Here is a 55930-nt window from a genome sequence, read left to right as displayed (position 1 = left end):
TACATCGATATGCTTTGCCAGCGCTGTATCAATGAGTTCCGCTATCACGCTGGCAGCCAGTTCGCGCAGATTGATTGTTTCCGCTTCGGGGGCGCTGCTGCCATCCAGGCGTGCCAGGGTGAGTAGCTGTTCGATGACGTGGGTGGCCAGATCGCAGGCTTGCAGAACCTGCCGCAAGGCATGTTGCTGCTCATCGGCTTGAGTGCTTTGCCGTGCCACCTGTGCCTGGGCGCGGATCGCCGCCAGTGGGGTACGCAGCTCATGTGCCGCGTCGGCGGTAAAACGCCGGGTGTTGTCGAGCGACTCTCCCACGCGCGCCAGCAGATGGTTGAGCTGGACGATCAAGGGGCGGATTTCGGTAGGGGCGCCATCGGTGGCTACAGCGTCCAGCCGCTGCGGATGGCGGTTGGCGATTTCACCGGCTACGCGATCCAGCGGACGCAAACCCATGCGTACAGCAAACCATAGCAGCAGCGCCAGGATGGGCAGCGCGTAGAGAACCGGCTGGAGGAATTTCTCGACAAGCTCGCGCAGCAGATGTTGGCGCGAAGCCAGTTTTTCGCCCACCTGGATCAGATTGTCATGATCATGATCCCAGATGCTGAAAACGCGCCAAGTGCTGCCATCGACTGTGCGTTCTGAAAATCCTTCCACCTGGGTGCCCAGCGCGGTTTTCGGCGCATTGGTCGAATGCAGGCCCAGGGTTTTACCGCCTGCCCAGATCTGGAAGCCGATGCTCTGCGTATAGTGATGGGTGTCCGGGAGATGCTCGGTTTCAACTTCGTCAAGCTCCGCGCCAGGGTGGGCGGCAATCAGCGAGGCGGTTTGTACCAGATGGGCGTCAAGCAGTTCCTGGATTTCCTTGCGGGCATCCAGATAGCTCAAGCCCAAGGCGAGTATCCAGATGACGCCCAATACCAGCAGGCAAAGCAATACAACACGGCGCTTGAGGGAATCAGACAGCATCTTTGCCACGCGGCATCAGGTAACCTACGCCCCGGATGGTGCGGATGGCCTCCGCGCCGAGCTTACGGCGCAGGTGATGGACGAAGACCTCAATCGTATTGCTCTCTGTTTCCTCCCCCCAGGCGTAGAGCTGCTGCTCGATTTGTGCTTTGGTCATGGCATGCCCGGCATTCAGTGCCAGAGCGTGGAGCAAGGCAAATTCGCGGGCGGAGAGCACCACAGGTTCGCCCGCCAGCGTGGCAGTGTGTTTGGCCGGGTCGATGCACAGATCCCCTACCTGGATCACTGCGCTCGCCGTGCCCGCGCTGCGGCGGATCAGCGCCCGCAGGCGGGCAGCCAGTTCGCCCATATCGAAGGGTTTGACCAGGTAGTCGTCTGCGCCCGTATCCAGCCCACGGATGCGGTCTTCCACGGTGTCGCGGGCGGTGAGGATGATCACTGGCACCAGTTTGCCCTGGCTGCGCAGGGCGTGGAGCACTTCTAGGCCGGAGCGGCGCGGCAAGCCCAGGTCCAGCACCACAGCGGCGAAATCCTCGCTCGCCAGGGCCGCGTCCGCCGCCACGCCATCCTTGACCCAATCCACGCTGTAGCCTGCCTGACGCAGGCTGACATGGATGGCATCGCCCAGAATCAGATGGTCTTCAACGACAAGGACACGCATGGGAGCGGGACCGCTAGGTGTGATGGCATGCATGGATTCTAATGCGCTTGGTGAGGAAGGGGGGATGCCCTTTCTCACCTGGGCATTTTTTCATCGTTCGGGCCGTGCTCAGTCGTCATCCCCGTCTGTTTGGCCGGTGGCTTGCTGAGTGGCCGCCTGGAGAACGCCAGGATTGGTCCAGCCGTAGCCTACCCAGAAGCCAATGACTGCCAGCAGGAGCAGGATGCCGATGATACGTCGGGTCCCCCCGATGCCTTCACTGGTGGCGCCCAGCTTATACCCGGTGAGCATAGCGCGGGCCAGGTTTTCACGGTGCAGAAAACTGCTGACCACGACACCGGCCAGATGTACGGCCACCATGGCCATCATGCCATTGGCAACAATCTGGTGAACGTCCCCGATCCATTCAGGGCCGATGTCGTTATACGCCAGCAAGCCCAGTGCCGGGGTGGAGATACCCAATAGCAATAGCACCACAATAGCCAACGCTCCGGCTGGGTTATGGCCCACATGATGTTCGGGAGCGCGTCGCAGAAGAGACTGGAGGTAAGACTTGATTTTTGCCGGGCCTGTGATGAAAGAGGCAAAACGTGCATGGTGGGTGCCAATCAACCCCCACATGATGCGGAAGGCGACCAGCCCGAGTACGGTATAGCCAAACATCACGTGGATGGCGCGCATACGCTCGCCTTCAGACGTGATGTAGGCACCCAGGAAAGATAGGGCCAGTGACCAGTGGAATATGCGGGTGGGAAGATCCCACACCTTGATACGGGTGCTCTCTGTTGTCATGATGATTTTATCAGTGGGGAAGGGAGTTATTTGGGGATGCGGATCTGGTGCTCGCCAAAGCTGCCTTGTTCCGCCTGGGTATGGCAGGCCGCGCAGTTGGATGGCATTTTGATGCTGGCACGTTGCCATACGGCACTGCCCACTTCGCTATGTTCGCGTTTGAACCACGCGGTTTCGGTGATGCGCTGCGTGGGCTGACCCTGTGGGGTAGGACGTTCGCGTCGCGCCGAATTGGCCACAAGGTATTTGGTGATGGCTTCCCGGGTTGCTGCATCAAGGCTTGCATCGGTGCCGAAATGCTTATCCAGGCTGCCCATCGTCTTGCGCCAGGCGCCCTCATCCAAAAGGCGGGCAGGGAAGGCCACATGGCAGCTGCCACACTCCTGCTGATATTGTGGATTGGGTGGTGTGCGTCGCCCTTCGTCAGCCTGTGCTGGCACGGCGCAGAGCATGAATAGGCCCAGGGCAAGGGGCGAAGTCAGGAAAGAAGTGGGATGGCGCATGCTTGGGCTCCTCATTTGCCTGCGATCAAAAAGGCCAGCACGTCGGCCTTTTCCGCCGCCGTACACTCACGCCCAACAACATCCTTGCAATTGCGCGTCAGCCACTTCTCAACCTTCTCCGGCCGGGTCAGGCGTTCCGGGTTGGCGGCTACCGCCATGGGCTGGATAGTCTTTCCGGTTACGATGTGTTTGCCTGTGGCAGTGGGGTCATTCGTATGACAGCTACTGCACGACCAGTCCTTGCCATGTTTGGCACGGAAGAACTCGCCGCCACGGCCTGACGAGGCGCTAAAGCCTGCCGCCTGGGTGCGTGCGGCGTCTTGATAACTGTTCAGAATCTGTTGTGGGGTTTCTGCCTGACCTGGAAGGCTCAGACCAAGCAGAAACACCGCACAGGCGAAACTGAAAAAACTGTGTTGCAATCGGCGAATGGGGAACATGGAACCTCCTGTCAGACCAAGGTGAAGCGGAGTCTGACGACGGAGTCTTAATCCATCCTTAACGCAGGGTTTTGGATTCTGCCGCCGCTTGACCCAGGTAGCAGACATGGTCCGCCTCATCCGGCTGCACAACTTCCCAGCGATGCAGCATGTGCAGGATGGCCTCGTTTTTCAGCGTGGTATCCCGTTTGGTATTGCGGGCAAGGATGATGTTTTCGGGTGCTTCCAGATACACCACCTCAACCTCTGCGCCATAGGCATAGAGCAGATCAAGGGTCTTGCCCCGCATCTGGCGCGAAAGGTGGGTGGCGTTCCAGATGAAAGGTGCCTTTGCCCGCAGCAGGGATTTGGCCTGTTCCACCGCGTAATGAGCGGCACGACCATCGTTTTCACCATGCTTGAGGCCCAAAGCCTCCCGTGCATCATCAAAGCCCACGACCGGACGCCCTGCGCTGTTATGTGCGATCCAGGTGTTCTTGCCCGTGGCAGGCAGGCCGCTCAGCACGGTGACCCGTGAGCCCGGTTCATGATGATATTCATAATCCGGATGCAGATCGGCCCCGTTGAAGTAGCGCATGCGTACACGTGGATCGGCAAAACGGCGCGGAGTGTCGAAACAGCCTTCCTCACGTGCCAGTTCGCGGAACAATTCGATCTCCAGCAACACCTCTTCGACTTCTGCATACACACGCCCACGCATATCGGCTTCAGCCAGTGCGGCAAGATCACGAATGCATAGGGCATGGGAGAGCCTGCTCACGATGAACTCTGTCGAATGCCCGGCGCGATTGCCGTGCAAGGCAAAGAATGGCATCTGATGTGCAAAGATCAGCCGACAGATGGCCTCCCGCAGGGCAAACGGCACCCCGCTGCGCCAGAGTATGATCCGAGCATCAATGGCGCCATGTGCCGAGTGGGCTGGCTGCCCGATGTGGCCAGTGGCCGGATCAATCCGCGTGCATGCCGGTTTGGCAATGTCATGCAGCAGCGCCGCATAGAACAGCGTGAAGCGCCGTTCTGCGCATGCTGCGGCATAATCGGGCAGCGAACACATGGCTTCTGTCACCATCTGTGTATGCGTCCACACATCACCTTCGCCGTGGTAGCGTGGTGCCTGAGGTGTGCGCGCCAGTGGCAGCAAGGCCGGAAGCAGGTCTTGCAGTGCTTTCCAGTCGGGCGTGTGCCCCGGTGCTGCAACGCAGTCTAGCAAATTGGCATAATGTGCCCCACGCAGGCTTGAACCGCTCCGCAAGCTGGCAAGATTGGCGGCTTCGATCATTTCCTCATGTATCATGATCCAGTCTCCGGGTTGGGCCAACCGTGGGTCAGTACGGGCGCATAGATGTCGCAGCCCTCTGCCAGTTGGTTGGGTATAAAAGCCTGTTCGCTATGGTGCTGGCCGGAGGCCATGATGGCCTGTACAAAATCGCAGCGAACCCATTTGTAACGGGCGGTGGTCAGTCCATCCTCTTCAACCTTGATGTACAGGCCTTCTGCATTGTCCGAGTGGTCGGTCTGCTGCCATGCTTTTGCATAGTCCAGTGCCTCGCTGCGCACAATCTGCTCGAAACAGGCCTTCCACTGTGTGGAACGGGCCAGCGATGGCCCGAGCAGGGCGAGCAGATCTTGCAGACGACGCGGGGCCAGTCCGGCATACAGAACCGGCACTGACAGCACAGGCAAATCCTTGAGCAGGATATGCCGTTCGGCTGTGCCGAGAAAAGCTTCACGGCTGCGGTCCCAGATGTCGAACTCGCAGAAGTAGTGGGGCAGCCTGTCGTAGAACAGCGCGTGCTTCTTGTGTAGCCATTCGCCATACATCAGGTAGCGGTCTTCCAGATATTCCAGCAGCCGATGTTCGTGCGCTGCTGCCCAACGCTTGAAGAGGTTGAACTGGCGCTCCCGCCCCCCGCCAACAAGGTAATGTCCACGGCTTTGCAGCAGCAAATCGCCGCCTGCCGAAAAACTCAGGCCGGCGTTGCCGCCGTCGAGTTTCTCCTCTACAACAATGTACTTGCCGGCCAGTGCGGCATATGGCACCTGTGCGTGATCTTCATCACCCGGCTGCAGGCGCGAACCTTGCAGATGTGGGGTGCGCGGGTACTTCAGAATATCCGGTAAGGATGAGTTCGGATTGAATTCGTTTGACATGATCGTCTCCAGAAAAAAGTCATGGAGCCGACGAAGTCGGGCGCACCAAAGCCGCTCAAGCGCAAGGCTATAGGGCTGAACTGACTGGTGGGGCAATACGGAAACTGGATTCAAGGCAATCCGCATGCACAGCAGAAACAGGCGTTGGCACGCCATGGCACTCTGCGTGTGCAGGTGTCGTCGGCATCAGAGGGTGATGGCGAAGGTGCGGGGCACTTTGATTCTCCAGAATGTGAAGGGACTACGTGGAAAGGCGATAAAACTCACTGCCCGGATGATAAACATGTAGAACCGTAAAGTAAACGGCTTGCCTAAAAACAATCCCGTCTGGGCCAGAGGCACAGACGGGATCGCTTTTTTGAGTTTGGCTGATTTTGGCTTTACATGGATGCGCCAGGGTCAAGCATAAATGTGATGCCAACGCCTAATGCGAGGAAAAGGACTGCAAAACCAATAGCGGCGCCGAGTTGAGTGCCGCCCCGCTGCGCGATCTCGGATAAAGCACTCTGTGTCAGCCCTTTTGACTGTATAACTTCCTGAATTTCCTTTGTTGCTCTTTGTTTATAAAGATAATTGCCATATCTTCCTATCATGACAGCCATGACAAGATTGGCAATATTGCCAACTGACGCTGGAATGTCAAGAATGTTTTCAAAAACGTGAAAAGCGACAAGTATGCCGATGCTTATAAAAGCATTGGCATACATTTTTCTGTACACCAGCCAGAAAGCACCTAGAAAAAAAGCGGCTAAATTCCAAGATGTATTCTTGCCTTGCATGGCATCCCACTTGGCCAAATAGTAGGCTGATCGTGGGCCAATAAAGGCGTTCAGTGCGGCTGCGCCATCAACGGTGTTGCCGTGTTGAAACGCATCGCTCTCCAGTGTTGCCTGTGGGGGTGCGTAAGGGTTGATGTCAGACATGGCTCTGGGCCTTGAGCGTGAGTCATGATCTTGCCGCGAGGCTGAGATCAGGGGGGCGTTGTATGGATTTACCATGATGCACTATTTTATGCAGTGCATTGGGTTACGCCGCTGATATTATCCTTGCGACATCGATCATGAGCCGAATTTTAGACAAACGATTCTTCTGGCCTGGCTACAGGAATGCCGCCAGCCAACTCATCTGGGCTTGATCGGTACTACCAGAGGGCTCAATGGTGAAACGGTAGCTCCCCCACCACGGGCCTGCTGCCCACCATGTCCAGCCGATCCAGACACTGGAATTGTCGGTTACGTACTGTAATTGATTGGCGACGGCTGCTTGGCAGGTGGCGTTGTTACCACCGGCAAATTCGCCGAGGAAGCCACGCTTGCTGTTGGTTTTCAGCCAGTTGGTGAAAGCCACCAAGCGTTCTGAGCCGATGGTGGTGCTGACGCAGGTATCCGAATTGCCGGAACTGTCACCATCCATATACTGGTGGACTTCATAGGCGTAATTGTTGCCCGAGTCGGTAATGCCCAGCATGGAGGTGGAGTTCCCACTGGAAACCCAGCTATGGGCGCCTGTCCATGCGATGCCCGGCACCAGGATCAGGTTGTTTGCGCCGGTTTTGCGGATGGCGGCAATGGCAGCGTTGGCGGCATTGAGCCAGACGGTGGCATCGATATCGTGGGGTTCGTTCATCAAGGCAAAAATCACCTTGCTGTTGCCCTTATAACGATTGGACAATGTACTCCAGAAGCTGGCGAATTGCGCCTGCGATATGCTGGATGAACCAATCAGGTTGCCGTAGTAGCGGGCATAATTGTGCGGGTCTAGCACCACGTAGGCGCCTTTGCCCGTGGCATAAGTGACAAAGCTGTCAATACGGGCCAATTCATCTGCACTGAAGGACGCATCAATCGATTGTTGCAAGCGTTCCCAGCGGAAGGGTAGGCGGAAGACATTCATCTTTTTGCCCACGAAGTAATCGACTTCGGCCGTTGTGGGATAAGTGTAATTGCTGCCGTAAGTGCCAGGTAGAGAGGATTCCCCGAATTCTGCCGAAGCGAGGCTGACACCCTTATAGGCAATGCCACCTGACGAAGAGCTGCTTGAGGACGTGCCACCTGAAGAGGAACTGCTTGAAGAGGTGCCACCGGAAGAGGAACTGCTCGACGAGGTTCCGCCGGAAGAGGAGCTACTGGAGGAAGTACCACCTGAAGAAGAGCCGCTTGAGGAAGTACCGCCAGATGACGAGCCGCTCGAAGAGCTTCCACTGGAAGATGATCCGCTCGAAGAGGTCCCGCCCGAAGATGAACTGCTTGAACCGGATGAACTGGAGGACGAGCCTGAAGAACTTGATGATGAACTTCCGGTGGATGACCCCGTGGCGGCGCTGCCACCTGATGAGGAAGACGAGCTACCCGAGTCACTCCCGCCGCTACCGCCTCCACCGCAGGCTACCAGCGTAGCCAGACCCAGCGCAATCACCCAATATTGTAATTTGTTCATTCCATACCCCGTTTGCAAAGCGAACTGCTTCCAAAACGGCGATTGTATTGCGGAGGAGATGAACGTAAGAATTTTTCTGACAAACGTAAGCGGGACACTCATCGGGTAGGCAGAAATGCCCGCATAACGATTTCGCATCACCCATGAGGCATGCGGCCATAATGAGGGCCGCATGGCGGGGAAGGCCAAACTGGAGGCTCGGGATGACTCGTTGCCTGACGTTCCCCGGGGGCTTGTGTATTCAGGCTGCCTGCATTTTCGCCAGTAGACGCCCCAATTTTTCAAGCATCAAACCGATTTCCTCGCGGGTGACATCCAGTGGCGGGCGGAAGCGGATGCTGTCGGTGCCTGCTCCGAGCAGGAGCAGGCTTTCCTGCTCCAGTGCGTCATTGATCAGCGCCACCTTATCACCCTGGCGCAGCAAGGTGAAGCCTTGGTAGAGCCCAAGCCCACGCACGTTGCCGATGATTTCCGGGTATTGCTCTACCAGCCTGTTGAGGCCAGCAACGAGTTGTTCGGCCTTGGCGGGGACGGCTTCAATGAGTTTCTCATTTTCTACCACGCTCCATTCCTGTACAAAACGTACCATGTCGGCAAGGTTGCCGCCCCAGGTGGAATCCAATACGCCAATGTCTTTCATGGGGTTGAGCATGTAGATGACACCATTGCCGAATTTTTTGGCAACCGCGATGGCTTGTGGCGGATAGGGTACGTCGTAGAGGTCAACACAAAAGACCTTGCCGAGTTGGCCGCCGGAGGTCTGCACTTCGTCCAGCCCCCAGCAGATGTCATAACGGTGGCATAGCCTGGAAAGTTCCTGATAGAAGCGTGGCAGGGCAATACGGTGGCCGCCTGCGCCTTGCAGGGGTTCGAGAATCACGCCAACGATCTCGTTGCCATAGGTGCGCATCAGGTATTCCAGATTAGCGAGGCAGATATCGACTTCGCGCTCGTTTTCTGCGGTGGTCTTGCGCGAGTCATATTCCGGGAAAGGCACTTGCAGGTTGCCTTGGATGATGCCTTGGTAATCTCGCGTGGCAATCGGGTCGTTGGCAAGCTTGGTAATGTTCAAAGCATAAACAGTGCGGCCGTGAAAGGCTTGCTCAAAGTAGATGAAGCGGCGGTTTGCCGGGGTTTTGCCCTGGGCAAGCTGCTTGTTATGGTGCAGGTTGATGAAATACTTCATCATGTTTTCGACCGCTTCAGCGCCAGAGTTGACCGCGTATACCTCCACACGCTGGTTGCGCATGCATTCCGGCGCGAGCCGGTGCAGCAGACGGTAGTATGCCAGGCATTCTTCGGTGAGGAAATCCGGGTTGGCCATCTTGTTGTTGGCGGCAAAACCCAAGCGCTCCAGGTAGTCTGCTTCGTACAGGTGTGGGTGGTTGTAGCCCAGGAGGCGCGAACCGTATAGCCCGCACCAGTCCATCAGGCGGTCGCCATCCACGGCGGCGAGCCATATGCCACGCGATTTGCGGATGTCTACGGCAAAGGGTTTGGGTTCGGCGATGACGTACTGGGCGAGTTCGTCGAGCATCGCACGGCTTTGGGGTTTGGGATAGGTCATGGCGGTTGCGCTGGGCAGGTGGCGTGATGAACCTGCCAAGCATAGCGCCACATCACTTTGAGCCTAAGTACCATTAGGGTAGGTGATGGGCGATCAGCCTGCCTAATGTTGGGCTGGTGCCTGATTGCCCATAGGTGCTATCCCTGCAGAATCAACAACCGGTTTTCAAAATTGCTTGACTTCGATTCCCAGCGTGAGGATGCGGTAGGCAATCTGGCGCGGCGTCATGTTCAGCAACCGGGCCGCCTTGGCCTGCACCCATCCCGCTTGCTCAAGGGCGGCGATGACCTTGGTGCGCTCATCGATGTTCGGGTCGTCCAGCTCAATGCGCGGAGCATTGCTTGCCATGGGTAGGTCGCGCTGGCGGTCGATGCGGATCAGGTCGATATCAATATTGCCGGATTCGGACATGACAGCGGCACGTTCCAGACAGTTCTCAAGCTCCCGCACGTTACCCGGCCAAGGATACTGGGTCAGGCGGGTGAGGGCGGATTCGGATAAGTTCAACGCACGTCCCTGCATCTGCCCGATACGCACGAGCAGGTGGCGGGCAATCTCCGGGATGTCTTCCAGGCGTTCCCGTAGCGGGGGCAGGGAGATCGGCATGACGTTGAGGCGAAAGTACAGATCCTCGCGGAATTTGCCTTCGTCCACGGCGTCTTCCAGATCACGGTGGGTGGCCGCAATGACGCGGACATCCACTTTCATGGTGCGTCCCCCGCCGACGCGTTCCAGTTCGCCTTCCTGTAGCACACGCAGCAGTTTGGCCTGAAACGCAGGGGAGATTTCACCGATTTCATCCAGGAAGATGGTGCCGCCGTCGGCCATTTCAAAGCGCCCGCGTCGCTGCGTGACGGCGCCGGTGAAAGCGCCTTTCTCGTGGCCGAAGAGTTCGGATTCGAGCAGGTTTTCCGGTAGCGAGGCGCAGTTCAGGCGCACATACGGGCCCCGAGCACGCGGAGAGTTGTAATGGATGGCATTGGCAATAAGTTCCTTGCCGGTACCGGTCTCGCCCCGAACCAGGACAGTGGTATTCCACTTGGATACCATCCGGATCTGTTCAAAGATGCGCCGCATGGCGCTTGAGTGGCCGACGATATTGTCAAAACCATGTTGCGATCGCACGGTGCGGCGCAACGTGTCGCGTTCTTCCGCGATGCTCTTTTTTTCCTCTGCCACCTCCAGCGAGAGCTTGAGGCTTTGCCCGATCAGGTTGGCAATCATTTCCACGAAACGGGCACGGATGGCGAGCATGCCATCGTCAAGCCGGTTCGGTTGTACGGCGAGCACCCCTTGGAGTGCGCCGCCGACATGGATGGGGGCCGCGATGAAGGGCAGCCTGCGTTCATAGATGCCCAGCCGGTTGAGAAAACGTGGATTGCTGGCAATGGAGGGGAGGGCGACTGTTTTGCCTTCTTCCAGGATCAGCCCCAGCACGCCTTCCCCTGCCTGATAGCGCACCGGGCCAAAGTCCTGTGCCTCGACACCGTGTACGGCATTGACGACCAGATCGCCACTATCCGGATCGAGTACGCTGATCATGCCACGGGTGAGTCCGGCACTGTCATCCAGTACGCGCAGCACTTCTGGCGGGGCCTGTTTGACGTCTAGCGTCCGCGATAGAACCACGCTGACGCGATAAAGCGTTTCGAGTTGGGTGCTGTGCAGTGCGCCTTCGGCATCCATAGCCATGATTGATCTACCTTTTGAGCTACCATTTACAGCAGCGCCACGGCTGCTGGTATTTCCGTGTGCAGGCGTATGGCATATTACCTGCGCTCACCAATCTCCTGAATTAATGCTGCCTGAGTGGTAGTTGTACTTTGGCGAGGCAGCCACCTTGCTCGGAATTGCGCAACTCGATGTTGCCCCCGTGATCCAGCGCCACCTGCTGGGCCGAGGGAAGCCCCGTACCCATGTGGTGGCCGCTGGCCTTTTTGGTGGAGTAGAACGGTTCAAACACTTTCAGGCGCAGCTCTGGCGATACGCCAGGGCCGCTGTCCTCCACCTGGATTTCAATTTCGTTTGCGTCGCCGTGGGTGCGGATGGTCAGTTCGCGCTTGTTCCAGCCCTTGATATTCATGGCTTCAATGGCATTGTCGACCAATCCCTTGAGCATGGTGCGTAGCCGCGTGGGGTAGGCGGCAATGCTCGGCAGTGCCAACTGCGGCTGCCAGCTCACGGATATGCCTGCAGCAAGAAAGGCGTGGGACGACAGATCCAGCACATCGCGCACCACTTCGTTGATATTGACCAGCCCTGGCGCTTCTGCCGTGGTGCCGGGAATGGCTGCGCGCAGTGTCTCCAAGGCCGATTGCCCTGCCGCCAGTGCTTCGGCTAGGGCCGCCTGGGCCGGGTCGCAGCCGCGTCGCCCCATCATGGTGACGACCGAATTGAGCACATTCAACGGCCCTTCCATTTGATAGACCGCCGCCGAGAGACTTTCGCGCAGCGACTGGCGACGGCTTTCCTCGGCCATCAGCGCCTGGAGGGCAGCCACGCGGGCGCGCTCCTGCTCCATGACCTGCCGGGTAACGTCCTTGGCGACCAGGAGCAGATAGGCTTCGGCCTTGTCGTCAAAGAAGGCATCCGCTGCGTCCTTGTGGGCGCCCACCCATACGCCAGAGCAGGTGTACCAGCGCGGCGTGGCCCAGTGCGCACGGTCAAGCCGCACCTGCCGGTCCAGAAAAGCATGGCTGCCGGGGCTGAAGGGGCCAAAGCCGTTGCCCAGCTCGCCACGCACGGCTTCGAGCATGACGGCGGCTGGCTCGGTCATCCCCAAATCCCCCATCAATACCTTGTAGGCATGGTTGTCCAGCACCACGCGGTCTTCCATATCCAGCAGGGCAAGCACCAGCGGCGCACCATCCACCACCGATTCAATCAGGGATTTCTGATTTCGCACTGCGCATTCCAGGCGATGCAGATCGGTGATATCCCGGTGCAGGCCCAGGTAATGGGAGATGGTGCCGTCCTCATCCACCACCGGGGTGATGGTCAGGTCAGCCAGGTAACGTGTGCCGTCCTTGCGACTGTTGACCAAGCGCCCGCTCCACGGCTGGCGTTGGGTGATCTGCCCCCAGAGCGCTTTATAGACCTCCGGTGGGGTGGTGCGGTTGGAGAGGATCGACTGGTTGCGCCCCACCGCATCCTGCGAAGAGTAACCCGTGCTGCGCGTGAAGGCCGGGTTCACGTACTCGATGAGCGCATTGGCGTTGGTGATCGAGATGGCAATGTCGGCCTGCTCCACCACTGCACGGAACAGGCTGGCAGGGATCTGGCGCAGAGCGTTTTGGGGCGTTTTGGGTGTGCTGGGCATGGCGCGAACCGTAGATCAGAATTCCAATGCAGGTATTGGGGTTATGCAGGTTCCGTGCCGAAAGCTTGCCATGCTTTTGTACAGGTGCAATTTGCAGTGAGCTTGGCGGCTTTGTTGCAGGGTTTTGTTGGCTTGTTGCATCCATGACACTGCATGTCGGGGGTATGCCAGGGGTCGCCAGAAGCAAAAAATCCTGTCCTGGCGCGGATTTACGCACTGAGATGGAGGCTGGCATGAACTGTTCTGGTGCGTTGGCATGCTCTATGCACTGATGCAATCAAAAATGGAGAGATTGCGATGAGCGAATTCCTGATCCTTTTGATTAGCACGGCCCTGGTCAACAACGTGGTGCTGGTCAAATTCCTTGGCCTGTGCCCATTCATGGGTGTATCCAAAAAGCTGGATAGTTCCTTTGGCATGGGCCTGGCTACGACTTTCGTGATTACGCTGGCATCGGGCGCGTGCTGGGCGCTGGAGCACTATCTGCTTGCGCCATTGGGGCTGAATTACCTGCGCATTCTTACGTTCATTCTGGTCATTGCCGCTGCCGTCCAGTTCATCGAGATGGTAGTGCGCAAGATGACACCGGAACTCTACCGCACCCTTGGCATTTATCTGCCGCTGATCACCACCAACTGTGCTGTGCTGGGCCTGCCTCTGCTCAACGTGCAGCAGAGTCACGGCTTTGTCATGAGCGTGACTTACGGTTTTGGCTCCTCGGTCGGTTTTACCCTGGTGCTGACCATGTTTGCCGGGTTGCGCGAACGTCTTGCTCTGGCCAAGGTGCCGGAAACCTTTGAGGGCGCGCCGGTGAGTTTTGTACTCGCCTCGCTGCTGGCCCTGTCTTTCATGGGGTTTGCAGGCTTGAAACTGGGTTGAGCGCGTATTGCACTCAATGTGTGGTGGGTGGATTTCATTTGCAGGGAGCTAGGCCATGCTGATGCCAATTGTCAGTGTCATGTTTCTGGGGTTGTTCCTGGGGGTGATTCTGGGGTATGCCGCCAAGGTGTTTGCGGTAGAAGGCGATGCGCTGGTGGGGGAGATCCAGGGCATGATGCCCGGCACCAACTGCGGCCAGTGCAGCTTCCCCGGTTGCGCCGGGGCGGCTGTCGCCATCGTGAAGGGGGAAGCCGCGCCCGATTGTTGCCCCGGTGGTGGCAAGGCATTGGCTGAGGCGATTGCCGCCAAGCTCGGGGTCAGCCTGGATCTGTCTGCTCTGGCGGATGCCGGGCCCAAGGCCGCTACCGTGGATGAAACCATCTGCATCGGTTGTGCGCGGTGCTACAAGGTATGCCCAACGGATGCAATCATGGGGGCGGCCAAACAGATTCACAGCGTGTTGCAGGATGCCTGTACGGCCTGTGGAAATTGCACTGAGCAATGCCCGACCGGTGCCATTGGCATGCAGCCCATCCCGGTAACACTGGATAACTGGAACTGGCCAAAACCAGTATTGGCCTGAGGACATCATCATGGGTCTGCGAGACTTTCTGTTTGGAATATCCTGGGGCGTGCATCCGGATGACCACAAGCGCCCGGCGGCCGATCAGGCGCTGCGCGTGTTGCCCATGCCACGGCACCTGTATGTGCCGTTGCTGCAACACGCAGGCCGCCCGGCCAAGCCGATTGTGCATGAAGGGGATCATGTGCTGCGTGGCCAGTTGATCGCAACCGTGCAAGGCAATGTATCGGCACCTGTTCATGCCCCGGCTTCGGGGCGGATCATCAAGGTGGGGGAGATTCCTGCCCCGCATGCTTCGGGTCTGGGTTTCCCAGGGATTGTGATCGAGACAGACGCCGAGCAGCGCAGCGTACCTGCCGACTTGGTCAGTGATCCGTTTGCGCTGAGCCCGGAGCAGATTGCCGAGCGTGTGGCCGCTGCAGGCGTGGTGGGGCTGGGTGGGGCCACTTTCCCTTCAGCAATCAAGTTTGCCCTGGGACTGCGTTTGAAGGTGGATACGCTGATCGTCAATGGTGGCGAATGCGAGCCTTACCTTTCCAGTGATGACCGCATCATGCGCGATTGTGCTGCCGATGTTGTCGATGGCATACGCCTGGTAATGCGGGCCATTGGTGCTGGGCAGGCGCTGGTGGGCATTGAAAACAACAAGCCCGAGGCAATCACCGCAATGAAGACGGCGGCGGAAAGCTTCCCGGAGGTGAAGATCCGCCCGGTGCCTGCGCGCTATCCGATGGGCTCGGATAAACAGTTGATCCAGATGCTCACCGGGCGCGAAGTGCCATCCAATGCGCGGGCGGCCACGGTGGGGGTGCTGGTGCATAACGTCAGCACCTGTGCGATGGTCAGCCGTGCCGTGCGTACCGGCATGCCGTTGATCGAACGTATCGTTACCGTCAACGGTGGTGCGATTGCCCAGCCCGGCAATGTGTTGGCTCCCATCGGCACGCCGGTGCAGGACTTGATCGATTTCTGTGGCCTGAAAGCTGGTCATGAGAAGCCTGCACGCATGGTGCTGGGGGGCCCCATGATGGGCATGACCCTGCCAAATGGTGATGTGCCCATCATCAAGGGGTGTGGTGGCGTGCTGGCGCTGGATGCCAATGAAGCGGAACTACCCAAGACAACGGCATGCATCCGCTGTGGCAGCTGCGTGAATGCCTGCCCGATGGGGCTGCTGCCGCTGGAGATGGCTGCCCGCATCCGCAAGAGTGACTACAAGGCAGCGGAAGAACTGGCGATAGATGACTGCATTGCCTGTGGTTGCTGTGCCTATGCTTGCCCTTCGCATATTCCGCTGGCGCAGATGTTCAACCATGCCAAAGGGGAATTGTGGTCGCGGGAAAAGCAGGCCAAACGCAATGAGCGCATTAAGAACCTGTCCGCTGCCCGTCAGGCCCGTCTGGAGCGGGATGCCCGCGAGCGTGCCGAAGCCGCCGCCAAACGCAAGGCGGCCAGGGCCGCACAGCAGGCCGCCGAAAAGAATTCAGCCAATTCAGGAGAGGCCAGCGCATGAACACCCACGTGATCAATTTGAACCCGGTTGCCGCACCACACGCGCAGACCGGGGAGTCCGTCAGCGCAGTCATGCTCAAGGTGTTGCTGGCCCTGGTGCCCGCTACGTTTTATGCTTTTTGGCTGTTCGGTGCGCCCTCATTCTGGCTGTGGCTGATCACGATTGCCTCAGCTGCAGCGGGGGAGGCTGCCTGCCTGCGTATGGGCAAGCGTGAAGTGATGCCGCAGTTGCGGGACGGTTCTGCCATCCTCACCGGGTGGCTGCTGGCGTTGTCGCTGCCGCCGTGGGCGCCGTGGTGGATTGGTGTGGTGGGTGGCTTGTTTGCCACTACACTGGGCAAGCAGGTCTTTGGCGGCATCGGCAACAACCTCTTCAATCCGGCCATGATTGCGCGGATTGCCTTGCTGGTGTCATTTCCCGTGCAGATGACCTACTGGGTCGTGCCCAATGTGGCACCCAATCTGTTCGATGGCCTGCTTATTACCCTGGGCCACACGCCAATTCCTGACGCGATGAGTAGCGCCACGCTACTCGGGCACGCCAAAACGGATCTTGCCCGTGGAGTGGATCTGCTGCATACCAGTTTGCCGGGGCATGCGTTCAATTGGGTTGGGGCGCGGGTCGGCAGTCTGGGGGAAACTTCCGCATGGTTGATTGCAGCCGGGGGTGTCGCCTTGATTTTTATGCGGGTGATCAGTTGGCATATTCCTGTGGCTATGCTGTTGGCGTTGGCTGTGCCTGCTGCGATTGGCCATCATGAAAATCCGGCACGGTATCTGGATGCCACCACGCACCTGATGTCAGGTGGGGCGATGCTGGGGGCATTCTTTATCGCTACCGACTATGTAACATCGCCTAACACCAAATGGGGGCAACTGGTGTTTGGAGCCGGGTGCGGGCTGCTGACCTGGGTGATTCGTACCTACGGGGGGTATCCGGAAGGGGTGGCCTTTGCAGTGTTGCTGATGAATGCGCTCACTCCCGCCATCGACCGCCTGGTCAAGCCACGTGTATATGGCCGCACCTATGGTGGCAAGCCGATCAGTGCCGAGAAGGGAAAGAGATCATGAATGTAGCAACGCTTCGTGAAGGCATCAGCTATCAAGGGGGCTTGCTGGCCCTTTTCAGTACCGTGACCGCTGCAGCCCTGGTTATTGCTGCCGTGTATACCTCTCCGGCAATCCACGTGGCCGAGCAGCATGACCTGGAGACTTCACTCGCCCAAGTGCTGCCACAGGGCTACAACGACAACAATCTTTTGCAGGACGTGGTGCACGTCAAAGATGCTGATGGCGTAGATGTGGAAGTGCATCGTGCCAGCAAGGCTGGCGCGCTGAAAGCAGCGGTATTTACAACCTCATCTTCGGGTTATGCCGGGCCGATTGTGATTCTGGTTGGCATCTCGCGCGATGGTGTAGTGCAGGGGGTGCGGGTGCTGCGCCATAACGAGACGCCGGGCCTGGGAGACAAAATTGATGAAGCCAAGACCAATTGGATTCACGCCTTTGAAGGCAAGGCACTGGCTACAGCAAAGTGGCTGGTGAAAAAGGATGGCGGGGATTTTGACCAGTTTGCCGGGGCAACGATTACCCCGCGCGCCGTGGTCAAGGCGGTGAAAGAGGCGCTGGAGTTCCATCAGGCTCACCTTGACGCTATCTATGCGAGCAAATAGGAGCGGGAGGCGATCATGAAAGCACGAGAAATCATCCGCAACGGGCTGTGGGATCAGAACGTGGTGCTGGCCCAGATTCTGGGCATGTGCCCGACTATGGCGCTGACATCCAGCGCAAGCAATGGCCTGGGCATGGGGCTGGCAACCACGGCGGTGCTGGTGGTGAGCAATATGGCTGTGTCATCAGTACGCAAGGTGGTGACAGAGCAGGTGCGCATCCCTGTGTTCATTGCGATTATTGCCACGATTGTGACGCTGGTGGATATGTCCTTGAACGCCTGGATGCATGAACTCTACAAGGTTCTGGGCCTGTATATCGCGCTGATTGTGGCCAATTGCGCCATTCTGGGCCGAGCAGAAGCCTTTGCGTGCAAGAATGGCGTGGTGGATTCGGCGCTGGATGGTCTGTTCATGGGGCTGGGTTTTACTGCCGTGCTGACGACCATCGGCATTGTGCGCGAAGTGGTGGGAAGCGGCACTGTGTTCTCGCAGGCCAGCTTGTTGCTGGGGCCGCATTTCGCATTTCTTGAGACGACGGTGATTCCCGGTTACGGCGGCACCCTGATGATGATCCTGCCCCCCGGTGGTTTCCTGACCTTGGGTTTGCTGCTGGCGGTGAAGAAGCGTATCGAGATTCGGCAGCGGAATGCAGGTGTTGCCGTGGTGAGTGTCCCCAGTCATTGCGGGGCCTGAGCAAGGAGGTTGCAATGCAAGTATCCGTTGCCTACGCCGAGGCTAACCGGCAAGTGTGGCTGGAAGTCGAGGTCACTGACGAAGAACCTGTGGTCCGGCATGCCATTGACAAGTCAGGCATCCTGAAGCTCTTTCCGCATATCGATCTGGCATCCCAGCGTGTAGGCGTGTTCGGGCGTGCAGTCAAACTTGAAGCACCCTTGCGGGAAGGCGACAGGGTGGAAATCTATCGCCCGATCGTCTGCGACCCGCAAAGCGTGCCGCGACGACCGGGGTTTGAGCTGGATACTGAGGAGTAAGCTGTGGTGGCCCTAAAACCTGAACAGCTTTTTAGTAGGTGTGCTCAGGCGCTGGGAAGCTGCCATCCTTGACGGCGGCCGCATAGCGGGCGATGGCTTCGTCGATGCTGGCAGCACCCTGCATGAAATTGCGCACGAAACGCGCAGTTTTTCCGGGATACACGCCTAGCATATCGTGCAGCACCAGTACCTGACCATCACATTCGACCCCCGCACCGATGCCGATGGTGGCCATGCTCTTGAGCGAGCGGGTGACTTCCGCAGCCAGCACTGCAGGCACCATCTCCAGTACCACCATGGCGGCGCCCGCCTGCTCCAATGCCAACGCATCGCGCTTCATTTGGGCGGCCGCCGCATCGCCCTTGCCCTGTACGCGATAACCGCCAAGCTGGTGTACGGATTGCGGGGTCAGGCCGATGTGGGCACAGACCGGCACGCCGCGTTCGACCAGGAAACGCACCGTCTCAGCCATGTATTCGCCGCCTTCCAGCTTGACCATCTGGGCACCCGCTGCCATCAGGCGGGCTGCGTTGCGCATGGCCTGCGCAGGGTTCTCCTGGTAGCTGCCAAATGGCATATCGGTGATCAGCCATGCGCGCTGGCAGGTACGGGCCACACACTCGGTGTGATAGACCATGTGTTCCATGGTGACGGGCAGGGTGCTTTTTTGCCCTTGTACCACGTTGCCGAGTGAATCACCGACGAGCAGAGTGTCAACGCCATTGCGTTCGCAGAGTGTGGCGAAACTGGCGTCATAGGCGGTCAGCATGGCGATCTTGCGGCCTTCCTGGCGCATCTTTGCCAGTTCGGTCAGGGTAATGGGTTTGGCATTTTCTAGGTAGCTCATTGCATTGGCTCCTTGGTTTGTGTGGGGGATACAGAGGCGTATGCCCGCTCGATACGCGGCCAGTACCTATTCACTACAGATCGTATAACAGCGCTTCAGGCGTAACTGAAAAACTCCCGATAGCTGCGCATGGCCTGCAGGCGTTGCAGGATCAGTTCAAAATCGTCGTCTGCTTCCACCGGGTTGAGCACTTCGGCATTGATCACAAAAACCGGTGCCGCATCATAGCTGTGGAAAAAGCTCGCGTAGCGGCTGGATACTGCGGCGAGATAGGCTTCGGTGATCTTGCGTTCTGCTTCTATGCCGCGCTTGCGTACGCGCTCAATCAGCACCTCTGGCTGGGCTTGCAGGTAGATCACCAGATCGGGCGTGATTGGGGCAAGCTGCGCCTGGGAGAAGACGCGGTCGTAAAGTCGCGCTTCGTCCTCATTGAGATTGAGTGAAGCGAACAGCGGGTCTTTCTGCAACACAAAATCGCTGACCACACGTTGCCCCTCTTGCCGTGCCTGGGCAATCTGCTTGAGCAGGTCGGCGCGCTGGAACAGGAAGTCGAGCTGGGTGGGCAGCGCCCAGCGCTCGGTATCGGTATAGAAGCGGGCCAGGAACGGATTGCGCTCCGGTTGCTCCAGGATGGGGGTGGCGTTCAGGCGTTCTGCCAGGCGCTGGGCCAAGCTGGTTTTGCCTGCACCAATCGGCCCTTCGATGACGATGTATTGAGCTTTGTCGAGCATTTTTCTGATCTCTCAGAGAGACTCACTGTTCAAGGAGCGGACAGCGATGATCTGGCCCAGGCTGCGAAAGAGCGAAGGATACCGCAGTGGGCGGGCATAAGGCACGCTGTTGTGCCTTGGTTTTGATCCGTGCCATATGGCGTGCGGGGTGCAGGTGCTTGTCAGCCCGAAAGCCGGGTGACGCCTTGGTCTGGCAGTTGTAGGGCAAGGGTGCCGACCCGACCGAGGCCGGGGATCAGGGTGTCCGGAGCCACTTCCGCCAGGGGCAGGAGTACAAAGGCACGCTCATGCATGCGTGGGTGAGGAACTTGTAGGCCGGGCTGGTCGATGACCTGCTCGCCGTAGAGCAGCAGGTCCAGATCCAGGGTACGGGCGGCGTTGCGCACGCTACGCTGGCGACCAAAATGCAACTCGACCGCAAACAGCACATCCAGCAAGGCCGCAGGGGTAAGGGCGGTGTGTACGCCGACGACGGCGTTGATGTAATCCGGCTGGCCTTCCACGCCAGGGCCCATTGGGGTGCTGCGGTAGAGCGAGGAACTTTGCAGTAGGCGCACCCCCCCCACTTCACCCAACGCGGCGATGGCGGCGCGCAGGGTGGCGGCAGTGTCGCCAAGGTTGGCGCCAATACCGATCCAGGCCATTACCGGAGGCGTCATCATTGGCTGGCAGCCGGGGTGCCGTTACCGCCATGGTCGGGGCTGCCTGCGGGTTTGCGTTTGCGCGGGCGGCGCTTGCGTGGGCCATCTTTCTTTTCTGGCTGCAGCATGGCTTCGCGCTCTTCAGGCTTGGCATCGGCAAAGGCGTCCCACCACTCGGGCAGTTCCATGTCGATTTCGCCGGATTCGGCGCGCAGGCGCAGGAAGTCGTAACCGGCACGGTAGCGCGCCTGCTCCAGCAGGCGGTAGGGAGCTTTGCCCGCGCGCTTGTCGAAGCGGGGTTGCAGTGCCCAGATTTCGGTGATGTCTGCCGAGATGCGCCGGGTGATGGCCAGCTTTTCAGCCTGGCTCGCAAGCACCTCGTCCATGGCCGCAAAGAGCGCGGGCTGGCCGTATTCGCCATTTTCCTTGCGGGCGTTCCAGTTGCTCAACACCTCATTCCACAGCAGGGTGGCAAACAGGAAGCCGGGGGAGATCGGTTTGCCTGCGCGCACGCGTGCATCGGTGTTGGCCAGTGCCAGCCAGATGAATTTTTCCCCCTGCGGCTGGCCGAGGATCACATCCAGCAGTGGCAGCAGCCCCTTGTGCAGGTTTTCTTCACGCAATTGCTTGATGCAGAGCACGGCGTAGCCACTGGAAAGCAGCTTGAGCATCTCGTCAAAGAGGCGGGCTGCAGGTACGTTTTCCAGCAGTACGGCCATCTCCGGGATCGGGTCTTTGGCAGCCGGATCGATGCTTAGCCCCAGTTTGGCGGCCAGCCGCACGGCCCGCAGCATGCGTACCGGGTCTTCACGATAACGGGTGGCCGGGTCGCCGATCATGCGCAGGGTTTTCTTCTGCAGGTCGGCAACGCCATTGTGGTAATCGATGACCGTCTCGGTGGTCGGGTCATAGTACAGGGCGTTGACGGTGAAATCACGCCGGGTGGCGTCTTCCTCGATGGTGCCCCAGACGTTATCGTGCAGCACACGGCCATGTTCGTCGGTGATTGTGTCTTCATCGTGCAGGGCGCGGAAGGTGGAAACCTCAATGGTTTCCGGCCCGCTCATCACGTGCACGATGCGGAAACGTCGCCCAATAATGCGAGAACGCCGGAACAGGTTGCGCACCTCGTCCGGCGTGGCATTGGTGGCAACGTCGTAGTCTTTGGGCTTGATGCCTGCAATCAGGTCTCGCACGGCCCCGCCTACCACATAGGCTTTGAATCCGGCTTCTTGCAGCACCGCGCAAACCTTGCGGGCGGCAGGCAGGATCATGGCGCTGCGAATGCCGTGCTGGTCAGCGGGGATGTAGGCGGCCTCCGGGGCAGGGGATGATGACTCCGTATGCCGGGAGAACACCCGGCGGAGCAGTTTTCGGATCATGCTGGTGTAGGGGACTTGGTACGTTTCATGAAGTCCATAAGTATACAGGCTCGATGAGCTTTGCCGCCAACTTCTTGCACCTTCCAGATCAAACCTTGTGATCGGTGGCGCTTGTAACGCCCCGATCCTGCAAGAGATGTGCGCCTGAATGTTGTTGCGCGGATGGCATCAGCGCGTGGGCAGGATGATTTCGGAAGACTCTTCCTCTTCATCCACGCGGCGCAGGGTGATCACCGGCCAGCCCAACGTTTCGGCCCGCAGGCGCAAGGCGTCATCCGGGTCGACCGCCACCGGGTTGTTGACCACTGAGAGTAGGGGTAGGTCGTTGTGGGAGTCGCTGTAGAACCAGCTGTGCTCAAAGCTGGTGAGGTCAAGCGCCATGGATTCCAGCCAGCGTGCCACCCGTTCCACCTTACCTTCGCGGAACGCTGGCGTGCCGTGGGGTTTGCCGGTGAAGCGGCCATTTTCGATGGCCGGGATGGTGGCGATCAGGTGCGGAATCTGGAAGTAGCGGGCAATCGGGGCGGTCACAAAGGCATTGGTGGCCGTCACCATTGCGCACAGGTCGCCTTGCTCAATGTGCCAGCGCACCAGGGCTTCACCCAGCGGCGTGATCATGTTGAAGATCACGTCGTTGAGGAATTCGCCATGCAGGGCATCAAGTTCCTCGCGTGAGCGCTCGGCCAGCGGGGCCAGCACGAATTCCAGAAATTCCGTGATGTTCAGCGTCCCGGCCTTGTACTGCTCGTAGAAGGCATTGTTGCGGGCTTCGTACTCGTCGCGGTCAACGATGCCCTTGTCGCACAGGAATTGCCCCCAGGCGTGGTCCGAGTCACCAACCAGCAGTGTGTTGTCCAGGTCGAAGAGGGCAAGATTCATGGGGCGCATAGCAAGTGTCGCAGAAGGTTGAAAAAGAAAGAATCCGGGGTGGCTCAGAACGGGAGTTCCGGCTCACAGTCGTCATGCAGAATCTCGCGCAGCAGCGGCAGGGTGACGGGGCGCCCCTGGGTGAGGGAAGCGTCGTCCAGTGCGTCCAGCACACTCATCAGCCAGCGCTGGTCACGGCTGCCGTGGCGCAAGAGGTATTCCACGATATCGGCGTCCAGCGAGATGCCCCGCTCAGCCGCATGCTGGATCAGCAAGGCACCCTTGGCCGCGTCATCCAGCGCCTTGATCTCGAAGATCAGCGCCTGACCGATGCGGGTACGCACGTCCTCACGCATCTTGAGCTTTTGCGGCGCGCAGCCGCCCGCCAACAGCAACGTGCCACGTGCCTCACGGGCTTGGATCAGGGCGCGGAAGAGCGCCGCCTGCCCATCTTTGTCGAGCTGGTCTACATCGTCCAGTGCGGCCAGCAGGTCTTCCCGCATTTCCAGTTGGGCACCTTGCGAGGCCGTCAGGTAACAGGTGGGGCGGTTGTCCAGGTCTGCCTGGGCCACTGCCGCGCGCAGCAGGTGTGTGCGTCCGGTGCCCGGCGCTCCCCAGACGTAGAGCCAACTGCCGTCATGGGCGTCCAGTTGCTGGCGCAGCGCGACAAGCAGCCCCTTGTTGGGGCCAATGACGAAATTCTCGAAGCTCGGCGTCTGGGGCGGCCGAACATCAAGCGTCAATTGCTCCGTAGGGAAGCTCTCATCAGAAAGTGGCTGGCGGAAAAACAGCATGCACAGGACTCAGGGGCAATCCAAAATCGAATCAAAGGAGCCAATCTTACCGGTTTACGCCGTTTAAAGCTTGGCCTGGGGTCGTTTGGGGCGGATATTTCACGCATCAGCCCCGGTCGGTGCGCCAAGAAAATACCAATAACAGGGGCGCCAAGCGGCCCAAGCGGGTAAAATGCCGCATTTTCCCCAGATCGCCGAGTTCATCACCATGGCCCAGACCCCTCTCGACTACAGCGCCGCAGGCGTGGATTACAGCAAGATCGACCCGCTCAAGATCCTGGCCCAGAAAGCCGCCGCAGCCACCGCAGGCAACCTCTCCGGCCACGGGGTGAGCGAAATTCTCGCTTCTCGCGGGGAATCCGCCTATGTAATGGAGGTGGGGGGGCAACTCATTGCGTCGATTACTGAATGCCTGGGCACTAAGGCGCTGGTGGCTGATTCGGTACGCCCCATCAGCGGGCGCACCCATTACGATTCCATCGCGCAAGACACCATCGCCATGGCGGTCAATGACTTGATCACTGTGGGGGCAACCCCCTTGTCGATCCATGCCTACTGGTCTGCCGGTGGCAGCGATTGGTTTGCTGATGAGCAGCGCATGCGTGATCTGGTCAATGGTTGGCAGCGCGCCTGTGACGTCTGCAAGGTGAGCTGGGGTGGCGGCGAAACCCCCGCGCTGGCGGGTGTGGTGGAGGCCGGGCGGATTGACCTTGCCGCCTCGTCGGTTGGCATCATCCCCTCGCGGGACCGCCTGACCCTGGGTGACAAGATGCAGGATGGCGACGCGATTGTGCTGCTTGCCTCTAGCGGCATCCACGCCAACGGTGTGAGTCTGGCCCGCAAGCTGGCCGAACGCCTGCCTGAAGGCTATGCCACCAAGATTGCTGATGGCCGTTGTTATGGCGAAGCGGTGCTGGATGCGACCACGCTTTATGTGCCGGTGACCGAAGCGCTGTTTGCCGCAGGCATCGTGCCGCATTATTCTGCCAACATTACTGGTCACGGCTGGCGCAAGATCATGCGCCACCCCGGTAACTTCACCTATCGCATCCACACCCTGCCGGACGTGCCGCCGGTGTTGTCCTTCATCCAGCACCACGCTGGTATTGATGACCGCGAAGCCTATGGCAGCCTCAACATGGGCGCCGGTTTCGCCTTCTATGTGGCCGCCGATCAAGCCGAGGAGGTGGTGCGCATCGCCGCATCAGTGGGCGTCAAGGGCTGGGTGGCAGGTCGCGTCGAAGCCGGTGCCAAGCAGGTGGTGATTGAGCCACTCAAACTGACTTATGCAGCAGATGAGCTGCACCTGCGGGCCTGAGCAAAGATAGCGCCAAGTCTCCTCACGGAAGTGCTTCTGTGAGGAGACCGGTTTTATCAAGCATGTATCGGGCATAGTCCTGCGCCAGAAAGAGCCTGCCGGTGTAATGCCTGGCGGCTTCTTCGCGGAGTTCTTCAATCGAATCCGGCCCGGTCAGGGCGTTGGCATAGCGTGCGCTGAAATGGGTGAGGATCAGGTTCGGCACCTGCGTTTCCTGGGCAAATTGCGCAATGTGCTGTGCCGAGCAGTGCTGCGGCTCTGGCCCCACCTTGTCGCTTACCGCCTGTGTATAAGTGGCTTCATGCACCAAGACCTGGGCTTGTGCGCATAAGTCGGTCAACAGGCCGGGGGTGTCGTTATCCCCGGCGATAATGATTTGCCGTGGCGCACGTGCGGGCAGCACAAAATCACTGCTGTGCAAGGTTCTGCCGTCGGCCAGGGTGATATCCTCGCCTGCCTTGAGGCGCGCCCAGTCCGGTCCTGCCGGAATGCCAAGTGCCTGCAATTTTGGCCGATCCAGTTTGCCGGGAATGGCTGCCTCGGCAAAGCAGTACGCATATGATGGCACGCGATGCGAGAGTGCGGTGCTTGTCACGCTCACGCCCTCAAGTGGTGTAGTGCCAGATTTTGCCGATATTTCCACCCATTCGAGTGGAAAACCAATGAATGTGTCCGAACAACGCAAGGCTGTTTCGACATATTCCTTGACGCCTGCCGGGGCCAGAATCTTCAGCGCCTCGGTGCGCTTGGCCATCTGGGCGCTGGCAATGAGGCCCGGCAGACCGAAAGTGTGATCCCCATGCACATGGGTGATGCAGACCGCTTCGAGTGCCCGTAAGGACAGGGGCGTACTGAGCAGGCGATGCTGGGTGCCTTCACCACAATCAATCAGATACCAGGCCCGCTGGTTGACTAGGCGTAGCGCGCAGGCCGAAACATTCCGGCCTCGCGTGGGGGTTCCTGCTGAAGTGCCAAGAAAAATCAGTTCCATGGTGTTGTTGAGCAAGGCTGAAGTTTGATTTTCGCATGAACCGATCCTCCCGTCTGGCTTCAAGGCGATTGACGGCAGGATGGAAGGCCCCTGTTCTTGTCATAATTGTTGCTGGGTAATCTGCCGTCGGCAAGGGTGAAGTGCGGATGCTTGGCATCGCACTCACTTGGGTGCCATGGCAGGTGGCAGCAATTTTCGTACATGTAATCGGATATGAAAAACAAATACATCTTGCTTGTGTTGGCGTGCTTGGTCATGGCAGCTTGTTCCAAAAAGAATGAAATGGCTTCGGTAGTGGGGGCGAACGCACCGGTTGCCAAGGCCACCGCAAATACGGTCAATACGGCCCAGGGGAGTGGGGTGGAACAGGCCAAGATGGCACAGCGGCATGTGGAGTTGCGCCATTCTCTGGTCATAGAAGTGGCGGCAGATCGCCTGGAGGCGGTGTGGAACCAGCAGCTACAGGCATGCCAGTTTCCCGCTTGCGAAGTTGTGACGGCAGAAATGAACAGGCAGGAGCGCGACTACAGCAGCGCCCATCTGGTCTTGCGCATTGACCCGGCCCAGGCTGCAGGGCTGCTGGATACCTTGCTGGGATTGGGCAAGGTGGCGGTGCATGAAATGAGCCAGACCGATCGCACCAACGAGGTGATCGATATTCAAGCTCAATTGGATAATCAAAAGGCATTGAGGGACCGCTTGCGGGCCTTGACGGCATCTCACGCTGGCAAGCTCTCCGAACTGCTGGAACTGGAGCGCGAACTGGCCCGTGTGCAAGGCGAGATTGATGCCTTGACCGGGAAGATTCGTGCTACGCTGCAATTGACTGAGAAAACCACGCTGGACGTTACCTTCCGCACACCAGCAGGCTTTTCGCATGGGGGCGTTTGGGCACCGGTCAGCAATGCCTGGGGCGAGATGGGCTCTGTGCTGGCGGGTAGTCTGGCCGCGTTGCTGGTGGTGGTTTCAGGCGGCCTGCCCTGGCTGTTTGCCTTGTGCATCCTGATATTCGTGATACGGCTGCTGCGGCGCAAGGCGCGGGCAGGGGCACAAGTGCTGCCCCCGATTGCTGCCTCTAATGATGCGGTTCCACCCAAGTAGGCTATTGCTGTTTGGGCCGAACCGGGATGCAGATATCACAGATGAATACACCCGGCTCCGGCATGCAGTTGATGTCAGACGGATAGAGTTCAAAGCAGGGGCGCGGGTCAAATTGATACGCGCTTTGAGGGAGCCACTCCGTGAATAGCTGGTGCCACACTGGGCCGATCTGTTCCGGGGTGCCCTGATAGCGTGCGACGACATACGTGCCACCCGGAATGGCCTGCACAGCAAGCGGCGCGGGGACCGGATAGTCGCGTTCGATTTCGACACAGGCATCGTAACAACAGTCTTCCGGTGGAGTGGTCTTGGGGTCGCTCCACGATATGCCGATCATGTTCCGGCGGGGATTGCCAAAGCCTTGTTCCTGACACCATTGATTGAGCTTGGCCCATGTCGCGGGGATGCCACCTGCCATGTAAGAGCCGATGTGGCGCAGATAGGCGACATGGTAACCCGGCAATGTCTTGATGTTGATGTCCATGGTATTTCTCCTGTACCCCGTTACTGGTTTTTCAGGCGCTTGACGGGACCGAAACATGAATCACGGGAATCGCTTTGGCATACAAAAAAGGATTTCCCTGATGGGTCGAAAAACAAAAAATTGGTGCCGCTGTCGCCCGCTGGTGTGGTGTTGCCGGAGCAATCTTTTTTGGCGTTGGTTGTGACGATGGTGTCGACCAGGGTATAGAAACCATTGGTATCGGGCTCTACGGAAACTTCGTATTCACCTTCCGTGGCCTCTTCACCACTGGTGACCGTCAGCTTGCCATCGGGCCGGAAGTGGTAGGTCTCGGCGCAGCCTGAATCCTGAAGGGTGTAGGCCCAGGCGCCTAGAATGGGATGCTCCGCTTGTTCAGCGGCGTCTGCATTGCCCTGAATGGCCAAGACGGCAAGCAAGGAAAGAATGATGGGCTTCATGACGGCTCCTGCTGTGTGCGAGGGAATGCCCGGGACTTGCACCCCTTCGGAACATCATAGCGCCGTGTGCCTGAGCGTGTAAAACGGTATTCATGCAGCGCGATGATGCGCCACCGCGCACGTCGCCCTAGGCTTTGGAGGATCGGTTCAATACCGCGATCTTTTCCTCCAGCGCGGCGATCTGTCTTTGCATCTGCTGGTACTGCTCGGGTTTGATCTGCCGGGCGCCATTCTGCCGCCACACTGCTGATTGCTTGAGCAGATCGTTGAGCTGCTGCCTCATGTTCTCCAATTGGCGGTTGCCGGAAGTGCTTGCCGTGGTGGTGCTGGGGTAAGTGGGCCGGATGGAGGTCAGCATGGGGTGTGGTGGGCGGTATTGCTTTAAAACCGGGCGGGCTGTTTGGGCTGTATCCAAGGAGGAAACAGCCCGGAGAGCTGCGACAGATCAGGGCATGATTTCGACGTATTCGTACACTTCGCAATCCGTGATCTGCTTGCGCACAGGCAGGCTGGCGCGGGCGAACCATTCTTGCGGATTGTGGCGGTCGATCTCTTCTCCCATGAAGCGTACCAGTTCGCAGATGGGTTCTACAACTTCGCGGCGGTAGTCTTCATCCTTCTTTACATAGGCCAGATACAGGTTCTTCATGCAGTTGCCCCGGCAGAAGGCAAAGGCCTCGCAGCTTGAGCAGGGCATGGCCGGGTCGGCTTGCAGGGGGCTGGCACGCAGCCAGTTGTCGACCACACTGCCTTGCTGCATTTCCGGCAGGTAGAGCAGATCGGGGCAGGGGAAGATGCGCCCGTCCGGCATCACGTTCAGGATGTGGGTGGAGGCGCGGCACTGGCTCTTGCCCTGGTAGAGTTCCTGCGCACGGGAAGGCATCACCTTGTTGCGCACCATGCCCATGATGGGGATGATGGGGTAGAGACGGTCAGTGTGGCGGAAGAACTTGTCGATCATCTGCGCCAGAATGGCGCGGCGCTTGGCCATGCCTTCCGCCGGGTAAGCGCCCCGGTCTGCCACAAACTGGAAATACAGGTAATCGAAGATTTCGGTGAGGTGGTCAAGTTCTTCAAAGCTGATTTCCGGGTGGCTCCAGGTGACGCGTGCGGTGGCACTGCCCGCGATCTTGGGGCGGACGGTGGCCAGATTCTTCATCACCTGCCGGTAGATGCCCCGGCCACGGTAGCCGTCGGTGGTGGTTTCTCCCCCATCAATGGAGATGAGGTAGTTGGACATGCGGGCCAGCAGCGCATCTGGCAGGCCATCAAGCAATGTGCCGTTGGTTTGCAACTGATAGCGGAAATTGGGGAAGCGGGCGATCACTTCCTGCATGTACTGGGTGTTGAGTGTGGGTTCCCCGCCGTAGAAGGTGACGTAGGTCTCATACCCGCCCAGATGGGTGGCGACGAAATTTTCCAGTTGATCCAGGCTGTAGTCCACATGGGTCTGGGAGCCGAGCACTTCACCGACGCCCAGCGAGCAATAGGTGCATTTGAGGTTGCACTTGAGCGTGGTGAGCAGTTGCAGTTCCACGCGATGGCCGGGGATGGCTGGCGTCACGTCTGACCCGGCTTGCGGCTGGGCGGGGCGGGCGGGGTGCAGGGTAATGGGTTGGGCGCTCGACATAGAAAAACGAGTTCTCGATTAAATACTTGAAAGACCGCGATTTTATTAGGGTTTTTCGGTTTGTACAGACCCCTGATGGGTTTTGTGACCAAGATTTGCGCCACGCTTGGGTTTCAGACGTATCAAGGAGATGTGATCGTGGGGTGCAGGTTCTCCGTTGGTCAGGCAAAGCGGATGGCTTAAGTCTTCTTGGGTAAGCTCGCATCAATCCATGTAAATACAGGTGGGTGATGATGCGCAATGTACGGTTCGGAAATGACTATGGTGTAAGGCTTCCGTTGGCAGCGATGGCACTCTTCGTTTTGGCCGCATGCGGGGGTGGTGGCGCTTCGGGTGATGCGGGGGCTTCCCCAGGCGCCACCTCGCCCACATCATCTTCAAGCGGTTCATCGTCTTCTTCATCGTCATCATCTTCCTCCTCCTCCTCCTCTTCTTCTTCTTCAGGGGGAACGAGCGCGCAGCGTTATTCCGATCTGCCCGTTGTCTCCAGTTGTTATGCAGGCAAGCTGCTTGACGCAGAAAAACAGGCTGCGCTTAATGATTTGAATTCAATACGCGCCCGGCATGGCCTGCCCGCTGTGACTTACGATTCAGCCAGTGACAACCTGACCGCGCAGGCCGCCCTGATGATGGTGGCCAACAATGCGCTCAATCATCAGCCGCCCACGACATGGAAGTGCTATACCAGCGATGGTGCATCCGGGGCCGGGAGCAGCAATCTGGCCATGCTGTGGAGTTCGGGTAGTACGCTGTCGGTGGATTCGACCTGGGCGGTGGAAGGTTTTCTGATTGATTCCGGTGTGTCCAACCTGGGGCACCGGCGCTGGGTGCTGGACCCGTTTGTATCGGCGGTGTCTTTCGGGCGGGTGGATTCGAACGGGACGCTGGCGGGCGCGCTGAAGGTGATAGGGAGCCCGACACAGGATCTGAGCAGCTATAGCAACCTGAATTTTGTGGCGTATCCCTATGGCGATTACCCCGCCAAGCTATACAGCGGCAGTCAATACTTCTCTTTCACGGCGATTGCAGACCGCAGCAGCGAGTGGGCGAATGACAAAACGGCAGTGAATCTGGATAACGCGACGATTTCGGTCAAGGATGCTGCTGGCAATGCCCTGACGGTGAGTGGCAAAACGACCGATTACAATGGCTACGGGGTGCCCAATATCCTGCAATGGCAGGTCAGCAACTTGAGCAACAATGTTCAATATACCGTGACGATTGGCAACGTGACGGTGAAGAACGCTACCCGCAGCTATAGCTACACGTTCCGGATCACCAGTCCCTAGCTTTGTGGGTGCATGGCATCTGGGCGTCAGAAGCTTGCTGGAGTCATATTTTCAGCGGTTGCGGCGGGGGCTGTCTTGGGGAGCGTGAGGATAAAGCGCGCGCCTTGACCGGGGGCCGTTTCCAGGCGAATGCTGCCGCCCAGCAAGGCGGTGACGAGGTTGTAGACCGTATAGAGCCCCAGGCCGCTGCCGCCACTGCCTAGCCGGGTGGTGAAGAAGGGCTCGAAAGCGCGGTCTGCCACCGTCTGTGGCATGCCCTGGCCGTTGTCGGCATATTCTAATGTAATTAAGTCATCCTGGCAGGAAGCGCTCAGGCTGATCTTGCCGTGCTGGCCTTCTGTGAATCCATGTGTCATGGAGTTGATGATCAGATTGCTGATGATCTGATCGAGTGCGCCGGGATGGCTTTCCAGAAATATGTCATCCGGGATGTTTGTTTCAATCTCATGTGCTGCCCGATGGATGCGCGAGCTGAGCAGTAGGGTGGCTTCCGTGACGACCTCCAGTAGCTTGAAACGGCGCTTTTGCATGCTGGTCTGGTCGACGGCCACCTGTTTGAAATTGGTAATCAGATTGGCCGCACGCTCAGCGTTGCGCACAATCAATTCCGCTGCAGACAGGCAGGTGGCGGAATAATCCATCACGGTGGAGCGCCGCAGACTTTCGGGGTGGGAGAGTGCCTGGGCAAATTCCTGCGCATAGTCCTGCAGTGAAGATGCGCTGGCGAGCACATTGCCCAGCGGTGTATTCAACTCATGCGCCACGCCTGCCACCAGGCTCCCCAAGGCCGCGAGTTTTTCGCTCTGCACCAGGTGATTCATGGCCCGGCGCAAATCATCGTTGGATGCTTTGAGCGCAGCGGTGCGCTCTGCGACCCGGATTTCAAGTTCCTCGTTGATTTGCAGCATGCGCCGCTCAGCGCACTTTTGCTCGGTGACATCAATCAGTACCCCGATGACGGCACGGCGCCCTTCATAGTCGATGGTATGGCCGTGGACTTCGACTTCGATATTGCTGCCATCCTTGCGCAAGCCCTTGAAGGTATAACGTAATTCCGAAACACCGGATTCCAGGCGCAGGCGGATATTCTGCGCAACTCTTTCCCGATCAGAAGGATCAGCAAGCGATGACACAGGGATGGTATTGATCAGATCTTCGGGTGAGGCATAGCCAAACATACGTGCGAAGAGCGGGTTGCAATAGCGCAGACGGTTATCCTGGATGATGTAGATGCCAGCCAGGGATTGCTCGACCAAGGCCTGATAGCGAGAGTTGACCAGATTGCGCTGTGCTTCGGTCTGTTTGAGTTCCGATAGGTCACGTATCACTGCAATGACGACTGCGCGAGAGCCCGGCGTATCGTGTTGGATGGCACGCAACCTGACCTCAACGGGGATCGGCTCGCCACTGCGCGAGCGGAGCGTCCATTCAATATTCTGTGGTTCGCCATGTAGGGCTGCATCAATGCTGGCCTTGGTCTGTTGGGGGCTGACTTCATTTGCCGCCAGCAGCGCCACGTTGGGTAAGGCGCATAACTCATCAAGCGACAGGCCGATGCGCTGGATGGCCTGGGTGTTGGCATCAATGATCCTGCCATCGGCATCGTGCACCAGAATCATGTCTGGCGAGGTGGCATAGACGGCGGCCAGCAATTCGTTGCGCTGGATATCACGCCAGTTCTCTGGCTGCTCTGGCGTATCGGTTGGGGCATTGAAATGAGGCGGCATGAGACGACATCCTTGCTACGGATGGTGGCGATGCGGTATTTGAGCCTAGCAGGCTAATGTGATTTTTGCATCCCACCTTACCCGGCAAGCAATGTGGCGCCAAGCGGTATGCCCATTTTGCATCCTGCCCAAAGGGTGTGCCAAAGGGCCTGGGCAGGTCTGGGTGGCGCATAGTGCGGGAGGATTAAGCGCCAGGAGATTATCATGGATATTACGCCACGCAGCACGCCGTATGGTCGCCCCTCCGGGCGACAGCTTCCTTTTTCGACCCGCCTCAATAGCCTGGGCGATGTGCCGCTGGAGTTCCGCAAAACAGTCCAGCGCTTGCTTGAAGGGCGCGAGGATCAGGTGCGCCACATTATCTATACCCCGGAGTTCGGCACGTTTGGTGAGTATTGCCCTGCTACCCTGCTGGTGGTGACCCGGCAGGAATGGCTGGCGTTCTCTGCCGAAAAAGCCAGCGGCGCAAGCATCTGTTATGCCGATTTTGCTCAGACCCGGTTAATCGAATTTTCTCTGGCCCTGCTGCAAGGGCGTCTGGTGCTTGAATATGGCGAGGCGGGGGAGTCGCCCTGCATTCTGCGCTTCAACCTCACCAGTCGGGATTTGTTTCTTGAGGCCTTGGGGATGATTCTGGGCCATGGCGTGGAGGTGCGCCGGGACGAACTCGCCGGGCGTACCCTGCCATCAATATGCGATTACCTGAGCTTTTCAATGCGTAGCACTTTGCAGGAATCGCTGATGCCCGGCGATACTTTGCTGGATGTATGCGCCTGGACGCGTGCGGATGTTGCCAGTGCAGCAGATCGGCATCTACTGCATCCTGGGGGCCTGGCCTTGAGCGCACAATACCTGTTTGTAGTGACTGCGGATGACCCCGCGGATCGTACAGAAGCCGCTGCCGACCTGTCTGCCTACAATCGCGGCGTGGTATTCCTGTCCCGGCGTTTCCCTGTGTCCGGCCGGGTGATCAGTCACGCCGGCCTGGATGAGCTGGTGTTGCAGGTGGGTATTGAGCCGCAGGCATCCTCTGTGAATGTTTTACTGCCAAGTTCATATGCCGATGCGGTATCTTCCATGCTTAAAGCGTCAGGCCAGACTTGATCTGGTTTGGCTGACGGACGTATGGGGAATCTGCTCGGGCTTTTGCATCTGCATCACCATCAGGGTTGCCAATGCTACGGCAATAACGAAAGAGGCAATCTGCAGCACCAGATTGGCAGTTGAGGGGACTTCGCCATGCGCGTTGTTTTGTGCTTTACCGGGCCAGAACACCAGGGCCAGGGCGAAGAGTACCCCAATCCCGGGGATCAGGCCCAGCAGGGCCAGCCAACCGCTCATTTCAATGTCATGAAGGCGCAATGCCATGCTGCGAAAGCCTTGGTAGAACACGAGCAACAGGCCGACAATGAAGGCCGGAAAACCCAGTTGCGAGGTCAGCAGGACGGCAAGACTCATCACGCTGCACAACAGAAACCCGTTGACCAGATAGCGCGTGCGGCTCAAGCGCCCGTTCCACCCTACGCCGATCAAAGGGGGCTGATTTACCGTGACGACCGGGGCCGCTTCCCGCTTGGGTTTGCTGCGCTCCCGTCGCACGCGGCTTGTGCCGTTCAGTTGGGCGGTTGCGATACGGGCTTGTCGCGCATCCTTTTCCGCCTGCTCCATGGAAGCGATATAGCGTGGAATATCCGTACCGCATGCCCGGCACAAAGTGCGCTTGGGTTGTCGAGTATTGCATTTTGGACAGCAGATTTCTTCCCCGGTGGAGGAAGAGGCCGGAGCAGGTTCTGACACGGGGCTGGACGAGGGCGTTACCAGCAGACCGGGGGTGGGCGACACCAGCTTGGGTGGGGGCGGCTTGACTTCATCCTCCTCCATCGGCGGCAGAATATCGATATCCTTGTCCGGGCTGGAGGGGGCTATCACTGTGGTGGCTTGCGAGGCGGCCTGGGGTTCGAGGTGCACCTTCATGCCCAAGGCTGCATATCTTTCGCGAACCTTGTCGGCAGTCTCAAAATCCAGATCCTGCCTGAGCATGGCGCGGCGTCCGCAGAACAGCGCTTCCAGGTTGGCGGGAGATAGCCGCAACTGTTTGGCGGCTTCTGCACGGACTTGCTCAAGAGAAAAACCGTCAAGAATCTTGCCGGCGAAGACGATTTGAAATTGTTGTTGCATCAGAGGTTTAGTGCAAAAACTGTGATATTTTTTACGATTATAACGTTTTGCTTGAATATTGCGGAATTTTGGGGATGAGCGTGTGCCGGAAACCCTTTTTTCTAGAGCATCTCCAAGGGGATCGGGCGCTTTGGGCGGGGGAAAAGTCGGTCCAGCTCTGCTACGTGTTCCGCACTCAGGGGAGACTGCGCAGCCTGAAGGATTTCCCGCAGATGTTCGGGGCGCCCTGTTCTGGGGATGGCGATGACATCATCTTGGGCAAGCAGCCAGCCCAGCGCGGCGTGCAGTGGGGAGATACCGGTATCGCGGGCAAAATCTCGTAGTGTCTGCGTGTGCAGCAGCCGTGCCTGCTCAATGGGGGAATAGGCCATCACCGGGGTTTTATGCTGGCGCAGCCAGGGCAGCAGATTCAGTTCGATGCCGCGTCGGCCAAGGTTGTAGAGCACCTGATTGGTCGCACAGGCCTGCCCGCCAGCGCTGGCGTACCACTCTTCCATATCGTCGGTATCAAGGTTGCTGACGCCGAAGTGGCGGATTTTGCCTGTTGCCTTGAGGCGGGTGAAGGCTTCCAGGGTCTCCTCAAACGGAACACCGCCGCGCCAGTGCAACAGGTACAGATCCAGGTGATCGGTGCCCAGGCGTTTCAGGCTACGCTCGCAGGCCGCAATTGCGTCTTGGCGGGAGGCGTTGTAGGGATAGACCTTGCTGACGAGAAATGCCTCCTCGCGCCGCCCCGCAATCGCTTCGCCCACCAATTTCTCAGCCGCGCCTTCCCCGTACATTTCGGCAGTGTCGATCAGGCGAACCCCGGAATCCAGTGCCAGCCGGATGCAAGCGATCTCATCGGCACGATGTTTGGCGAATTCACCCAGATACCAGGTGCCGATACCCAGCGCGGGAACTGTTTCGCCGGAGGGAAGGCAGACTGTCTTCATGCAAATCTCCACGGTAGAAAGGGTTCTGGATGGCAACAGAGCCAGAACGAGCCAACAGATTGCCAAGTATGCCACCGGCGCAGCAAGATGCGTCTGCAAGGTAAGTGATGTGCTGTCAAAATACCGGGATTGAACCGCATGAGAGAGGTGTGTGCATGAGCACGATCAAGCTAGGTGTCATCGGCGCAGGTGCCAATACGCGTGAGCGCCACATTCCCGGCCTGCAAGCCATTGCCGGGGTGGAAGTCGTCAGTGTGGCCAACCGCAGTCTGGTCTCCGCGCAGAAGGTGGCCGCAGCTTTCGGCATTCCGAAGGCGGTGGCGAATTGGCGAGCCGTGATTGAAGACTCCTCTATTGATGCGGTGATGATCGGCACCTGGCCCTACATGCATTGCCCGCTTACCCTTGCCGCGCTGGAGGCGGGCAAGCACGTGCTGTGCGAAGCGCGCCTGGCGATGAATCTGGATGAGGCGCGCCAGATGCTGACCGCCGCGCGGCGCCACCCTGAGCTGGTCGCGCAGGTTGTGCCAGCGCCCTTTACGCTGGGGGTGGATCGCACGGTACAGCGCTTGTTGCGTGAGGGCTATATCGGCCGCCCGCTCAGTATCGAAGTGCGCGCCGCAGATGGCCGCTTTGTTGATCCCACTGCGCCGCTGAGTTGGCGGCAGGATGCCGAACTTTCCGGGCTCAACGTGATGAGCCTGGGTATCTGGTACGAGACGGTGATGCGCTGGCTGGGCGAGGCGACCCATCTGGTCGCCAAGGGGCGCGTGTTCGTCACCCAGCGGCCAGACGTGGCCACGGGCCAATTGCATGCGGTACGTGTGCCCGAGCACATCCAGGTGCTGGCCGATATGGTTTGCGGCGCTCAGGCGAGTTTTACGGTTTCCTCTGTAGCAGGCTTAGCGCGCAGCAATGAAATTCTTGTCTGCGGCACAGAAGGCACGCTACGCTTTGCTGATGGCATACTCTCGGGCGCCCGCAAGGGGGACTCTGCACTCACGCCCATCGCAATTCCGCCAGAAGAAGTGGGCAGCTGGCGCGTGGAGGCCGAATTCATCGGCGCAATCCGTGGCGAAGCGCCCGTGCGGCTCACTCGGTTTGAAGATGGCCTCAAATACATGGCCTTTACCGAAGCCGTCGCCCAAAGCATGGCCGAAGGGCGAGGGGTGGCCGTGCAGGTCGGGTGATCAGGCGTTCAGGGCGTCCCACAGGGCGCCCAGCGCCTTGGCGGCACCCTCGCGCCAGCGCACATCCGCACACTCGCTGACCCGCGTCTCCCCAGGGTTGATCTCCACGGCCAGGGCGCCGTAATCATGCGCATACGCAAACGGATGGGCAATGTAGGGGAAGACCGAGGTAGTGCCGATGGACATTACCAGGTCATACCCCTGATCCAGCACCTGCTGCAAGCGCCCGATTGCCGGGCCGGGCAGGGCCTCGCCAAACAGCACCACTGCCGGGCGCAGATGCCCCAGGCATAGCGGGCAGGGCGGTGGCAAAGTGGTGAGCTTGGCATAGTCCTCCACCACCACGTTGTAATCACAATGCACGCAATGCAGGTTAAAGAGATCGCCGTGCATTTCGATCAGATCGCGGCTCCCGGCCATACGGTGGAAACCATCGATATTCTGCGTCAGCACCGTGGTCGGCACGCGTTCCTCGAGCTGGGCGATGATCTTGTGCGCCGCATTCGGCAAAGCCCCCCGGCAGTTCTTCTCGATCTGCGCGAGATACTTCCAGGTGACCTGCGGCGAATGCTCCATCATGTGCCCGGACAAGGCTTCCTCAATCGGAATCCCCTCTTCGGTATGTGGATTCTCATCGTACAGCCCGCCAAAGCCACGATAGGTCGGCAAGCCCGAATCAGCAGAAATCCCCGCCCCCGTAATCACCAGAACGTGGCGGGCGTGGCGGATGCGATCAACGACTTTGGCAAGGTCGGGCAGGGTATTCATGGACGTAGGAGTACAGGCAGAAGTTTTTATCCTAGCGCAAATCGTCTCGCCAGGGGTTGAGAGGCATCAGCCTCAGCCCGCTACCTCGGCAATTCCTTGTCAATTTAACAAAGGGGGGCAGGAGGTGCCGTTACCCACAAGATCAACAACATCGTTGAAATGCTAACCCTTGCCTGAAGCAGGGCAGTCCAAAGGCCCATGCGCCACAACTCATTTCAGGATTGGTTTGCAGGCAGCTCGATCACCCATCGAATCTATTTGGCGTACATGTTACGCATTGACAAATGCCTGAGGACGGATGCAGGATGGAAAGAAGGAGTTTGATCATTAGCCTACTTTCATCGACTAGACTTCGAAGCAGCCGATCAAGACTGCTTCGGGTTGGCTTCTGTCGTATATGTGCCGCGGTCAGGGCGCAAAATTGCTTTTTAAATTTATAGTAGTCATCAGCGCTATGAAATATCACGACGGCTCGACGATTATTTTAGGGGATATCGTTTCCGTACCTATGCCCAACGGTAAAGAGAAAGCCCGGGTTGTGATGTTGGGCGACACTTACGAACATCTTGATATTGATACACAGTTCCTCTTATGGGTAAATGACGAGAAGATCCTGGGGGTGACATCCATTGTTGTCGAGTGGCTTGGCAGCAACCCTCTTGCTCATGATGATCTGCAGTACGCACCAGTCGGTAATTACATGTTTACTCCAGTGGACGAGTGTGTCGAAAAAATTACCTAGCATGTAGGTTGGGAAAGCTGAGGCGTCTCCCAACGTTTTGCGTTGTAATTTTCGGTATGTCGCTGTTTGTACCGTTACAAATCTTATGCTCGATTGGAGCATAGAGAATTCTTGGCATTGTCGTAATGCTTTAACACCAAGCATTTGTCCACAAAAATGAGTGCAGAATGTCTTACCCGAGAGAGGTAGAATGGGTTGGGAGGCGCCGTCGGCTTTCCCTCCCTACGCGCTAGTAAGCTGCCTGAAAGCCAATTTATTGTGTAGCTGCTTCAATCTGCCCTGCTATAGCTAGTGTGTGATGCACGTTTAAAATTACGGTATCGCCCATCATGAAACATCCCGCCTTAAGGAGGCCTGCATGCAGGACCTGGACGATCGGGTGCAAAAACTAAGAGCGATTTTTCAGGATTCCGTCACAGCCGTGCAGATGGCAGATGAAGCCTCTGCGAATGAGGCCTTGGAAGCTTACCAAAGCCTTCGGCACGCATCGGATCGCCTCTTCGACTTATTGATCGTCTTAGAGAATACTGGCCAAACGGTTAGTACCGTGCGCGCTTTAGCCAATCATTTTTTCTTGGCTAATGTTTTGGATAGGGTGAGCGAACCAATCGCTGAGGTGCTTAACAACATTGCTGCTTGCTTGCCCGGAATCGCCAAGCCCGACGGAACGCGGATTCAATCCGGGCCCGTTCAACCAGGCGCATCTCCCCCACCGCAGGTCACTGCTTTCGTGCGAACATTTGACCATGAGTCGGAGTGGCGAGAAGCCATGCTCATAGGTCGCGCTTTCACGGTTCTCAAGCGACATCCATTCTCGAACGCTCGTACAAAAGCAGTCGCAGACGCAGCGACCCGGATAAAACAACTCGGCTACCCCTTTTCGATCCGCTCAGGACGATACCAGATCAGGTCTGAGAGTATCGAAAATATCGTCGGGGAAATTTGGAGATGCCTCCATCGTCTAGGCTGTATCAATGCGCTCTCGAATATCATGCGGGTGGCCCTTGAGAGCCAAGTTTATGCCTACGAGCAAATTTTATTCGGCAGAAAATATGCCGGTGGTTACGGTGACCGCCTCCCGGGGGTGCCTATCGGGCTGCTCTATAACATTGCTGTCAAGCTGCCGGCCCTAGGATCCAACGAACGTAATGCCAGGTCCTTCTGGGACAAGGCTATCTGCATGGCGCGCGATCTAGTAGCGATGCTCGATCTCGAACCCTACTCACAATTTGCTTTTCTAGGATTGGATGCTCAAGCCTTGGAGGATGGACTGCGAAGGGTCGCACACTACGACCACTGCTTCGCTCTTCGTCAGTGGCATCTCAGCTTTACGCTGCAGTTTCTCGCCGTTTTTTTTGGTGAAAGCTTCGATGCCGACATGAAGCAGCGGCTCGGCTGGAACGTTGCGGATGCAATACAGCTGGCCCAAGTTCTTAAAGCTCACGCCAGACCGGGCACTCAGGTTGTTCCGAACTCCAGGCTGCTTGAAACCGGCTTCGGCCCGGGAGTCTTTAAATCCATGTTGCCATTCTTTGCGCATAGAGAGGGAGAAGCCAACAAAAACTATCGTTCCCCCTTCGGTGCTGCAGGTCCTGACGTAATCTTCAAGCCGCTCATTCTGCTCAAGGGAAACAGCGTCGTTTTGCCGGCGGCCTCGGTACTGGGGCCAGCCATGTTCGAAGCAACATTCGCAGCCTGGAGAACCAACAGGACCGATAAGGAAATCGACAGTTTGAAAGGAGATGGGACAGAGCGGCTGACGAAATACCTGTTCGCCAAGCACGGCTTGCAACCGTGCTTCGAGAACGCGAAGTATGATCTGGGCGAACAAGGTGCTGGCGAGTGCGATCTCGTGTTCGAAGATGAGGAAAACATCATCCTTGTCGAGTGCAAAGCAAAGGCGCTCACCCGGGGCGCCATGACCGGCATACAGGGCGATGCGCTACTCGATTTTGCAGGTGGCTTATTCGCGTCTCAAGCTCAGGCGCTGAGGCATGAGCGTATTTTGCGGAGTGAGGAGGCGATACATTTCCGCGATGGGACAAGGCTGGAGCTTCGGGATCGGCACATCACCCGCCTCACCGTGACCCTACTGGACCACGGTGCGCTCCAAGATCGGTGGATGCTTAGGAGCGTCTATAACGCTTTGTTGTCAGCCGAAGTTACCTGCGATCCCTGCTATACGAAAAAAAAGCAAGTCAAGGAATTCAATGAGAAGCTGCGCATGTTTCAGGAAGAGACACGCCTGCTTGAGGCAGCAGGGCAAGACATCAATGCCCATCCGCTCAATGCCGCTTCTGCGAGCGTGGCTCAGCTTGATGTCATATTGGAAAGCGTGCAATCACTTAGCGAGGTGAGGACAAGGTTATCCACTCGTATGACGTTCTCGACCTTCAATGTGCTACTGGAGTACTTTCATCAACAGAAGATGCGCGGCCAAGGTCAGCCTTCTTAGCGCATCGGGATCGAAGCGGAGTATGTTCAGAAAACCGTCTAAAGATGCCTCTGTTGCCTAGGTTCTTGATGGCCGGTTTGGCCGATGAGGTGCCACTGAAGCGCCTTCCCGGATGTCTGCTGCGGTCAGTTTGCCGTTGCCGACTGCACAAAGACACGACAGCCCGGATTGGATTGTTTTTGGTCTTTTTGTAGTGGGAAAACGTATGTGCTTTTTAGAGGTATCGTTGAAATAAAAAGGCCACGCAAATGCGTGGCCTTTTGCAAATAATGGCGAAGATATTTATCGTGTGTGTGTCACGATGAAATCTTTCACTGCCTGCACCTTGATATCCATCACCTCGACGCGCTGGGGCAGGGCCTCGATGTTTTGCATCGAGGCCGGGCGCCAGGGCTTTTCGCCGAGGGCTTCGATGATGGTTTCTTCGAACTTGGCGGGTAGTGCGGTTTCCAGCACGATGGTGGGGATGTCGTCATCCAGGTGTTCGAGCGCCACTTTCAGGCCGTCTGCCGTGTGGGTGTCGATCATCAGCCCGTATTGCTTGTAGACGCGCTGGATGGTGGCGATGCGGTCGGCATGGTTGCTGCGGCCGGATACAAAGCCGAATTCCGCAATGCGCGGGATGTAGGGTGTGGTCGACAGATCAAAGTGACCGCCGCCATCCACGGCCTTCCACAGCTCACGCACCACCGCCGGATCACGCCCGACCAGATCAAACACAAAGCGCTCGAAGTTCGATGCCTTGGAAATATCCATCGAGGGGCTGGAAGTGACCTTTACGTCTGCCGTCTTGCGTGGGCGGTAAACGCCGGTGCGGAAGAACTCATCCAGCACGTCGTTCTCGTTGGTAGCCAGCACCAGTTTGCGGATCGGCAACCCCATCATGCGGGCGATATGGCCTGCGCATATGTTGCCGAAGTTACCCGAGGGTACTGCAAAGTTCACCTGCTGGTTGTTTGAGGTGGTGGCAGCCAGATAACCCTTGAAATAATAGATTACCTGTGCAGCAACACGACCCCAGTTGATCGAGTTGACCGCGCCGATCTTGTACTCGGCCTTGAAGGCGAGGTCATTGGACACTGCTTTCACAATGTCTTGTGCATCATCGAACATGCCGCGCACAGCAAGGTTGAAGATGTTCGCGTCTTGCAGCGAATACATCTGCGCGCGCTGGAAAGCGCTCATGTTCTCACGCGGGGAGAGCATGAACACGCGCACGCCCTTTTTACCGCGCATGGCATATTCGGCAGCCGAACCCGTGTCGCCCGAGGTGGCGCCGAGGATGTTGATCTGCTCGCCGCGCTTTGCGAGCACATATTCAAACAGGTTGCCCAGCAATTGCATCGCCATGTCTTTGAAGGCGAGCGTGGGGCCATTGGAAAGCTCCTGCAAATACAGGTTCTTTTCGAGTTTGCGTAGCGGCGTGATCTGGCTCGTGTCCGAATCCGGGCGGGCGTTGCAATATACGGCAGGCGTGTAGGTCTTGGCCGCGAGTGCGCGTAGATCGTCTGCGGGAATGTCGGTGGCAAACTTTGCAAGCAGCGTATAAGCCAGCTCTGCATAGCTCATGCCGCGCATGGCGGTGAGTTCGGCATCGCTCACGGTGGGGTAGCTGGCAGGCAGCGAGAGGCCGCCGTCTTCCATCAAGCCACCTAGCAGGATGTCGGAGAAACCAAGTTGCGGCGCATTGCCGCGAGTGGAAAGGTATTGCATGGCAGGCATTCAATTCAAGTCAGCACATGGGTGCAGGGCGATTGGCGTGGATACGCCAATCGCATTGAAAATCAGTTCAGCTCTTCCAGCCTGATCTTGGTGACCTTGGCGACGACGGTCTTGAGGTCTTCCACGGTGGCGATGGCGGCGTTGACGTTGCCTTCGATGGCGCGGTGGGTGAGCAGGATGATGTCGGTCTGCGATTCGCCGTCACCCGGTTCGCGTTGCAGCATGGCGTCAATCGAGATGCCGTGGCCTGCGAGGATGCGGGTGATGTCGGCCAGAACGCCCGGCTTGTCTTCTACGCGCATGCGCAGGTAGTAGGCGGTTTCGACTTCTTCAATCGGCAGGATTGGCAGATTGACGAGCTGGTCGGCCTGGAACGCGAGATGCGGCACACGGTGTTCCGGGTCGGCTGTGGCGAGCCGGGTGATGTCGACCAGATCGGCGATCACGGCGGAGGCGGTGGGTTCGGCGCCCGCTCCCTTGCCGTAATACAAGGTGGCACCGACGGCATCCCCTTGCACCACGACGGCATTCATTGCGCCTTCCACATTAGCGATGAGCCGCTTGGAGGGGATCAGCGTGGGGTGTACGCGCAATTCCACGCCTTGCGGGCGGCGGCGGGCGATGCCGAGCAGCTTGATGCGGTAGCCCAGTTGTTCGGCATACTTGATGTCGGAGGCTTCGAGCTTGGTGATGCCCTCAATGTAGGCTTTGTCGAATTGCACCGGGATGCCGAAGGCCAGTGCTGCCATCAACGTGGCCTTGTGGGCAGCATCAATCCCTTCGATGTCGAAGGTGGGATCGGCTTCGGCATAACCGAGGCGTTGGGCTTCAGCCAATACTTCGTTGAAGGGCAGGCCCTTGTCGCGCATCTCGGAGAGGATGAAGTTGGTGGTGCCGTTGATGATCCCGGCGATCCATTCGATGCGGTTGGCGGTGAGCCCTTCGCGTAGTGCCTTGATGATGGGGATACCACCGGCCACGGCAGCTTCAAAGGCCACGACCACACCTTTCTTCTGCGCAGCGGCGAAGATTTCATTGCCATGCACGGCCAGCAGGGCCTTGTTGGCGGTGACGACGTGCTTGCCGTTTTCGATGGCGGCCAGCACCAAGTCCTTGGCAACGCCGTAGCCGCCGATCAGTTCGATGACAACATCGATCTCCGGGTCGCGCACCAGGGCAAAGGCGTCGTCGGTGACGCGGGCGGCGTCGCCTACCACGGCTTTGGCGCGGGCCGTATCGCGGTCGGCCACGGTAGTGATGCGGATGGGGCGACCGGCGCGACGGGTGATCTCTTCCTGATTGCGGTTGAGGACGGTCCAGGTGCCGCCACCCACGGTGCCGATGCCGAGCAGGCCAACATTGATCGGTTTCATACGAACATTTTCTTGAAGTTGAACGAGGTAATTACAAAGCCTTCACGGAAATAGAAGCGATGCGCCTGGGTGCGTTGCGTGCCGGAATCGAGGACGATTCCTGCTGCGCCCAGTCTGCGCGCTTCTCTTTCGAGGAAAGCCATCATGGCTTGGCCTACCCCTAGACTGCGGTAGGCCGCGTCGGTGACCAGGTCATCGACGTAGAACTTGATGCCGTTGAAAGTGTCTTCGTAGCAGTGCCAGAGGGCAATACCCAGCGCTTGGTCGTCGTTGCTGACAACGGCCATGCGCCCTCCACCGGCAAACACCTTGTGCATCTTGCCAACGTAATCATACGGCAGTTGGGGGCGGAGTTGGCGATGAACGCCTTCGGCCAGCATCAGCCAGTCGGGGGCGATCACAACGCCTGCGTCGTCACAGATGCGGATCAGGTTGAGTGAATCAGGCGTTTGCATGGGCATCTCAGCGGTTATGGCGTTTTCGGTAATGATCCAGGAAGCGGGCGATGCGTTCCATCACCGTGGCGAGGTCATCGGTATTGGGCAGGAATACGACCCGCACGCGGTCCGGCGTCGGCCAGTTGAAGCCCGTGCCCTGCACGAGCAGTACGCGCTCGGCCTCCAGCAGTTCGAGTACGAATTGCTGGTCGTCGGTAATCGGGTACATCTTCGGGTCAAAGCGCGGGAACATGTACAGTGCGCCTTGTGGCTTCACACAGCTTACGCCGGGCATGGCGATCAACGCCTCATAGGCCAGATCACGCTGGCGGGTGAGTCGCCCGCTGGGTTTGACCAGATCGTTGATCGATTGATAGCCGCCCAAGGCAGTCTGGATGGCGTATTGCGCAGGCACGTTGGAGCACAGGCGCATGGAGGCGAGGATCGTGAGCCCCTCGATATAGTCGCCGGCAATCCGCTTGTTGCCCGAGACGACCATCCAGCCTGCGCGATAGCCACAGGAGCGATAGTTTTTGGAGAGACCGTTGAAAGTGATGAACAGCACATCGTCGGCCAGCGAGGCCATCGAGGTGTGCTTGACGCCGTCGTAGAGTACCTTGTCGTAGATTTCGTCGGCGTAGATGATCAGCTGGTGCTGGCGGGCAATCTCGATGAGTTCCAGCAGCACTTCGTCCGGGTAGACCGCGCCGGTGGGGTTGTTCGGGTTGATGATGACGATGGCACGCGTGCGGTCGCTGATTTTGGCGCGGATGTCGTCCAGCGCGGGCAGCCAGCCATTGGCTTCGTCGCACAGGTAATGGCGGGCGCGGCCGCCGGCAAGATTGACGGCGGCGGTCCACAGCGGGTAGTCGGGGGCGGGCACCAACACCTCATCCCCATTGTTGAGCAGCCCCTGCATGGCCATCACGATCAGCTCTGAAGCACCGTTGCCGATGTAGATGTCGTCCACGGTGACATCGGCAATCTGCTTCTCCTGCGTGTAGTGCATGATGGCCTTGCGCGCCGGGAAGATCCCCTTGGAGTCCACGTAACCGGCCGCGTTGGACATATTGCGGATCATGTCCCGCGTGATTTCATCGGGTGCCTCGAAGCCGAACGCGGCAGGGTTGCCGGTGTTGAGCTTGATGATGCGCTGGCCTTCCTCTTCCATCTGCTTGGCGCGTTCGAGCACCGGGCCACGGATGTCGTAACACACGTTGGCCAGCTTGGCAGACTTGGCGATGACCCGTGCAGCCGCTTCCGGGGCGGTCTTTGGGGTTTCGTCGCTGACTACACGTACTGGCTGGCCTTGTTTCATGATGGCTACTCCGATGTTCACCCGGCAAACGGGCGATTGATGCACAAAGAGCTATATGATAGCGATACCTGCCCGATAACAGAAATGCTCTGGTGGGCTGTGTAGGCAGTCTGCCCGGCAAATGAAGCATCCCCATACGATGAAACTACAACGTGAACTGCCGGAAAACCTCAATCTGGTGAATGCTTACGATGCGGCTGCGATCACGGTCAACCGCGTCGCCCACCCCTGTAACCTAGTCGTGGCGCCACAGGCCTTGCGGGAAAACTGGCTCGAAGGCGGGTTTGATGCTTTGAGCGCCGAGCACCTAGCCGCCTTGTTGGACCTCAAGCCCGCGTTGGTCTTGCTGGGAACGGGGGCTCGCCAATACTTCCCCAAGCCTGCCGTGCTGCGTCCCCTGGTTGAAGCCGGGGTGGGGTGGGAAGTCATGGATACCGGCTCGGCGTGTCGCACTTACAACATTCTGGCTTCCGAAGGCCGTGAAGTGGTCGCCGCCTTGTTGCTTCCAACCAACACTTGATGCGGCTGTCAGGGCAGCATGCGCTGAGTGCTGCCTTTGCGTGGCGCCCAGCAGACGGATGCCAACATCCTGATTTATCAATCACAAACCCGGTTTTTGGTTCATGGCATGCCTGTGACGGTGCGCGCACGGGCTTGCCCGCCAATGGTCAGAGATTGCTTCCGGGCAGCGCCCGCGCTTGCAGGGGCGCACGCAAGGCTATACGCTGAAAGTGTTCCCGCCGCCAGCGTGGGGGCGGGACGCCAAAAAATGGATTGATAACCATAAGGATCTCGATATGAGCCAGCTCCCCAGCCTGACGCTGCCCGCCACCGGCGGTCAGTCTATCTCCCTGTCTTCGCTTCTTGGCCGCAAGGTCGTTCTGTATTTCTACCCGAAGGACAACACGCCCGGCTGCACCACCGAGGGCATCGACTTTGGCCGCCTGCATGCTGAATTTGCGGCAGCCGGTGCTGCTGTGTTCGGCGTCTCGCGCGACGACATGAAGTCTCATGAGAACTTCAAGTGCAAGTTCACCTTCCCCTTCGAACTGCTCTCGGATGAAGACGAGAAGCTGTGCGAAGCGCTCGATGTCATCAAGATGAAAAACATGTATGGCAAGCAGGTACGTGGCATTGAGCGCAGCACCTTTGTTTTTGACGCCGCAGGCAAACTTGTGCGCGAATGGCGCGGGGTGAAGGTGGAGGGCCATGCCCAGGAGGTATTGGATTACATAAGCAGCCTTTGATCCATCCCTATGGCTTGAAGGTGCTGCCCGAAGCATTTTTTCCTCGACTAACGAAAGCTGATATGGCCACTCGCAAATCTGCAGCAGTCAAGGCACCCACCACGAAGTTGTTTGTGCTCGATACCAATGTATTAATGCATGACCCGACCAGCCTGTATCGCTTCGAGGAGCACGATATTTTCGTGCCGATCATGACGCTTGAGGAGTTGGACAACAACAAGAAGGGGATGTCTGAAGTCGCCCGCAACGCTCGTCAGGCCAGCCGGATGATGGACGAAGTGGTGTCGACCTGTGAGCATCACATAGAGCAGGGTATCCCACTGGAGGCGCCCTCGCGCGGGCAGGCCACCGGGCGGCTGTTCCTGCAGACCCAGGCCATCGACCCGAGCTTGCCCGTCGGGGTGCCAACCGCCAAGGCTGACAACCAGATCCTGGCGGTGATCATGTTCCTGTGCAAGCAATTCCCTGAGCGGCATGTGATCCTGGTGTCCAAGGACATCAACATGCGCATCAAGGCGCGTGCGCTGGACCTGGAGGCGCAGGATTATTTCAACGACAAGGTGCTGGAGGATACAGATCTTCTCTACACCGGCATGCGTGAGCTGCCCGCAGATTTCTGGGATACCCACGGCAAGGACATGACTTCGTGGAAGGAGGGCGGGCGTACCTACTACAAGGTGCGCGGGCCCTTGTGTGCGGACATGTTTGTCAATGAACTCGTGTATCAGGAAGGCGACAAGCCGCTCTACACCATCGTCAAGCAAAAGGATGGGATGGAGGTTGTGCTGGAATCCCTGATCGATTTCACCCACCAGAAAAATAATGTGTGGGGCATCGTGGCACGTAACCGGGAGCAGAATTTTGCGCTCAACCTGTTGATGAACCCGGATGTGGATTTCGTCAGCTTGCTCGGTCAGGCCGGGACTGGCAAGACGCTGCTGACGCTGGCTGCGGGGCTCACCCAGATTCTGGAAACCAAGCGTTACGCCGAAATCATCATGACCCGGGTGACTGTGCCGGTAGGCGAGGATATCGGCTTTCTGCCCGGTACCGAAGAGGAAAAGATGGCGCCCTGGATGGGGGCGTTGGAAGACAACCTTGATGTACTCAATGGCAACGTGGATGAGGGTGGGAGCTATGGCGGCGAGTGGGGGCGGGCGGCCACGCGCGACCTGATCCGCACGCGGATCAAGGTCAAGAGCTTGAACTTCATGCGTGGGCGCACCTTCATCAACAAGTTCCTGATCATCGATGAGGCGCAGAATCTGACTTCCAAGCAGATGAAAACGCTGATTACGCGGGCTGGGCCAGGGACTAAGGTGGTCTGCCTGGGGAACATCGCCCAGATCGACACGCCCTACCTTACCGAGGGGAGTTCGGGCCTGACCTATGTGGTCGACCGTTTCAAGGGCTGGACTCACAGCGGGCACATCACCTTGCAGCGAGGTGAGCGCTCACGTCTGGCCGATTACGCGGCAGAGGCCTTGTAGCAAACGTGCATAACCCGCAGGGTAACGAGGGCAAACCCCTTGTGCCATGCGGGTTTGTTGAGGCTTGTACGTTCGTCGTATTAAGGCGTTTTTAGGGTTTACGGCGTGCAGCATGGGGCGTATAGTTCGACCCCATGCAATTGAAACACAAGTTCATCCTTCCTGCTGCCATCGCCCTGTTCTGCGCTTCAAGCGTATGGGCCGATGAACCATCTTCCGCGCAGCCGGCGGAATCTTCCCTGTTTCAACGCGCAGCTTCGTCTGCACAGGCCGCAGTCTCCTCCACCAGCAGTGGCATCAATGCGATGGTGGAAAAGAGCATGAGCTTCCTGGGTATCCGTTACCGTTACGGCGGCAATGGCCCGGAGGCCGGTGGTTTTGATTGCAGCGGGCTGGTCAAGAAAGTGTTTGGTGAAGCTCTTGGCGTGAATCTGCCGCGTACAGCGGTCGAGATGGCTCGCCTGGGTGACAAGGTCAACGGCGTGCAGGATCTGAAGCCGGGTGACTTGGTGTTCTTCAACACCATGCGTCGTGCCTTCTCGCACGTAGGTATCTACGTGGGGGATAACCGCTTTATCCACGCGCCTTCCACGGGTAATGTGGTCCGGGTCGAGGATATGGATAGCGATTACTGGCGCAGCCGTTTCAACGGTGCCCGCCGTCTGGTGTCTGACGCACAGGCCGCCGATCTGCCGCAATCCGTGCGTGATGCCGCTGCTGCACGTATCAATGCCAACGCCGCCTCCGCTGGGGCTGCAGCGAACAACAACCCCAGTCCATCGGCCAATCAGTAAGTCCTTGCCACGGGTCGCTTCAGCCCGGCGGTATCTTGTTCCCCTGCTTCAGTTCCCTTGTTTCTCTGGCTGATTCTGCCTGCTTGTCAGTCAAGCGATGTGTAACGCCGAATGCTGATTTCCGGGCTGCGTGCCCAGGTCGGCAGGTAGCCGCGTATCTTCTGTGCGCTGGCTTCGTTGGCAAACGGGCCATAGAGCACATGCAGCCTGGGGGTGGCGGGATTGTGGCTGAGATAGAGTTGGAGGCGGTCAGCACGTAGTCGGGTGTGAACTGCCGTAATCAGGGATTCCAGGCTCTGTGCATTTGCAACCGGGGCGCTGCGCAGTTCTATGAAGAAATGTTCTCCTGGCGTTGTTGCCAGCCGGGTGCGAGTTTGCTCCAGTATCGTTTGAGCCAGAGGGCTGAGCTGTGGTGTGGGCTGGCTTGCCGTTGGGCTTGAGCTTGCTGCTGGCGGACTGGATTGCACTGCTGTGGGGAGCGAAGCGCCTGTTGTGGCGCCACTCGTGGCTTCAGTTCTGCTGGTGGGGGGCTTCTGCCCCCAGATGCCTAGGCCGATAAGTAGGGCGGCCAGAGTGATTCCTCCTGCGGCCAGACCGATGCGCCGCATGCCCTGGCCAAGTGGGGCAAACTGGGCGTCATGCATGGCGGCGTGGATATGTTTCAGGCTCAGCGTGTGGGTATTGTCGGCAAAGGCTGCCAGTAAGGCTTTGTCGGCCAGAATGTTGATGCGCCGCGTCAGCCCCCGTGAGGCCCGCATCAGTGGGCCAAGCGTGGCCTTGCTGAACAGTTCCGGCCCCTTGTAACCCGCCGCGCGCAGGCGGAAATCCAGATAGGCCGCCAACTCGTTTTGCTGCATGGGTTCGAGTTCAAAACTCTGGGTGATGCGCTCCCGCAGCGAACGCATGGTGGGTTCTGCCAGCAAGGCGTTGAGTTCAGGCTGACCAAACAGCACGATCTGCAGGAGTTTATGGGTGGATGTCTCCAGGTTGGAGAGCAGGCGGATCTGCTCCAGCGACTCCCGGGGCATGGCATGCGCCTCATCAATGATCGCCACCACCTTCTTGCCTTGCGCATGGAGTGCGATCAGGGCTTTCTCGATGCGCCGCAGCAGGGCGGTGTCGGCCTCTTGAGGCAGGCCCAGGTCATCCGCCAGGGTTTCGAGCAATTGTTGCGGGCTGAGGCTGGGGTTGGCGATATAGAGGGTCTGGATGTCGGCGGGCAGTTGTTCGAGCAGCATGCGGCACAGCATGGTCTTGCCTGTGCCAACTTCGCCGGTGACGCGGATGATCCCTTCGTCATGGGCGATGGCAAAGCACAGCGCCTCCAGCACGGCCCCGCGTTTGGCGCCCGCGAAGAAGCGCCCAGTGTGTGGGGTGATGCGGAAGGGGGATTCGTGCAGGCCGAAGTGATCCTTGTACATAGGGTATTAGAGGTGTTCTCGCGCCAGCGTCAGAAAATCCGGGATAGATTCGCCGTTGCGTGCCAGGGTGTCAATGCGGTTATACAAGGTTGAACGGTTCAGGCCTAGCAGGCGGGCGGCCTGACTGACGTTACCTTGGGCTTGCAGCAGCGCGGCCATGATGTATTCGCGTTCGATACGTCGCAATGTGGCGTCCAGCACGATGCCATTGCCCAGTTTTGGCAGGCCGCCGCTGGTGCTCGCCGGGCTTTCCGGCGCGATGGTGGCGGGCAGGCTGGGGGATGTTTCCAGTTCTGGTTTGAGCGTGTCGAGCCCTACTGTTTGCCCGGCCATGCGGCTGGCGAGCCGAGCGACAATGTTGCGCAGTTCGCGCACGTTGCCGGGGAATCTATAGTGTTGCCAGAGCTGGCGGGCTGCGTCATCCAGCCGGAAGGCGGGCAGGCCCATCTCCTGGTTGAATTCATGCAGAAAGTGCAGGAGCAGCACATTGCGGTCATCCGCCATCTCCCGCAGGGGCGGCATCAATAGGCGCAGCACGCTGAGCCGGTGGTACAGGTCGACACGGAAACGCCCGGCACGCACCTCCACGAGCAGATCCCGATTGGTTGCGGCCAATACCCGCGCTTTGGAAAAGCGGGTTTGGGTTTCGCCCACGCGCTGGTATTCCCCGCTTTCCAGCACCCGCAGGAGCTTGGGCTGGAGTTCCAGCGGAAGTTCTCCGATTTCATCCAGAAACAGGCAGCCTTCGCCGGCGTCCTCGAAGTACCCCGCCTTATTGCCTACTGCTCCAGTGAAGGCGCCACGGGCATGGCCGAACAGCGTGGCTTCGATCAGGTTGGGTGAGATGGCCGAGCAATTCAGGGCCAGGAAAGGCTTGCCACGGGTACTGCCTTGTTCGTGCAGGCTGCGCGCTGCGATTTCCTTGCCGGTGCCCGATTCCCCTTCGATTAGCACGGGGAAGCGAGATGTGGCGTATTGGCCGATGCGCTCCCGCACGGCATGGATGGCTGTGCTGAGGCCAACGATACGATTGGCCTGGGGGAGACGGATTTGTTCCCGCTGCTCCTGCTGGCGCAGGCCCATGGCCTGCTCAAGCGCCTTGAGCAAAACTTCCGGGTGGGCAGGCTTGGCCAGAAAATCCAGGGCCCCCAGGGTACGGGCGTGGCGGGCGTGGGCTTCTTCGTCCTGGCCGGAGAGTACGATGATTTTGCACAAGGGGTCCTGCGCCAGAATCTCCTGGATCAGCAGCAAGCCCTCTTCGGCGCGATGCGGATAGGGCGGCAGCCCCAGGTCGACCAGTGCGACTTCAGGCGCCAGTGCCTCTTCGCGCAATTGCTGCATGGCCTGCTCACGACTCTCTGCCTGGCTCACCTCGAAGCGCTCCCCCAGGGTGAAGGCCAAGGTCTCCTGGATCAGCGGGTCGTCATCAACAATCAGCAGGCGAGGGCGGCGGGTGGATGGCAAGGTCATGATCGGAGGCTGGGCAGTGTGGGTACGATCTTAGCGCGAGTGTGCAGCAAGGCTTGCATCGTGCCCCTAAATCCCTGTCTTGATGGCCACATGAAATTTGAAGTTGCCATCTTTCGAGTATGGTTATGTGTGCGAGGACACCAAGGCGCAAGACCCTTAGTGAATGCTTAAAGCAAGGTTTATGGCCAGACCAAGATTGAATGGGTCACATGATAGAATCAAGCCTCATCGGTCGATTTGTATCTTTTTATCGTATCCGCATTTTGATCTGTTTCTATCCGGAAGAGCAATCCAGAGATGTCTTCTCTCGTTTCTTTACGCGATGTGCGTTTCAGCTATGGTAACCGCGATGTACTCCATGGCGTGACGCTGAACGTGCCACGTGGCAAGCTTGTTGCCATCATGGGTGGTTCGGGTTGCGGCAAGACAACACTGATGCGCCTGATCGGCGGGCAGCTGCGCCCGCGTGCCGGGCAGCTTACCGTCTGCGGGGCCGAGGTGCCGAGCCTGGACCGTGAGGGGCTGTACGATCTGCGCCGCCGCATGAGCATGCTGTTCCAGTTTGGCGCCCTGTTTACCGATCTGTCGGTGTTCGACAACGTGGCTTTCCCGATGCGCGAACACACCAACATGCCTGAGCCGATCATTCGTGACCTCGTGCTGATGAAATTGCACGCGGTGGGCTTGCGTGGTGCCGAAAATCTGCTGCCCAGCGAGCTTTCTGGCGGGATGGCGCGGCGTGTGGCATTGGCCCGCGCGATTGCGCTGGACCCGGAACTGATGATGTACGACGAGCCTTTTGCGGGGCTGGACCCGATCTCCCTAGGGGTGATCGGGCAATTGATCCGCAAGCTCAACGACGCGCTGGGGGCTAGTTCGATTGTGGTGACTCACGATGTGCAGGAGTCGCTCCAGATCGTGGACTACGTCTACTTCCTGTCTGACGGCAAGGTGGTGGCCGAGGGCACGCCGGATGAGATCCGTACGTCGGAAGACCCCTGGGTACACCAGTTTGTATGGGGCGAGGCCGATGGTCCGGTGCCTTTCCGCTATCCGGCCGTCCCCTATGAAGAGGCTTTGTTGGGAGTTCAGCGTGCTTAATCGGATTGCATCTATGTTCCGTCTGGTGGGCGCCCGGACAATCAATACCCAGTGGCGGCTTGGCGTGATGGCTCGTTTCTTCGGACTCCTGCTCTGGCATTCCGGCAGCAGCTTCCGCCGCCTGCGTCTGACCTTGCGGGAAATCTATTTCTCCGGGGTGTTGTCGCTGACTATCATTCTGATTTCCGGCTTGTTCGTGGGCATGGTGCTTGGCCTGCAGGGGTATGAAACCTTGCAGCGCTATGGCTCGGAAGAGGTGCTGGGCACGCTGGTGGCGCTCTCGCTGGTGCGGGAACTGGGCCCCGTGCTGGCCGGTCTACTGTTCGCCAGCCGTGCGGGTTCTGCGGTAACCGCCGAAATCGGCCTGATGAAGGCGACCGAACAGCTTGCCGCCATGGACATGATGGCGGTGGACCCGGTTGCCCGGGTGGTGGCGCCGCGCTTCTGGGGCGGGGTGATTTCCATGCCGATCCTGGCCTTGCTGTTCTCGGCCATGGGGGTGTTTGGCGGCTATCTGGTCGGTGTGGTGATGATCGGGATTGACTCAGGCAGTTTCTGGTCGCAGATGCAGGCATCTGTGGATTTTCGTAATGACATTGTCAATGGTGTCATCAAGAGTGTTGTCTTTGGCGTTGCAGTATCGTTGGTGGCTGTTTTTGAAGGCTTTGACACCGATGGCACCGCCGAAGGGGTATCCCGGGCGACAACGCGTACTGTGGTAACTTCTTCCCTGGCCATTCTCGGGCTGGATTTCATTCTGACTTCGTTTATGTTCAGAGGCTGACGTGAATAGAACAACGATCGATTTGTGGGTGGGTATTTTTGTAACCCTGGGCGCACTGGCGCTGGTGTTTCTGGCGCTCAAGGTGGGCAACCTCAGTGGTGGGCAGATTCGCTCGCCGTATTCGCTGACGGCCAATTTTGACAACATTGGTGGCCTTAAGGCCCGTGCTCCGGTCAAGAGTGCAGGTGTGGTGGTTGGACGCATCCAGGAGATCCATCTTGACAAGCAACACTATCAGGCGGTGGTGACGATCCAGATGGATGGCCGCTACACCTTCCCCAAGGATACTTTTGCCACCATCAACACCTCGGGCTTGCTGGGCGAACAATACATCGGCCTGGAGCCGGGGGGAGACCCGGATGACCTCAAGCCGGGTGACGTGATCAAGAAGACCCAGTCTGCCGTCGTGCTGGAGAAGCTGATCAGTCAGTTCATGTTCAGCAAGGCTGCGGAAGGCCCGGCCACCAAGTAAGTGGCGGGGCGGCCAGGAATACAGGAGAAGCGGAATGAAACTGCTGACTATTGTGACGATGATGCTGGCGCTGCTGCTCAGTGCCTGCGCCACCACCGGTAATCCGCAGGACCCGCTGGAGCCGATGAACCGCAAGGTATTCGCCTTCAACGATGCGGTGGATACCTACGCCTTCAAACCTGTGGCCAAGGGCTATGCGGCAGTCACGCCGATGCCGGTGCGCACAGGGATCGGCAACTTCTTCTCCAACCTGGAAGATGCCTGGATTGGCACCAACAATCTGCTCCAGGGTAAGCCGGGCGCGGCAGCCAGCGATGTGGGGCGGCTGCTGGTCAATACCACGGTAGGGATTCTGGGGCTGTTTGACGTAGCTACCGAACTTGGGCTGGAAAAGCATGACGAAGACCTGGGGCAGACCCTGGGTGTGTGGGGCGTAGGGCCGGGGCCGTATCTGGTGCTGCCTTTCTTTGGGAGTTCGACCCTCAGAGACAGCAGCAACACACTGGTGACGTTGGCTGTGCCCTATGTTGATCCGGTGGGAGCGGTTGACCGGGTGGCCATCCGCAACACCGCGCGGGCGATCAGACTCGTGGATCTGCGTGCCCAGCTTCTGGCTGCGGGTAATGCCCTGGACGAAGCCGCACTCGACAAGTATTCCTTCATGCGGGACTTCTATCTCAAGCGGCGGATCAACCAGATCTATGACGGGAACCCGCCCAAGGTGAAGAACAAAGAAGACGACGATTATCTGGATGAACCTGCGCCGCCTGCGGCACCCGCCGCGACGAAGCTTGAAGAGCCTCCCGCCGGGCAATTCGCGCCGGCAGAGTCTTCCGGCAAGTAAAATGGATTTTCAAGAGGAGTGTGTATGACCAAGTTTTTCCTGACCATCTTGTTGGCCTTGGGGCTGGCTTCCAACGCAATGGCAATGGATGCCCCCGATGAACTGGTACGCAATGTCAGCAAAGACATGGCTGAAACAGTACGGAATGACAAAGCCATCCAGGCGGGCGACATCAAGCGTGTTACCGAAGTCGCAGAGACCAAGATCCTCAAGTATTTCGATTTCCAACGCATGACTGGCTTGGCCGTCGGGCGCGAATGGCGCAATGCCACGCCTGAACAAAGGACTGCCTTGGCGAGCGAATTCCGTACCCTGTTGGTGCGTACCTATGCGAACGCCCTGGCCCAGTACAAAAACCAGACCATTGATGTGAAGCCGCTCAAGCTTGCCGCGACCGATACCGACGTTACCGTGCGGACCGAATTGCGCCAGCCCGGCTCCAAGCCGATTCCCATGGATTACGACATGATCAAGGG

57 protein-coding genes (2 of these 57 running past the window's edge) are annotated in these 55930 nt (G+C 58.5%); 24 read left to right on the top strand and 33 right to left on the bottom strand.

Features of this window, described 5'->3' with window-relative positions; all coding sequences use genetic code 11:
- The 9 genes from B145_RS0119945 to B145_RS28265 all read right to left on the bottom strand — a co-directional run.
- Positions 1-966: the 5' portion of an ATP-binding protein gene (locus tag B145_RS0119945; RefSeq protein WP_018609721.1), read on the bottom strand. Its footprint begins 369 nt before the window's first position; the window shows 966 of its 1335 coding nt (coding positions 1-966); the start codon lies at positions 964-966; the stop codon falls past the left edge of the window.
- The gene (locus B145_RS0119940; RefSeq protein WP_018609720.1) at positions 956-1627 is read right to left on the bottom strand and encodes a response regulator; all 672 of its coding nucleotides are present in this window, start codon (positions 1625-1627) and stop codon (positions 956-958) included. The genes B145_RS0119945 and B145_RS0119940 overlap by 11 nt, the downstream gene beginning before the upstream one ends.
- Before the next feature lie 108 nt (positions 1628-1735).
- The gene (locus B145_RS0119935; protein WP_018609719.1) at positions 1736-2419 is read right to left on the bottom strand and encodes a cytochrome b/b6 domain-containing protein; all 684 of its coding nucleotides are present in this window, start codon (positions 2417-2419) and stop codon (positions 1736-1738) included.
- A 26-nt stretch (positions 2420-2445) separates the two neighbouring features.
- The gene (locus B145_RS0119930; RefSeq protein ID WP_018609718.1) at positions 2446-2922 is read right to left on the bottom strand and encodes a diheme cytochrome c; all 477 of its coding nucleotides are present in this window, start codon (positions 2920-2922) and stop codon (positions 2446-2448) included.
- 11 nt (positions 2923-2933) lie between these two features.
- Positions 2934-3362, bottom strand: coding sequence for a DUF1924 domain-containing protein (locus B145_RS0119925; protein WP_018609717.1), 429 nt, complete (start codon positions 3360-3362; stop codon positions 2934-2936).
- A 58-nt stretch (positions 3363-3420) separates the two neighbouring features.
- Positions 3421-4656 (bottom strand): AAA family ATPase, encoded by a 1236-nt coding sequence (locus tag B145_RS0119920; protein WP_018609716.1) that lies wholly within the window; start codon positions 4654-4656, stop codon positions 3421-3423.
- Positions 4653-5513: an RNA ligase family protein gene (locus tag B145_RS0119915; protein ID WP_018609715.1), complete on the bottom strand. Its 861-nt coding sequence runs from the start codon at positions 5511-5513 to the stop codon at positions 4653-4655. The genes B145_RS0119920 and B145_RS0119915 overlap by 4 nt, the downstream gene beginning before the upstream one ends.
- Positions 5514-5893: 380 nt before the next feature.
- Positions 5894-6436, bottom strand: coding sequence for a DUF2628 domain-containing protein (locus tag B145_RS0119905; protein ID WP_018609713.1), 543 nt, complete (start codon positions 6434-6436; stop codon positions 5894-5896).
- A gap of 175 nt (positions 6437-6611) precedes the next feature.
- Entirely contained in the window at positions 6612-7529 is a 918-nt protein-coding gene (locus tag B145_RS28265) for a glycoside hydrolase family 5 protein (protein ID WP_245541893.1), read from the bottom strand.
- On the opposite strand from B145_RS28265, the gene B145_RS29405 reads away from it, so the two are divergent.
- Positions 7528-8058, top strand: coding sequence for a hypothetical protein (locus B145_RS29405; protein WP_018609711.1), 531 nt, complete (start codon positions 7528-7530; stop codon positions 8056-8058). The genes B145_RS28265 and B145_RS29405 overlap by 2 nt on opposite strands.
- A 132-nt stretch (positions 8059-8190) precedes the next feature.
- On the opposite strand, the gene B145_RS0119890 is transcribed toward B145_RS29405, so the two are convergent.
- From B145_RS0119890 to nifL, 3 genes are all read right to left on the bottom strand, one after another.
- Entirely contained in the window at positions 8191-9555 is a 1365-nt protein-coding gene (locus B145_RS0119890; RefSeq protein WP_211209882.1) for an aminotransferase class III-fold pyridoxal phosphate-dependent enzyme, read from the bottom strand.
- Between the two features lie 126 nt (positions 9556-9681).
- Positions 9682-11208, bottom strand: coding sequence for a nif-specific transcriptional activator NifA (nifA, locus tag B145_RS0119885; RefSeq protein ID WP_157288536.1), 1527 nt, complete (start codon positions 11206-11208; stop codon positions 9682-9684).
- Positions 11209-11311: 103 nt separating this feature from the next.
- Complete coding sequence (gene nifL, locus B145_RS0119880; RefSeq protein WP_018609708.1) at positions 11312-12835, bottom strand: nitrogen fixation negative regulator NifL; 1524 nt, start codon at positions 12833-12835, stop codon at positions 11312-11314.
- Positions 12836-13132: 297 nt separating this feature from the next.
- On the opposite strand from nifL, the gene rsxA reads away from it, so the two are divergent.
- From rsxA to B145_RS0119845, 7 genes are read left to right on the top strand one after another with little or no spacing between them, the layout of a single operon-like run.
- Complete coding sequence (gene rsxA, locus B145_RS0119875) at positions 13133-13714, top strand: electron transport complex subunit RsxA (protein WP_018609707.1); 582 nt, start codon at positions 13133-13135, stop codon at positions 13712-13714.
- A 55-nt stretch (positions 13715-13769) separates the two neighbouring features.
- On the top strand, positions 13770-14297 hold the full coding sequence (locus B145_RS0119870) for an RnfABCDGE type electron transport complex subunit B (RefSeq protein ID WP_018609706.1): 528 nt from the start codon (positions 13770-13772) through the stop codon (positions 14295-14297).
- A 10-nt stretch (positions 14298-14307) separates the two neighbouring features.
- A complete protein-coding gene (gene rsxC, locus B145_RS0119865; protein WP_018609705.1) occupies positions 14308-15810 on the top strand; it encodes an electron transport complex subunit RsxC in 1503 nt (500 codons plus the stop codon).
- Entirely contained in the window at positions 15807-16880 is a 1074-nt protein-coding gene (locus B145_RS0119860) for an RnfABCDGE type electron transport complex subunit D (RefSeq protein ID WP_018609704.1), read from the top strand. Before rsxC ends, B145_RS0119860 begins: the two co-directional genes overlap by 4 nt.
- The gene (gene rsxG, locus B145_RS0119855) at positions 16877-17482 is read left to right on the top strand and encodes an electron transport complex subunit RsxG (RefSeq protein WP_018609703.1); all 606 of its coding nucleotides are present in this window, start codon (positions 16877-16879) and stop codon (positions 17480-17482) included. The genes B145_RS0119860 and rsxG overlap by 4 nt, the downstream gene beginning before the upstream one ends.
- Positions 17483-17497: 15 nt before the next feature.
- Entirely contained in the window at positions 17498-18175 is a 678-nt protein-coding gene (locus tag B145_RS0119850; RefSeq protein WP_018609702.1) for an electron transport complex subunit E, read from the top strand.
- 14 nt (positions 18176-18189) lie between these two features.
- Entirely contained in the window at positions 18190-18474 is a 285-nt protein-coding gene (locus B145_RS0119845; protein ID WP_018609701.1) for an RnfH family protein, read from the top strand.
- A gap of 31 nt (positions 18475-18505) precedes the next feature.
- Here B145_RS0119845 and panB read toward each other — a convergent pair whose 3' ends face one another.
- The 6 genes from panB to hda all read right to left on the bottom strand — a co-directional run bounded on the left by panB (position 18506) and on the right by hda (position 23736).
- Complete coding sequence (gene panB / locus B145_RS0119840) at positions 18506-19321, bottom strand: 3-methyl-2-oxobutanoate hydroxymethyltransferase (RefSeq protein WP_018609700.1); 816 nt, start codon at positions 19319-19321, stop codon at positions 18506-18508.
- Between the two features lie 95 nt (positions 19322-19416).
- Entirely contained in the window at positions 19417-20052 is a 636-nt protein-coding gene (locus B145_RS0119835) for a deoxynucleoside kinase (protein ID WP_018609699.1), read from the bottom strand.
- 161 nt (positions 20053-20213) lie between these two features.
- Complete coding sequence (gene folK, locus B145_RS0119830; RefSeq protein WP_026259323.1) at positions 20214-20711, bottom strand: 2-amino-4-hydroxy-6-hydroxymethyldihydropteridine diphosphokinase; 498 nt, start codon at positions 20709-20711, stop codon at positions 20214-20216.
- A complete protein-coding gene (gene pcnB / locus B145_RS0119825; RefSeq protein ID WP_018609697.1) occupies positions 20711-22075 on the bottom strand; it encodes a polynucleotide adenylyltransferase PcnB in 1365 nt (454 codons plus the stop codon). The genes folK and pcnB overlap by 1 nt, the downstream gene beginning before the upstream one ends.
- 168 nt (positions 22076-22243) lie before the next feature.
- Positions 22244-22954 (bottom strand): histidinol-phosphatase, encoded by a 711-nt coding sequence (locus B145_RS0119820; protein WP_018609696.1) that lies wholly within the window; start codon positions 22952-22954, stop codon positions 22244-22246.
- A 53-nt stretch (positions 22955-23007) separates the two neighbouring features.
- Positions 23008-23736 carry a DnaA regulatory inactivator Hda gene (gene hda, locus B145_RS0119815; RefSeq protein ID WP_018609695.1) on the bottom strand — a complete coding sequence of 243 codons (729 nt, stop codon included), beginning with the start codon at positions 23734-23736 and terminating at the stop codon, positions 23008-23010.
- Between the two features lie 172 nt (positions 23737-23908).
- Between hda and B145_RS0119810 the strand changes: the two genes are divergently transcribed.
- Positions 23909-25054 carry an AIR synthase related protein gene (locus B145_RS0119810; protein ID WP_018609694.1) on the top strand — a complete coding sequence of 382 codons (1146 nt, stop codon included), beginning with the start codon at positions 23909-23911 and terminating at the stop codon, positions 25052-25054.
- A gap of 22 nt (positions 25055-25076) precedes the next feature.
- On the opposite strand, the gene B145_RS0119805 is transcribed toward B145_RS0119810, so the two are convergent.
- Entirely contained in the window at positions 25077-26045 is a 969-nt protein-coding gene (locus B145_RS0119805) for an MBL fold metallo-hydrolase (protein WP_026259320.1), read from the bottom strand.
- Positions 26046-26300: 255 nt separating this feature from the next.
- On the opposite strand from B145_RS0119805, the gene B145_RS0119800 reads away from it, so the two are divergent.
- Entirely contained in the window at positions 26301-27146 is an 846-nt protein-coding gene (locus B145_RS0119800; protein WP_157288535.1) for a DUF4349 domain-containing protein, read from the top strand.
- A gap of 1 nt (position 27147) precedes the next feature.
- Here B145_RS0119800 and B145_RS26410 read toward each other — a convergent pair whose 3' ends face one another.
- From B145_RS26410 to B145_RS0119780, 4 genes are all read right to left on the bottom strand, one after another.
- The gene (locus B145_RS26410; protein ID WP_018609691.1) at positions 27148-27630 is read right to left on the bottom strand and encodes an AraC family transcriptional regulator; all 483 of its coding nucleotides are present in this window, start codon (positions 27628-27630) and stop codon (positions 27148-27150) included.
- Positions 27631-27650: 20 nt separating this feature from the next.
- Positions 27651-28067: a hypothetical protein gene (locus B145_RS28835; protein ID WP_018609690.1), complete on the bottom strand. Its 417-nt coding sequence runs from the start codon at positions 28065-28067 to the stop codon at positions 27651-27653.
- Between the two features lie 127 nt (positions 28068-28194).
- A complete protein-coding gene (locus B145_RS0119785; protein ID WP_157288534.1) occupies positions 28195-28482 on the bottom strand; it encodes a hypothetical protein in 288 nt (95 codons plus the stop codon).
- Between the two features lie 30 nt (positions 28483-28512).
- A complete protein-coding gene (locus B145_RS0119780; RefSeq protein ID WP_018609688.1) occupies positions 28513-29697 on the bottom strand; it encodes a radical SAM/SPASM domain-containing protein in 1185 nt (394 codons plus the stop codon).
- Between the two features lie 287 nt (positions 29698-29984).
- Between B145_RS0119780 and B145_RS0119775 the strand changes: the two genes are divergently transcribed.
- Positions 29985-30986, top strand: a complete 1002-nt coding sequence (locus B145_RS0119775) for a CAP domain-containing protein (RefSeq protein ID WP_157288533.1) — start codon at positions 29985-29987, stop codon at positions 30984-30986.
- Between the two features lie 26 nt (positions 30987-31012).
- Here the strand turns inward: B145_RS0119775 and B145_RS27770 are convergent, their stop codons facing one another.
- Positions 31013-32713, bottom strand: a complete 1701-nt coding sequence (locus B145_RS27770; RefSeq protein ID WP_018609686.1) for a PAS domain-containing sensor histidine kinase — start codon at positions 32711-32713, stop codon at positions 31013-31015.
- 204 nt (positions 32714-32917) lie between these two features.
- Between B145_RS27770 and B145_RS0119765 the strand changes: the two genes are divergently transcribed.
- Positions 32918-33817 carry a hypothetical protein gene (locus tag B145_RS0119765; protein WP_018609685.1) on the top strand — a complete coding sequence of 300 codons (900 nt, stop codon included), beginning with the start codon at positions 32918-32920 and terminating at the stop codon, positions 33815-33817.
- Here the strand turns inward: B145_RS0119765 and B145_RS0119760 are convergent.
- Both B145_RS0119760 and B145_RS0119755 read right to left on the bottom strand, forming a co-directional pair.
- Positions 33803-34891 (bottom strand): DUF805 domain-containing protein, encoded by a 1089-nt coding sequence (locus B145_RS0119760; RefSeq protein WP_018609684.1) that lies wholly within the window; start codon positions 34889-34891, stop codon positions 33803-33805. The genes B145_RS0119765 and B145_RS0119760 overlap by 15 nt on opposite strands.
- A 101-nt stretch (positions 34892-34992) precedes the next feature.
- Positions 34993-35826, bottom strand: coding sequence for an aldo/keto reductase (locus B145_RS0119755; RefSeq protein ID WP_018609683.1), 834 nt, complete (start codon positions 35824-35826; stop codon positions 34993-34995).
- A gap of 155 nt (positions 35827-35981) precedes the next feature.
- Here B145_RS0119755 and B145_RS0119750 point away from each other — a divergent pair, with 155 nt between their 5' ends.
- Entirely contained in the window at positions 35982-37016 is a 1035-nt protein-coding gene (locus B145_RS0119750) for a Gfo/Idh/MocA family protein (RefSeq protein ID WP_018609682.1), read from the top strand.
- On the opposite strand, the gene B145_RS0119745 is transcribed toward B145_RS0119750, so the two are convergent.
- Positions 37017-37784: an NAD-dependent protein deacylase gene (locus B145_RS0119745; RefSeq protein ID WP_018609681.1), complete on the bottom strand. Its 768-nt coding sequence runs from the start codon at positions 37782-37784 to the stop codon at positions 37017-37019. It abuts the gene before it with no gap.
- A 454-nt stretch (positions 37785-38238) separates the two neighbouring features.
- Here B145_RS0119745 and B145_RS0119740 point away from each other — a divergent pair, with 454 nt between their 5' ends.
- Positions 38239-38526, top strand: a complete 288-nt coding sequence (locus tag B145_RS0119740) for a hypothetical protein (protein WP_157288532.1) — start codon at positions 38239-38241, stop codon at positions 38524-38526.
- 358 nt (positions 38527-38884) lie between these two features.
- Positions 38885-40981, top strand: coding sequence for a hypothetical protein (locus B145_RS0119735; protein ID WP_018609679.1), 2097 nt, complete (start codon positions 38885-38887; stop codon positions 40979-40981).
- Between the two features lie 282 nt (positions 40982-41263).
- On the opposite strand, the gene thrC is transcribed toward B145_RS0119735, so the two are convergent.
- From thrC to B145_RS0119715, 4 genes are all read right to left on the bottom strand, one after another.
- Positions 41264-42694, bottom strand: a complete 1431-nt coding sequence (gene thrC / locus B145_RS0119730; RefSeq protein WP_026259318.1) for a threonine synthase — start codon at positions 42692-42694, stop codon at positions 41264-41266.
- 71 nt (positions 42695-42765) lie between these two features.
- Positions 42766-44076: a homoserine dehydrogenase gene (locus tag B145_RS0119725; protein WP_018609677.1), complete on the bottom strand. Its 1311-nt coding sequence runs from the start codon at positions 44074-44076 to the stop codon at positions 42766-42768.
- Positions 44073-44531, bottom strand: a complete 459-nt coding sequence (locus B145_RS0119720; RefSeq protein WP_157288531.1) for a GNAT family N-acetyltransferase — start codon at positions 44529-44531, stop codon at positions 44073-44075. Before B145_RS0119720 ends, B145_RS0119725 begins: the two co-directional genes overlap by 4 nt.
- A 7-nt stretch (positions 44532-44538) precedes the next feature.
- Positions 44539-45831 (bottom strand): pyridoxal phosphate-dependent aminotransferase, encoded by a 1293-nt coding sequence (locus B145_RS0119715; protein WP_018609675.1) that lies wholly within the window; start codon positions 45829-45831, stop codon positions 44539-44541.
- A gap of 139 nt (positions 45832-45970) precedes the next feature.
- Here B145_RS0119715 and B145_RS0119710 point away from each other — a divergent pair, with 139 nt between their 5' ends.
- From B145_RS0119710 to B145_RS26395, 4 genes are all read left to right on the top strand, one after another.
- Entirely contained in the window at positions 45971-46351 is a 381-nt protein-coding gene (locus tag B145_RS0119710) for an Mth938-like domain-containing protein (RefSeq protein ID WP_018609674.1), read from the top strand.
- A 277-nt stretch (positions 46352-46628) separates the two neighbouring features.
- Positions 46629-47078 (top strand): peroxiredoxin, encoded by a 450-nt coding sequence (locus B145_RS0119705; protein WP_026259316.1) that lies wholly within the window; start codon positions 46629-46631, stop codon positions 47076-47078.
- A gap of 62 nt (positions 47079-47140) precedes the next feature.
- Entirely contained in the window at positions 47141-48568 is a 1428-nt protein-coding gene (locus B145_RS0119700) for a PhoH family protein (RefSeq protein ID WP_026259315.1), read from the top strand.
- A gap of 134 nt (positions 48569-48702) precedes the next feature.
- On the top strand, positions 48703-49362 hold the full coding sequence (locus B145_RS26395) for a C40 family peptidase (protein ID WP_018609671.1): 660 nt from the start codon (positions 48703-48705) through the stop codon (positions 49360-49362).
- A gap of 86 nt (positions 49363-49448) precedes the next feature.
- Here B145_RS26395 and B145_RS0119690 read toward each other — a convergent pair whose 3' ends face one another.
- Both B145_RS0119690 and B145_RS0119685 read right to left on the bottom strand, forming a co-directional pair.
- A complete protein-coding gene (locus tag B145_RS0119690; protein ID WP_018609670.1) occupies positions 49449-50783 on the bottom strand; it encodes an ExeA family protein in 1335 nt (444 codons plus the stop codon).
- A gap of 6 nt (positions 50784-50789) precedes the next feature.
- Positions 50790-52253 (bottom strand): sigma-54-dependent transcriptional regulator, encoded by a 1464-nt coding sequence (locus B145_RS0119685; protein ID WP_018609669.1) that lies wholly within the window; start codon positions 52251-52253, stop codon positions 50790-50792.
- A gap of 297 nt (positions 52254-52550) precedes the next feature.
- Between B145_RS0119685 and B145_RS0119680 the strand changes: the two genes are divergently transcribed.
- The 5 genes in view from B145_RS0119680 to B145_RS0119660 are tightly spaced (at most 34 nt apart) and all read left to right on the top strand, a layout consistent with a single transcriptional unit that may run on beyond the window.
- The gene (locus B145_RS0119680; RefSeq protein WP_018609668.1) at positions 52551-53354 is read left to right on the top strand and encodes an ABC transporter ATP-binding protein; all 804 of its coding nucleotides are present in this window, start codon (positions 52551-52553) and stop codon (positions 53352-53354) included.
- 13 nt (positions 53355-53367) lie between these two features.
- The gene (mlaE, locus tag B145_RS0119675) at positions 53368-54138 is read left to right on the top strand and encodes a lipid asymmetry maintenance ABC transporter permease subunit MlaE (RefSeq protein ID WP_018609667.1); all 771 of its coding nucleotides are present in this window, start codon (positions 53368-53370) and stop codon (positions 54136-54138) included.
- A 1-nt stretch (position 54139) separates the two neighbouring features.
- A complete protein-coding gene (mlaD, locus tag B145_RS0119670; RefSeq protein ID WP_018609666.1) occupies positions 54140-54610 on the top strand; it encodes an outer membrane lipid asymmetry maintenance protein MlaD in 471 nt (156 codons plus the stop codon).
- 34 nt (positions 54611-54644) lie between these two features.
- Positions 54645-55454, top strand: coding sequence for an MlaA family lipoprotein (locus B145_RS0119665; RefSeq protein WP_018609665.1), 810 nt, complete (start codon positions 54645-54647; stop codon positions 55452-55454).
- A gap of 24 nt (positions 55455-55478) precedes the next feature.
- Positions 55479-55930 carry the 5' portion of an MlaC/ttg2D family ABC transporter substrate-binding protein gene (locus B145_RS0119660; RefSeq protein ID WP_018609664.1) on the top strand. It continues 175 nt past the right edge of the window, so 452 of the gene's 627 nt are visible here — the first part of the coding sequence; the start codon lies at positions 55479-55481; the stop codon falls past the right edge of the window.

Source organism: Uliginosibacterium gangwonense DSM 18521, from assembly GCF_000373965.1.
In the GTDB taxonomy this organism is placed as follows: Bacteria; Pseudomonadota; Gammaproteobacteria; order Burkholderiales; family Rhodocyclaceae; genus Uliginosibacterium; species Uliginosibacterium gangwonense.
The sequence above is the reverse complement of the archived record's forward strand: the minus strand, read 5'-3'. Positions and strand labels throughout refer to the sequence as shown.

Coding starts and splice junctions, on each gene's coding strand:
- B145_RS0119940 (WP_018609720.1), bottom strand. CDS start 1,627: ATGCGTGTCCTTGTCGTTGAAGACCATCTGATTCTGGGCGATGCCATC.
- B145_RS0119935 (WP_018609719.1), bottom strand. CDS start 2,419: ATGACAACAGAGAGCACCCGTATCAAGGTGTGGGATCTTCCCACCCGC.
- B145_RS0119930 (WP_018609718.1), bottom strand. CDS start 2,922: ATGCGCCATCCCACTTCTTTCCTGACTTCGCCCCTTGCCCTGGGCCTA.
- B145_RS0119925 (WP_018609717.1), bottom strand. CDS start 3,362: ATGTTCCCCATTCGCCGATTGCAACACAGTTTTTTCAGTTTCGCCTGT.
- B145_RS0119920 (WP_018609716.1), bottom strand. CDS start 4,656: ATGATACATGAGGAAATGATCGAAGCCGCCAATCTTGCCAGCTTGCGG.
- B145_RS0119915 (WP_018609715.1), bottom strand. CDS start 5,513: ATGTCAAACGAATTCAATCCGAACTCATCCTTACCGGATATTCTGAAG.
- B145_RS0119905 (WP_018609713.1), bottom strand. CDS start 6,436: ATGTCTGACATCAACCCTTACGCACCCCCACAGGCAACACTGGAGAGC.
- B145_RS29405 (WP_018609711.1), top strand. CDS start 7,528: ATGCCACCTGACGAAGAGCTGCTTGAGGACGTGCCACCTGAAGAGGAA.
- nifA (WP_157288536.1), bottom strand. CDS start 11,208: ATGGCTATGGATGCCGAAGGCGCACTGCACAGCACCCAACTCGAAACG.
- nifL (WP_018609708.1), bottom strand. CDS start 12,835: ATGCCCAGCACACCCAAAACGCCCCAAAACGCTCTGCGCCAGATCCCT.
- rsxA (WP_018609707.1), top strand. CDS start 13,133: ATGAGCGAATTCCTGATCCTTTTGATTAGCACGGCCCTGGTCAACAAC.
- B145_RS0119870 (WP_018609706.1), top strand. CDS start 13,770: ATGCTGATGCCAATTGTCAGTGTCATGTTTCTGGGGTTGTTCCTGGGG.
- rsxC (WP_018609705.1), top strand. CDS start 14,308: ATGGGTCTGCGAGACTTTCTGTTTGGAATATCCTGGGGCGTGCATCCG.
- B145_RS0119860 (WP_018609704.1), top strand. CDS start 15,807: ATGAACACCCACGTGATCAATTTGAACCCGGTTGCCGCACCACACGCG.
- rsxG (WP_018609703.1), top strand. CDS start 16,877: ATGAATGTAGCAACGCTTCGTGAAGGCATCAGCTATCAAGGGGGCTTG.
- B145_RS0119850 (WP_018609702.1), top strand. CDS start 17,498: ATGAAAGCACGAGAAATCATCCGCAACGGGCTGTGGGATCAGAACGTG.
- B145_RS0119845 (WP_018609701.1), top strand. CDS start 18,190: ATGCAAGTATCCGTTGCCTACGCCGAGGCTAACCGGCAAGTGTGGCTG.
- panB (WP_018609700.1), bottom strand. CDS start 19,321: ATGAGCTACCTAGAAAATGCCAAACCCATTACCCTGACCGAACTGGCA.
- B145_RS0119835 (WP_018609699.1), bottom strand. CDS start 20,052: ATGCTCGACAAAGCTCAATACATCGTCATCGAAGGGCCGATTGGTGCA.
- folK (WP_026259323.1), bottom strand. CDS start 20,711: ATGACGCCTCCGGTAATGGCCTGGATCGGTATTGGCGCCAACCTTGGC.
- pcnB (WP_018609697.1), bottom strand. CDS start 22,075: ATGATCCGAAAACTGCTCCGCCGGGTGTTCTCCCGGCATACGGAGTCA.
- B145_RS0119820 (WP_018609696.1), bottom strand. CDS start 22,954: ATGAATCTTGCCCTCTTCGACCTGGACAACACACTGCTGGTTGGTGAC.
- hda (WP_018609695.1), bottom strand. CDS start 23,736: ATGCTGTTTTTCCGCCAGCCACTTTCTGATGAGAGCTTCCCTACGGAG.
- B145_RS0119810 (WP_018609694.1), top strand. CDS start 23,909: ATGCCGCATTTTCCCCAGATCGCCGAGTTCATCACCATGGCCCAGACC.
- B145_RS0119805 (WP_026259320.1), bottom strand. CDS start 26,045: ATGGAACTGATTTTTCTTGGCACTTCAGCAGGAACCCCCACGCGAGGC.
- B145_RS0119800 (WP_157288535.1), top strand. CDS start 26,301: ATGGCAGCTTGTTCCAAAAAGAATGAAATGGCTTCGGTAGTGGGGGCG.
- B145_RS26410 (WP_018609691.1), bottom strand. CDS start 27,630: ATGGACATCAACATCAAGACATTGCCGGGTTACCATGTCGCCTATCTG.
- B145_RS28835 (WP_018609690.1), bottom strand. CDS start 28,067: ATGAAGCCCATCATTCTTTCCTTGCTTGCCGTCTTGGCCATTCAGGGC.
- B145_RS0119780 (WP_018609688.1), bottom strand. CDS start 29,697: ATGTCGAGCGCCCAACCCATTACCCTGCACCCCGCCCGCCCCGCCCAG.
- B145_RS0119775 (WP_157288533.1), top strand. CDS start 29,985: ATGGCACTCTTCGTTTTGGCCGCATGCGGGGGTGGTGGCGCTTCGGGT.
- B145_RS27770 (WP_018609686.1), bottom strand. CDS start 32,713: ATGCCGCCTCATTTCAATGCCCCAACCGATACGCCAGAGCAGCCAGAG.
- B145_RS0119765 (WP_018609685.1), top strand. CDS start 32,918: ATGGATATTACGCCACGCAGCACGCCGTATGGTCGCCCCTCCGGGCGA.
- B145_RS0119760 (WP_018609684.1), bottom strand. CDS start 34,891: ATGCAACAACAATTTCAAATCGTCTTCGCCGGCAAGATTCTTGACGGT.
- B145_RS0119755 (WP_018609683.1), bottom strand. CDS start 35,826: ATGAAGACAGTCTGCCTTCCCTCCGGCGAAACAGTTCCCGCGCTGGGT.
- B145_RS0119750 (WP_018609682.1), top strand. CDS start 35,982: ATGAGCACGATCAAGCTAGGTGTCATCGGCGCAGGTGCCAATACGCGT.
- B145_RS0119745 (WP_018609681.1), bottom strand. CDS start 37,784: ATGAATACCCTGCCCGACCTTGCCAAAGTCGTTGATCGCATCCGCCAC.
- B145_RS0119740 (WP_157288532.1), top strand. CDS start 38,239: ATGAAATATCACGACGGCTCGACGATTATTTTAGGGGATATCGTTTCC.
- B145_RS0119735 (WP_018609679.1), top strand. CDS start 38,885: ATGCAGGACCTGGACGATCGGGTGCAAAAACTAAGAGCGATTTTTCAG.
- thrC (WP_026259318.1), bottom strand. CDS start 42,694: ATGCAATACCTTTCCACTCGCGGCAATGCGCCGCAACTTGGTTTCTCC.
- B145_RS0119725 (WP_018609677.1), bottom strand. CDS start 44,076: ATGAAACCGATCAATGTTGGCCTGCTCGGCATCGGCACCGTGGGTGGC.
- B145_RS0119720 (WP_157288531.1), bottom strand. CDS start 44,531: ATGCAAACGCCTGATTCACTCAACCTGATCCGCATCTGTGACGACGCA.
- B145_RS0119715 (WP_018609675.1), bottom strand. CDS start 45,831: ATGAAACAAGGCCAGCCAGTACGTGTAGTCAGCGACGAAACCCCAAAG.
- B145_RS0119710 (WP_018609674.1), top strand. CDS start 45,971: ATGAAACTACAACGTGAACTGCCGGAAAACCTCAATCTGGTGAATGCT.
- B145_RS0119705 (WP_026259316.1), top strand. CDS start 46,629: ATGAGCCAGCTCCCCAGCCTGACGCTGCCCGCCACCGGCGGTCAGTCT.
- B145_RS0119700 (WP_026259315.1), top strand. CDS start 47,141: ATGGCCACTCGCAAATCTGCAGCAGTCAAGGCACCCACCACGAAGTTG.
- B145_RS26395 (WP_018609671.1), top strand. CDS start 48,703: ATGCAATTGAAACACAAGTTCATCCTTCCTGCTGCCATCGCCCTGTTC.
- B145_RS0119690 (WP_018609670.1), bottom strand. CDS start 50,783: ATGTACAAGGATCACTTCGGCCTGCACGAATCCCCCTTCCGCATCACC.
- B145_RS0119685 (WP_018609669.1), bottom strand. CDS start 52,253: ATGACCTTGCCATCCACCCGCCGCCCTCGCCTGCTGATTGTTGATGAC.
- B145_RS0119680 (WP_018609668.1), top strand. CDS start 52,551: ATGTCTTCTCTCGTTTCTTTACGCGATGTGCGTTTCAGCTATGGTAAC.
- mlaE (WP_018609667.1), top strand. CDS start 53,368: ATGTTCCGTCTGGTGGGCGCCCGGACAATCAATACCCAGTGGCGGCTT.
- B145_RS0119665 (WP_018609665.1), top strand. CDS start 54,645: ATGAAACTGCTGACTATTGTGACGATGATGCTGGCGCTGCTGCTCAGT.